The organism is Finegoldia sp. BIOML-A1 (assembly GCF_009678325.1).
GTDB lineage: Bacteria > Bacillota > Clostridia > Tissierellales > Peptoniphilaceae > Finegoldia > Finegoldia magna.
In genome coordinates this window covers 403700-461370 of the sequence record NZ_WKZF01000001.1, presented here as the reverse complement: position 1 = coordinate 461370, position 57671 = coordinate 403700, and the positions used below count along the sequence as shown (strand labels likewise).

Below are 57671 nucleotides of genomic sequence, written 5' to 3'. Positions count from 1 at the left end.
TTAGAAAAAGAAAATAGAAGTGCAAGAAAAGATGAACAGGAAATTTTGGCAAAATATATCGGCTGGGGAGGACTTTCTGATATATTTGATGAAGAAAAGGAAGGTCAATGGCTTGATGCAAGAAACTTTTTAAAAGAAAATCTAACTGGGGAAGAATATAATAGGGCAAGAGAATCAACCTTAACAGCTTTTTATACGCCGAAAGTAGTTATAGACGCTATCTATGAAAGTCTTTCTAATCTTGGATTTGAAAAAGGAAATATATTAGAACCAAGTGCTGGGACAGGGAGATTTATAGGGAATCTACCTGAAGAAATGAAAGAGTCAAACTTTTATGGAGTTGAATTAGATAGCATTAGTGGACAAATTGCCAAAGAACTTTACCCTAATGCCAATATACAAATAAAAGGATTTGAAGAAACCAATTTTTCTAATAACCTATTTGATGTGGCCATAGGAAATATTCCTTTTGGAGAATTTAAAGTAGCAGATCGTGAGTATGAAAGAAATAACTTTCTAATTCACGATTATTTTTTTGCTAAAACTTTAGATAAGGTTAGGGATGGAGGCATAATTGCTTTTATAACATCTTCAGGAACAATGGATAAAAAAAGTGAAGATATTAGAAGATATATATCGGAAAGAGCAGAGTTCTTAGGAGCAATAAGACTACCAAATACTACATTTAAAGGGGTAGCTGGAACAGAAGTAACTTCAGATATAATCTTTTTAAAAAAGAGAGATAGGCTATTAAAGATAGATGAAGAGTGGATAAAGCTAGACAAAGATGCAAAAGGACTAATATATAATAAATACTTTGTAGATAATCCTCAGATGGTAATAGGGACTATGGAAGAAATACCGTCAAGATTTGGGACAAGCCTTGCATGTATTGAAAATAAAGATATTTCTTTAGAAGAAGGAATAAAAAAAGCCATTAAAAATATTCAAGGTAGGTATGAAGAAGCTCAAATAAATGATGATTTAGGAGAAGAAACAATACCAGCTGATGATAGTGTTAAAAACTATTCTTTTGCTTTAGTGGATGATGAAATATATTTTAGAGAAAATTCAATTATGCAAAAAATATCCTTAAACGAAAAGGATAAAGATAAGGTAAAAGAATATTTAAGATTAAATGAAAGTCTAAGGAAAGTTATAACCTATCAAAAAGAAGACTATTCAGATGAAGAGATAAAAAAAGAACAAGAAAGTCTCAATAAATTCTACGATGATTTCAATAGCAAACATGGAAGACTAAATTCAAAAACCAATAAAAAGTTATTTAGAGAAGATGCCAATTTTTCTTTAATTTCAACTTTGGAGAAATTAGATAAAGAAGGCAACTTTATAGGAAAATCTGATATCTTTAACAAGAGAACTATAAAAAAAGCTGTAATAATAGATCATACAGATAGGGCAATAGATGCTCTGGTACTCTCTATTAGTCAAAAAGGTAAAATAAATTTTGATTATATGGAAGAATTGACAGGAAAAACAAGAGATAAATTAATAGAAGAATTAAAGGGAGAAATATTTTTAAATTTAGATTCCTTTGAACCTAATGATATAAATCCATTTAAGTCTGCTAAGGATCTAGGAGATTTTTCAAGACCTTACGTAAGTGCTGATGAATACTTGTCAGGAAATATAAGAGATAAAATTGAAGTTGTAGACTCTTATATTAAAAACATCGAAAAAGAGTTAGGAAAGGAAGAAAATCTAGAGGATAGTAAACTCTTAAAAAAAGAATTAGAAGAGTTACATTTTCAAAAAGCAAAGCTAGTGGAAGTAATGCCTAAAGCACTAGATGCAAGTGAGATTACAGTTAGAATGGGTGCAACATGGATACCGGAACAAGATTACAAAAAATTTATGTTTGATTTGTTAAAAACACCAGTTTCATCAAGGTGGAATATAGATATTAAGTATTCTGACTTTACAGGAGAATATAGAGTTGAAGGAAAAAGCTCTGATAGGGACAATGACCTTGCTTCTTTTACCTATGGTACAAATAGGGTAAATGCCTACAAATTGATAGAAGATACTTTAAATTTAAGAGATACTAAGGTATTTGACCAAGTAAAAGACAGTGATGGAAAGAAAAAATCTGTGCTTAATCAAAAAGAAACAATGCTTGCAAGAAGTAAGCAAGAGATGATAAAAGAAGAATTTAAAAGCTGGATATTTGATGATGTGGAAAGAAGAAATAGATTAGTAGAAGATTATAACGAAAGATTCAATTCCATAAGACAAAGGGAATATGATGGATCTAATCTTACTTTTGAAGGAATGAATCCTGAAATAGAATTAAGAGCACATCAAAAAGATGCCATAGCAAGAGGTTTGTTTGGTGGAAATACTTTACTTGCCCATGAAGTAGGAGCAGGAAAAACCTTTGAAATGATAGGTATAGCCATGGAGTCAAAAAGACTTGGAATGAGTAATAAGTCAATGTTTGTTGTTCCTAACCACATCGTAGAGCAATTTGGAAGAGAATTTAATGAACTTTATCCAGGAGCTAATGTATTATGTGCCACAGAAAAAGACTTCACACCAGATAGACGAAAAAGATTTTGCAGTCGTATTGCTACAGGAAGTTTTGATGCTGTTATTATAGGACATAGTCAATTTGAAAAAATTCCTATATCAAAAGAAAGACAAGAATATGAATTGCAAGGTCAAATTGATGAGATCATTGACTATATAGATGAATACAAAAGAGAAAGGGATCAAAGATTTACTGTAAAGCAATTAGAAAAAACAAAGAAAAAATTAGAGACAAAGTTAGAAAAACTAAATGCTGATTATAAGAAAGATGACGTTGTAACCTTTGAGGAACTGGGAGTAGATAAGTTATTTGTAGATGAAGCCCATGCCTACAAAAACCTCTATCTATTTTCTAAAATGAGGAATGTAGCAGGAATTACTTCTACAGATTCACAAAAATCATCAGATATGCTTATGAAATGCCGCTATATGGATGAAATAACCAATAATAAAGGATTGGTATTTGCCACAGGTACACCAGTAAGCAACAGTATGGCTGAACTTTATACCATGCAGAGATATTTACAGTATGATGAATTAAAAAAGATGAAATTGCAACATTTTGATTCTTGGGCGTCTACTTTTGGAGAAACAATAACGGCAATAGAATTAAATCCTGAGGGTAATGGTTATAGGAGCAAAACCAGATTTGCAAAATTTTATAATCTTCCTGAACTTATGAATACTGTAAAAGGATTTATGGATATTAAAACAGCTGATGTTTTAAATCTTCCTACACCAATTGCCCATTATGAAACTATAAAAACAAAGCCTACCGAAGAGCAAAAAGAAATTCTTGAAACTTTTTCCGAGAGAGCAGATAAGGTTCGTGATAAGCAGGTAGATTCAAGTGTTGATAATATGCTATTAATAACAAATGATGGGAAGAAGATGGCATTAGATCAAAGATTAATCAATCCTTTACTTCCTGATGATCCTAATAGTAAGGTAAATACCTGTATAAAAAATGTATTTAGCATTTGGGATAAATATAAAGATAAAAAATCTGCTCAATTAATATTTTGTGATATGTCTACCCCAAGTAGTGATTTTAATATCTATGATGATATTAAAACAAAACTTATAGATATGGGAGTGCCTGAAAATGAAATAGAATTTATTCATAAGGCAAAAAACAATATGGAAAAAGATGCTATCTTTGATAAGGTAAGAAAGGGAGAAATAAGAGTCTTACTTGGTTCAACACAGAAAATGGGAGCAGGTACTAATGCTCAAGACAAACTAATTGCAATCCACGATCTTGATATACCATGGAGACCGGCTGATCTTTCTCAAAGGGCAGGAAGGATTGTGAGGCAGGGAAATGAGAATAAGGAAGTCCATATATTTAGATATGTAACAGAAAATACTTTTGATGCCTATCTTTTCCAAACCTTAGAGAATAAACAAAAATATATTTCTCAAATTATGACTTCAAAGACACCTGTAAGAGTTGCAGAAGATGTAGACGAAGCCACATTAAACTATGCCGAAATCAAAGCTCTTGCAACAGGAAATCCATTAATAAAGGAGAAGATGGACCTTGATGTTGAAGTTTCTAAACTTAAAATGCTAGAGTCCAATTTTAAATCAAATCTTTACAAGCTGGAAGATAAAGTAGTTAAATTTTATCCAAAGGAAATAGAAAGATTAAAAGAAAGGATAGAGAACTTAAAGGAAGATATTAAAAATGTTGAGCCTTATAGAGAAGTAGATAAAAATTTAAAAGAAGATAATAAATTTACCTCTCTAATTATTGACGGAAAGAAGTATATAGATAAAAAAATAGCTGGAGAGTTTTTGTTGAACAAAATTAAGGGAGTTAAAATATATAGGGAAATGGATAAAGATGGAGAAAAAATAGGTGAATATAGAAATTTTGATTTATCCATAAAATATGATTCTTTTTTCAATAAATATAACTTTATATTAAAAGGTAAGGGAGAATATAGAGGAGAGTTTGGAACAGATGAAATAGGTAATATCACAAGAATGGATAATGTATTAGATAAATTACCAGAAAGATTAGAAAATACAATTTCAAAACTAAAAGATACAGAAGAGCAATTTCAAACAGCCAAAATTGAAATACAAAAGACATTTCCACAAGCTGAACTTTTAAAGGATAAGACACTAAGACTTGCAGAAGTAAATAATTTACTAGATATGGGAAAAAGTGAAGATATAAGCCAAGATAATCCATTACTAGAAGAAGTAAAGGAAGAATTGATAGACTTCCTTAACAGAGAATATGATGAAGAAAACAGGTTAGAGGACTTTGATACTATATTTCCTGACTTAACAGATATAGGAATAGCTTATACAACTACACCAGATGAAAAACATGAGATACAAATCAGTTTAGATTTGATAAATTACAAGATGAACACCTATGTAGATAAGAACCTAATTGACAGCTTTCAATACACCTATGATCCCTTAGATGCAAGTGATTTAAAAGAGCTAGTACAGATAAAGACATCTATTGGATTTTGGGATTTTAGTGAGCTTGTATCAGTAAATGAAGAAAAACTGAGAGAAGTAATGGGACTTGAGATAGATGATGATGGCAACTTCTATGATCCATTATCTAAAGATATGGATTTAGACGGAATAATAGATAGAAATGATGCTGATTTTAGAGATAGTAAAGTGCAGGAAATAGGAGATTTTGAAATGAAAGAAAAAACATCTATTATGGATAAATTAAAGGGATATAGGGAGAATTTAGCAGTAAATAATAATATAAAAGAAATAAATAATAGTGAACCATGTGGCAGATAAAACTTTAAATGATATTATTAGAGGAAAAAGAATATGGAATTTGATAGATATAGCTTTAATGAATTTATTCGAGAAAATTTTTCTTTTGATGGTGCTACTCAGAGAATAATTAACAATATAGTTGAATATGGAATTAAAAATTTTGCCACTTCAGAAGATAAATTAGTTGAATTTATTCAGACTACAATCGATGATCCAACAGTTGAAGAAATAAAACAATTTATTATTAGTGATGAGAAGGAAGAAGAAATAAAAGATTTCACAGATGAGATGGATAAAAAAATAAAAGGAGGAACAGCAATGAATATAAAAAAGGGAAATGTAATTGAAACTGAATTTGGAGACACTATGGTATTGGATGTGAAAGATAATCAAGCTACCTTATTTGACGGGAAGCAATTTATTTTAGCCACAGGAGTAGAGTTTAACAAAGAAAGTGGAAAGTATGAATGGGATTCTGTTAGATACGCAAGTGATATAAAAACAATAGCAAATATGGAAAATACAAATTTTGAAAGCATGAAAAATACAATAGATTTTTTAGCGGAATATAATCATAAAGAATTTGTAAAAGGTATTATATCTCTTGAAACAGGAGTGGAAAATGAAAATGTTCTTAATAATGCCTATGATAATTATATGAACGATTCAGTTATGGGTCTTATTGATGAAAAGTTTATTGAATATATAGACGAAGAAGAGTTAAAAGAAAACTTAGAAGTTAATCAAGAACAAGGAGATAAAGAGATGAAAGATATAGATAATAAAGAGAAGGATACATTAAATATAGATGGAAATATAGCAACTGATATAGAAATTAAAGATTTAAAATCAAAAGATGGGAGGGACTTTAAAGTAGCCTCCTTTTCTATTGCTGAAAATGACAAGGAAGGAAATGCAAAATTCATCAGCTGCTACGCCTATAATGATAAAATCAATCAAGTAAAAAATTTGAAAAAAGGAGATTTTGTACACCTATTTGGCAAAGAAAAGAAAAGTATGGGAAAGGATAATAAGGAATACACAAGTCTAAAAGTATACTCTGCAAAGTTATTAAAAGCTAAAGAGCATACTAAAGCAAAAGCATCAACAATAGGGAAATTAAAGGAATTTAAGACTAAAGGGAATATGAAAGTGGATGAAAAGAAGAAAAAGGATAATAGCATAGAAAGGTAAAAGATTATAGGGGGCAGGTTTTAGTCTGCCTCCTGTATTTTTTTTTATTGGTTGTCTTTAAGGTAAAATGATGGGTTATATTGAAAAAATATCAGCCACATCCTATCAGGAGGGCTGATACACAAAATTTTATACAGTCTCCCCTAAACAAAACTTTTCAAACTACTGGAGAATCTGATACACCAGATCCTTACTTATACAATTCATTATAAATATACTTATCAGTATTCTTTCTTAATTGGGTCAATTCATTTATCAATATATTCTCGTTGGCGTAGTCATCCATAAGAATATCTTTTTTATTTTTGTATTCATCATATAATTTTGACAACTCTTTTATACTTAGATTTTTATATTGACACTTTTCTAAAGTATTTATTGCTTTTTCATATGCGATAATTTGAGGCTTATATTCACTATAAAAATCTTTATCATTTGTGTTTTCTTTATAGGTTTTATAAATAACCTTATTTATTTTTATAGTGTTAATGTCTTCAATAACTGTGTAAATTTCACTCATAACTTTTTCAACATCTTTAATCTTATTTAAGATTTCTTGCCTATTAACAGCCTCTTCTTGGAGTTTAGTTTCCAAATCCATACTAGATGATAGACCGTATTTTCTAAGCTGATTTAAGGTCTTCGCCATAGTATTCATATTATGTTTTCTAGCCCATATTTCATAACCTTTAGAAGATTTAACATTTTCATTATTTTCTATGTCTATTATATTATCAAATTTCTTATAAGATTTCTTAGCATAATATACTTCACTATTTTTGTAATTTTCATTTGCCTTATTTTCAATTCTTTCTTTTATTTTCTCTTTTGTATAATCTTTTCCAAGAGTAGTTTCCTTCGCACGAATGAATCGCCCCTTTTCTCCTTGTTTTTTATGTCTGAAAGAAAGATATTTTCCAAGTTTAATTTCATAGCCATATTCTTCCATAAGCTTTAAGAAATTCTCATAGCTATTTGCTTTATTAATAGCATGATCAATAGAAATTTGAAGTTTATGTTTCCAAGATTTTCCTTTATTAAATTCAATATATTCTTTGTAGGATTTACCATTGGTTTTATACTTTTCTTTAAATTTTACATAATCTTCATCTATAACAGAGAGCTTATATTTTCTACATAAATCATCACTATGATTTCTAATTTGGTGGTAAGTTTTTTTGTTACTTTGATATGCTTTACCAGTTTCAAAAGAAACATTATTAAATAGTATATGGTTGTGAATATGACCCTTATCTATATGGGTAGTAAGAACATATTCATATTTTCCTTTTAAGATTTTATCGCATAGTTCTATGCCTATTTTATGAGCCTCTTCAGCAGTAGTTTCTCCAGGGAAAAAAGATTGAATTAAATGTCTTGCCAAAATTTTTGCTTTAGAATTACATTCTATTTTTGTTTGTTCAAATTCTAAATGAGCAGTTATAGGGTTACAGTTTAGGGAGGAAATTAGAATTTTTTCATCTGTTTTATCACTATTCATAATATAATCAAGCGCTGCTTTTAAAGTGGATTTTATAGGATGAATTTTAGTAATTGCCATTATTTTTTCTCGGTATTTATGCTATTAGAATTAGTAAGAGAGTATATTTTTTTACGTATAGAGAAAATATCTTTTGCCTGATTTTCTAATAAGCTTTTTAAATCTTCTACATCATCTTTATATATAATTGATGTAGTATTTATCCTTTTAGCAATTTGATTTATATTATTTGAAGTACGACTTATATTTGTTGACATTTCACGAAAGACATCCATATCTAATACATAAATATCTTTTTCTAAAATACATTTCATAATAAATTGCCTAAGAGTTTTACACTTAGATGCTTTATATTTTTCATCTAGCAATTCTAACTCCTCATCAGATAACATTAAATAGATTCCGTTATTTCTAAATCTACTTGTCATAATTTAACCTCCTCGTATATTGTAGTTGTAATAATAAATAATACATTTTGTTCTCAATCCCTCTTTATTATGTGATAATAATTATATAGATAGAGCTCGTAGTAAACTTCCTTGAAGTTCCTCTTCCTAATAAATTTATTAATGGAAATAAAAAAGAAAAACCTGCAAATTCAAGTAGGATAACTTGACTTACAGGTTTAATTTATTCTATATATTTCGTTTGGAAATCTCCTGATTTAAATTTTTATTATTCATATTTTATCACTTTTTGAGATAATATTCAAGTTTACGTTGAAGCTATTATAAGAGTTTGTTGCTGAATTTAATCATTATAAATTTAGGGGTTTGGGGATATTCCCCAACAAGTAAAATGGAAAAAATAAGCGATATAATCGTAGTATTCTTATTCCATTTTTAGTAAGTGCATATGCACTTACTGTGCTTGCTATTTTTACTATTTTTGCTATAATACACTATTTTATGATAACTTAAATTTTAAAAAATTAAAAAAATTACTTTGAAATAGATACTTTTACAACTATAATAATATGTATGATATTAAAAAATATTTTAAATTATCATATTTAAAGATATTTGATTAAATTATTAGTTAATAACAATTTAAGAGGGGGAGTAATTTATTTTACACAGGGAATTTGCTGAAGAAAATTATTTAGAAGCCATATATATTTTATCTTTGGAAAATGAAGAGGTTAGAAATATAGACATTGCTAACTATTTGGATTACAAAAGACCGACGGTTACAAGAATGCTAAAAAAACTTGACAATAAAGGCAGGATAACTTATGGAGATGATAAAATAATTCGTTTAACAGAAGAATCAAAAAAATTTTGTGAAAAGATGTATAAAAAACATATGTATCTTACTAGCGTATTCATTAAACTTGGAGTTAATCCTAAACAAGCAGAAAGTGAAGCTTGTCTTATAGAACACGTTATATCAGATGAAACGTTTAAAAAATTAAAAAAACATTTTAATGAAACCTTATAATTAATAGCATAGATAACTTTTAAATAAGTTTTTTATGCTATTTTTTTTAATTATTTTACAAAAAAGTTCAAAAACTCATTGATAAATGTTATCAAATGGTATATAATGAATAAAAGTTAGCTATTGCTAACAAAAAATATATTAAAAGGTGAATTTATGTCAAAAAATTTTGAAATGCTAAATAAAGAATTAGACGAAAACAATATTAAAGCTAGTCTTGTTATATTTCCGTTTGCAGGAGGTGGAGTATCTGCATTTAGAAATTGGAAATATGAATTTGAAGATGTAAGGATATTTGTTGCTCAATATCCAGGAAGAGAAAATAGATTTTCTGAAAAAGCTATAAGTGATATTAATATTTTAGTTGAAACATTATTCAATGATATGGAAGAAAATTTTGATTTTGGAAAACCTTACTATTTATTTGGACATAGTATGGGAACAAAAATAGTTTATGAAATAGCCTTAAAGATCAAAAATTCAAGATATGAAAATCCAAGAGGAATAATAATTTCAGGTGGACGTGCTCCAGTGTATAAAGAACCAAACCCAATCTATTACCTTGATGACGAAGGTTTTATAGAAGGGCTAAGAAGATATGAGGGAACCCCGAAAGAGATATTAGATAATAAAGAATTGATTTCAATTTTTTTACCGACACTTAGAGCAGATTTTGTAATAGACGAAGACTATCAAGATACAAAACATGAAAAATTAGAAAGTCCCATACTTGGCCTTATGGGAGATAAAGATCAAGAAATGAAATTAGAAGAACTTAAAAAATGGCAAGATTATACAACAAAAGAATTCGTCTATAAATATATAGATGGCAAGCATATGTTTGTAAATACATCTACTGATATGGTTATAAGGGAAATAAAAAGCTATATTAATGAAAACGTTAAAAATAATTAAAATTACAGAACTAACAAAATTTGACATTAATGAGGTAGTTCAATTTATACATGATGATTGTATAGCAGTAGTTGCTGTAGAGACAAATAGTTACGGAATTATAAGTGAATGTATTCCATATTTAAGTAAAGATCAAATTGAAATTATGTGGAAGTATAGAAAAGAAAGTGACAGAATTAATTATGCTGTAACAAAAGCAATAGTAAACTTGCTATTTTCTAAAATTGAGAAACTAAAATGCGAAGAGATTAGATGGCGTTACGGTAAATATAATAAACCATATATTAGAAATCATTTGAATTTACATTTTAATATATCACATACCACAGGATTTTCAATAGTAGCCTTCTCAAGAAATGATATAGGAGTTGATATTGAAAATATAGAAAGAAATATAGATTATAGTGAAATTAAGAATAATTTTTTTATTAACAATGAAAAAATATTAGGTTTGAAAGACTTTTACAAATATTGGGTTTCTAAAGAAGCTTATTTAAAATATAAAGGAGTCGGTTTAATTCAAAATTTGGAAACAGTCGATGTTATTAATAAAAATAATAATGTAATGAAAGTTATAGATAAAGAAAATAATATTCAAAAGGAGATTTTGATTTTTGAAAAAGAAAAATTTGTTTTTGCGTTATGCTATTAAAAAGGTAGGGCAAATATTATGAATTTAGAGATTAAGAGACAATTAATCAACTTTTATGATAAAGATGTTTGGGAGCATCTAACTGTTGGCGAACATTTGAAAATGTGGTCAAATACATACGCCGATAGAGTAGCAGTTGTAGATGAAAATGAAGAATTGACATATAGACAACTTAAAGATGAAGTGGATTGTTATGCTAATGGACTTTTAAATCAAGGATTCTGTAAGGGAGATAAAGTATTATTTCAACTTCCTAATAGCAAAGAATTTATTATAATTTTATTTGCAATGATGAGTATAGGAGTGATTCCTGTAATTATCTTGATGGGTCATAGATATTCAGAAGTTAAGGGAATTTTAAATAAAACAAATGCAAAAGCATATATTGGAATTAACAGGTACTTAGGATTTTCATATGAAGATATGGTGTCTAATATTATAGAAGATACGAAAGAAGATTTACAAGTTTATTTGATTGGCGAAACAGAGAAATATGAGAAGTTATGTACCTTAAGACAAAATAGAAAAAATAAATTTGTTGAAGAATTAGAGTATAAGGAAACAGCTATATTTTTATTGTCAGGAGGTACAACCGGCTTTCCGAAACTAATACCTAATAGGCATTGTGAATTTATATATTTAGCAAAAGAACTGGCAAATGTAACAGATATGAATGAAGATACAGTGTATTTGGCAGCTTTACCTATGAGCCATAAATTTGCACTTTGTTGTCCGGGAATGATTGGGACATTGTCAAAAGGTGGTAAGGTAGTTACTTGTAGAGTATCCAGTCCTGATGAAATAATACCTTTGATTGAGGAACAGGAAGTTAGCATTATGGCATTGGTACCTACTTTAGCTAATATGTGTATAGAATATCTTAAAAATGATGATGCTGATATCAGCAGTTTGAAGTATATACAGATAGGTGGATCTGTTCTTGATTCTAACTTAGCAAAAAAGATTCAGGAAGAATTTAATTGTAAATTATTGCAATTGTATGGCATGAGTGAGTCGTTGATTACTTGCTCTAGGGTTTTGGACGATGATTATGACAGATTACATACTCAAGGGAAGAAGTTAAGTGAGTTTGACGAAGCTCGTATTGTTGATGAAAACGGGAAAGAGGTTCCTGATGGAGATTTTGGAGAGCTAATAGTTAGGGGACCATATACTATTTTGGAATATTATGATTCATCAAAACTAAATGATACTCAGTTTACAGAAGAATGTTTTTTAAGAACAGGAGATAGAGCCGCTAAGTTATATGGAGACAATTATAAAATTGTTGGTCGTGTGTTGGAGATGATAAATCGTGCTGGAGAAAAAATAGTTCCTTCTGAGTTGGAAAATATTTTGCTTACAAATAAGAATATTAGAGAAGTGCAAATTGTTGGCATACCCGATGAGACTCTCGGAGAAAAAATAGGTGTATTTATTTTGAAGGGGAGTACCGTTCTTACACTTAGAGATATAAGGAATTATTTGGTAGAAAGAGGACTTGCTTCTTTTAAGTTACCGGATGAAGTACAGTATGTTGATCAATGGCCATTAACAAGCGTTGGAAAGGTAGATAAAAGTAAATTAAAACAACAAATGATTAAATAGATAAGGAGGCTACAATATGGAAACATATCAAACTAAACAGCAGGCAGTACGACTTCTTGATGAAATGTTACAAGCAAACTTAGATGGATTTAAACCTTCAGGAAAAGACAATTTGATTGAAAAGGGTTTAGGCTCTATCCAAATCATGCAAATAGTTTCAGAGCTTAAAAAATTAGGGATAAAATTATCGTTTGCAAAACTAATGGAAAATCCTACACTTGAAGATTGGATTAGACTTATTGAAAAAGCAAATATTAAAAATATTGATAAAAAGACTGAATCAAGAGAAAAGAATATTTCGGAAGAGTTCCCTTTAACGGATGTACAGTATGCTTATTTTGTAGGGAGAGAAGAAGATCAGGTTCTAGGTGGTGTTGGGTGTCACGCATACTTAGAAATTGATGGACAAGAGATTGTAACAGATAAATTAACTGCTGCTTGGAACTGTTTACAAATGGAAAATCCAATGCTTAGAGCAAAATTTAACCGTAATGGTACTCAGCAAATTATGGAAGAACCATACTCAAAAGAAGTTAAAATTTTTAATTATACTTCACTATCTGAAGAAGATGCAGACATAAAACTATTGGAAATGAGAAAAGAAATGTCTCATAGAAAATTTGATATAGAAGTTGGAGAAGTAGCTAGCCTTAGCATTGCGTTACTAAAGGATAAAAAACATAGAATATTTTTAGATATTGATATTCTAGTTGCAGATATAATGAGCATAGGCATTATAATGAGTAGACTTGTAGAGCTGTACTGCGGAGAAGATAAAGTTTCAATAGATAGCAATTATACTTTTAAAAATTATCTGGAGGAACGAAAAATAGATGACGAAATATACAAAAAAGATAAGGAATTCTGGAAGAAAAAAATTGAATCCAGTTTTCCTTTAGAGGCACCTAACTTACCCATTAACAAAAAACCGGAAATGATTGAAAAAGTGGTTTTTTCAAGAAGAAAGAAAATTATTAGCAAAGAAAACTGGATTAAGATTAAAGAAAATGCATATAAAAATAAAGTTACCCCATCAATGGTTCTGTTATCAGCATATTCAATGATTATTGAAAGATGGACAAATCAAGAAAAATTTGTGATCAATGTGCCATTATTCAATAGAGATGTAAATGATAATAGTGTTAAAAGAATGGTTGCAGATTTTACTAATCTTCTATTAGTTGAGTGTGAAAGAAAGAATGAAAAATTTTTAGATAGAGTGAAAACTATATCTGGCACATTTTTAGAAAATGCCTCTCACAGCTCATACTCTGGAGTGCAGGTACAAAGAGATGTTTATAAAGAAGTTGGAAAAACTATCAATATTGCACCTGTGGTGTTTGCTTGTAATATAGATTATCCTTTAGAGACTCAGGAAACAAGAAAAATATTCGGGAAAATAAACTATATGGTATCACAAACTCCACAAGTTTGGCTCGATTTTCAAACTTATTTAGTAGATGATGAGATTGTATTATGCTGGGATGTGGTTGATGAATTATATCCAGATGGAATGATTGATGATATGTTCGACTCTTTATACACTTTATTACAATCATTAAGTGATAATGAAAATTGGTATAGATTGCCTGAAATTCTTCCGTTGAATCAGATTGAAGATAGAGAAAAAGAATTAAAAAATATTTTGCCTATGAGTTACCCTAAACAAACTCTCTATACAGAATTTCTTGATAGGATTAAAGTAAACCCGGAAAAAGTTGCTATTGTGGATGCACAATCCGGTATTGAATTAACTTATGGAGATTTATACAAAAAGGCGTTAATTATTGCAACAAATTTAATTTCTTTTGGAGTAAAAAAGAATGACTACGTGGGAATAACATTGCCAAGGGGATATAGTCAAATAGTTGGTATTTTAGGAATTTTATTTGCCGGCGCAGCATATGTTCCTATCGGTATTAATCAACCCAACGAAAGAAGAAGGAAAATATATGAACAGATAGGAATAAAACATGTCTTATCCAATAAAAATACAATAAGGGATTTTAATTTAGATGATACAGATATCACATTTGTTGATATAGATCAATCAACTATTCAAAGTATAATTGAAAAACCTGTCAATATTAGTCCGTTTGATACAGCCTATGTAATTATGACATCAGGAACGACGGGAATTCCTAAAGGTGTGGAAATTGCACACAATAGTGCTGTTAATACAATCAATGACTTAAATGAAAGATATGAAGTAAATGCCAATGATAGCGTAATAATGGTATCAGCAATTGATTTTGATTTATCAGTTTATGATATTTTTGGAATATTATCGGCTGGAGGAACCATCATTACTTTAGATGATAATAATTTCAAAGATCCGGAACTTTGGTTAAAACTTATTGAAAAATATGAAGTAACAATGTGGAATTCGGTGCCAATTCTTTTTGATATGCTAGTAACTATGGCAGAGGGTAAAGATGTTTCTATTCCATTGAGATTAGTTTTTCTTTCTGGAGACTGGATTGCAACAACATTACCTAAAAGATTTTATAACAGAAGCAAAAATTCTCTTGTAGTTGGAATGGGAGGAGCAACGGAGGCATCCATATGGTCAAACTATATCAATATTCCAAAAGAAATACCTGAAAATTGGATTTCTATTCCGTATGGAAAAGCGTTAAAGAATCAAGTCTATAGAGTAGTTGATGGTTTAGGAAGAATATGTCCTAACTATGTTAAAGGAGAATTGTTAATTGGTGGGGTTGGTGTTGCAAAGGGATATAGGGGAGATAAGGAATTAACAGAAAAGAAATTTGTAGAATCGGATGGAGTTAAATGGTATAGAACTGGAGATGCTGGAAGAACATGGAATGATGGAACTATTGAATTTTTAGGAAGGCTTGATAATCAGGTAAAAGTTAAAGGGCATCGAATAGAACTTGGAGAAATTGAAGATGCTTTAATTGGAAATCCTAAAATTAATAAAGCTGTTGTTGATGTTATTAAGATAGGCACTAATAATCAATTGGTCGCATTTATTGAAAGTAATGAGAGTAAGGATCATGCATTAACTAGATTAAGTAGTAATGAAAAAATAAATAAACTGAAATCTGAATACATTGATTATGATGAGTATCTAAATAGTGAAAATAATATGGTTTTAGGTTTGATATTTTCTATTTTCATGGATTTGGGTATTAGTCAAGGAAAAAGGTATTCTTTTGATGAAATAATGAAATTTGGAGAAATAGATATAGGATACGAATTGCTCGTAAAAAGATGGCTATTATTATTGCAAGAGCATAGTATGATAAGTTTAGAAGATGGTATTTATTTATTTAAAAAAATAGATATAGCATTAGACACAACAGTCAACCTAGATAATTTCAAAAATAATGTGGTAGATATTATACAGGGTAAGAAACAAGCTGTTGATGTGTTTTATGCTTCTGAATCTAAACTTAGTCCTTCCAGACTTTTGAAAAAACTGAAAAATTATAAAGAAAATATAAATGAACTTATTGAAATTATAAAGATGGTATTTGATGGCAAAAATAAAAAGCTTAAGATTTTAGAAATAGGTGGAAGAAATAGCGAATTAACAGAAGAGATAATTACAAACTTTGAAGATAAAATCGAAAAATATGTTTATACCGACACTTCGCTATATTTTTCAAATGAGTTTGAAGGCATAAAAAATAAATATACTTGTTTCGAGTTTATAAAAATAAATTCTTCAAGTAAGTATTTGGAAAATTTTAAAACGGAAAAATTTGATATTGTCATATTATATAATTCGCTACATCGTTCTCATAATATTTCAGATATGTTGCGTAATATAAAAACCATATTATCTCCTATGGGCGTTGTGATTGGAACTGAAATAAATGATGAATTATTATTACCAGAAATTAGTGCATCTGTACTAGAACGTGGTTTTATTGATTTTGATTTGTTAGAGCGAAATGGAAAAATTATTCCAAATATTAAAAACATTAAAAATGCAAGTGAAAATTGTAAATATAAAATTGAGTATTTATCTAATGAGACTGAAATTAACAAAATGGGAAGTATGATATATGTTCTTAAAAATAACAAAATAGATGTTGAACAAGATGAATTAATTAAATTTTTAAAGAACAAGCTTCCTGAATACATGATTCCACTTGAGTTTATAATTGTAGAAGAAATGCCATTAAATAAAAATGGGAAAATTGACAGAAAAGCATTAAGAAAATTGATAGAAAGAAATGATGACCATAATTTTATCCATGTCAGAAAAAGGATTAATAATACAAATGAAATAGAAAAGTATGATGAAATTACAAAAAAAATAATTGATATATACAAAGAAATTTTAAATAATGAAAATGTATCGTTTACTTCTAATTATTTTCAATTAGGGGGAGATTCTCTTACAGCAACAAAGGTTGTTTCAAAAATTCAAAAAGAATTATGCGTAGAAGTATCAATTGGCGATATCTTTAAATATCCTATTTTAAGAGATTTTTCAGAGTTTATTAAGAAAATCGAAAAAGATAGACATTTACCATATAAAAGAATTGTACATGATTTTAAAAACATAAATGAGCCATTTCCATTAACGGATGTGCAATTTGCATATTGGATAGGAAGAAACAAAATGTATTCTTTAGGTTCAGTAGCAACACATTGTTACTTCGAATTAGATTGTTTGAATATTGAGCCTAATAAACTTCAAAAGGTAATAAATGATATGATTAAGTATCATTCTATGTTAAGGGCGATAATTTTAAACAATGGAACACAACAGATATTGGGAAAAGTTCCACCATTTATGTTAGATATTAATAACTTATCATGTCTTAATAAGGTTGAACAAGAGGAAGCTTTAAAACTGACTAGAGATATTATGTCTCACGAAATATTAAAGATAGATAAATGGCCTATATTTAATTTCAAACTTAGCATTTTAGATGAAATTAAATCCAGACTCCATATTAGTTTAGATAATATTATTTTAGACGGTTGGAGTATGTTCTATATTCTAGATGAATTGAAATTAAGATATAATGATGAAAATTTTTATAAGGAATTACCAGATGTTTCATTTAGAGATTATGTTTTAGAAATTAGAAAAGTAAAAAACACATCTAAATATCAAGTTGATAAAAAATATTGGCTGGATAGATTGAATGGATTTTTGGAAGCCCCTAAATTTGAAATAGCAAAGTTAGAAAGTGATATAGAAGAACAAACTTTTAATAGAAGAGAAAAAATTATTGATTCTTATGGATTGAATAAATTAAAAGGAATCGCAAGAGAAAATAACATAACATTGACAATTTTATTAATAACATTATTTTCTGAAATAATTAGGAAATATTCATTAAATGATGAATTTGTATTAAATATTACACAGTTTAACAAGGAACAAATTCATCCGGATATAAATAAAATCATAGGAGATTTTACTAACCTAACATTTCTTGAAGTAAAAAATTGTACTAGCGATTCATTGCTAGAAAAATCCAAAATGTTGCAAAAACAATTATTAGAAGATACAAAACACAATTCATATAGTGCTGTAGAATTTGGAAGAGAATTAAGAAATAAACACTCTAACAATAGATATTCTTTAATGCCTATAGTATTTACAAGTGGATTAGGTTTGTCTGAAGGCAGGAAAGATGCTTGGCTAGGAGAACTTGTATATAGTATTTCTCAAACACCACAAGTTTGGCTTGATCATCAAGTTATGGAAATGGACGGCAAATTAAAAATAATTTGGGATTCCATTGATGAAATATTTACGGCACAGTTGCTAGATAGGATGTTTGAGTCTTATGGAAACTTATTGGATACTATAATAAATAATACCAATGCGTTTTCCACTAAAATTAATTATAAGGAAAATAAAGATACTGAAAATAATGTATGTATTAGAGAAGACTTATCAGTTTATCAAAATAATGAACCTGATGAAGATATTCATAAATCAAACAAGAAAACAGAAGATAAATTGAACACTGAGCTACTTTATTCTATATCAGAAATTTGGAAAGAAATTTTAAAAATTGAAGAAATAAAAAAAGAAGATAACTTCTTTAAACTAGGAGGGAATTCTTTAAATATGATACAACTATCTAATACATTAATGGAACGATATGGTTTTCATTTAGAATTAGGGGAATTTATGGAAACTCCATATATTGAAAATTTGGTAATAAAGTTGATGGATTTTTTGAAATGATGTATTTGGAGAGAGGAACATTATGATGAAAGCGATAGTTTGTGGAACAACTTTTGGTCAATCATATATAAATGCGATAAAAAAAATAAATAATATTGAATTGGTAGGTATATTAGCTTTTGGAAGTAGTCGTTCTAAGAGGTGTGCAGAAGAACATAATGTTCCACTATATGTTGATGTAGATTCTATTCCAGGAAATATAGATATTGCATTTGTTATAATTAAATCTTCTGTATTGGGAGGTAAGGGAACTGAATTGTCAGAGAGTCTCTTAAAAAAAGGAATTCATGTGATACAGGAACATCCAATTCATTATAGGGAGATAGAGAACTGCTTAAAGTTGGCTCATGAATTCAACTCATGTTATATAGTAGGGAATTTATATAATTCATTGGAAACTATTGAAAAATTTATTGAAGCTGCAAAATATTTAAATAAAGAAGATGTTCTTGAACATGTAGATATCATGACATCTTCGCAACTTCTTTATTCTTTGATAGGTATTCTGAACGAAGCATTACCTCTTCTTAGAAGTTTTAATATAATTCCAACGTTAACAGAGAAAAGATACCCTTTTAATCGTGTTGTTTTGTCAAATGGGCAATTGGATGTAAACTTACAAATTCATAATGAGGTTTCTGATGTGGATGGGAATAACCATATGCATCTTCTTCATAAAATTACTTTTTTTTATAAAAGTGGAAGATTAGATCTTGAAGATACCTTTGGATCTGTAATATGGAGGGATAGAATGAATATATCTGATAATATTGTGTTAGATTCAAAACAAATTGATGTTAATTATTTAAATAAGCCAATAAAATTTAGCTTGGCAAATTACAGTAACTTGACATATGAAACTATACTTTATGATGTTTTTCCGAATGCCATAAGGAAAGAAATTGAAAAATTTATTGAAAATGTTAAACAAAGAAAAAATAATATTACAAGAACGCAAAAGGAAATAATAGTTTCGAAAAAATGGGGAGAAATAATGAAAGAAATAGGGTTTCCTAAAAATGTTAAATTTGGTGAAGAACATCTTAACCATTTACAAGCTTTAAAAAATTTAGGGATGAAAAAATGAAACTAAAAAATGATAGTACAGACTTAGAATTATTTGATTATGTAAATGAGCTGAGAAAACAGGGAATGTTTTTGTTTGTGGAAGATAAAAAATTAAAATATAGAATCAAAAAAGAATTATACAATGAAGAGGTAATCAACGAAATTAAAGTTAACAAAGAGGATTTACTCAGATATTTATCAAAAGCACAAGAAAACACTTTGGAATTGAGTTCACTTCAGTTGGCATATATGGCTGGACAAGTAGATGGGGAATTTTTAAATAAAGTTAATGCTCATTATTATATTGAATTTGAAAAGCAAAATTTAAATATTGCTAATCTTGAAAAAAACATTAATTTGATGATTAGAAAAAATGATATTTTAAGATTGATTTTATTATCGGATGGTAGAGGGATTATTCTGGAAAAAGTTCCTGAATATAAAGTTTTTAAATATCAATATAATTCTAAAGAGGATAGGTATAAAATGCGAAAGATTTTATCGCATATGAAGTATAATATCGAAACATGGCCTATGTTTAAATTTGTAGTTGGAAAGAAAATTAATGGCGAGAATAAAAATGATGTACTCCACATAAGTTTTGATTGTTCTATATTAGATGCGTGGAGTGCAGGTAATATGATATATAAGCTTTTTGCGTTATACGAAGGAGAAAAAATAAGTTTTTCCGATGTATCTTATAAAGATTATGTAATGAATTTAAGAATATATAAGGAACTTGCATTTAATAAGAGACTTTTAGATGAGGCTGAAAAATATTGGAATAAAATGATAAAAACACTACCAAAAGCACCGAATTTAAGAACAAAAATGCCGATTAATGACTTAGAAGAATACAATTTTAAAAGAAAAGAATATCGTTTTAGTAAAGAACAAACTGACAATTTAATACATTATTCAAAACTAAGAGGTGTAACGTTGTCTGCTATATTAATCACTATTTATATGAAAGTATTGTCTGACTTAATTGAGACTGACGAATTAACAATAACAACAACATTATTTGGGAAATTACCAGTAGTTAAAAATGCAGATGAATTGTTGGGAGAATTTACAAATATAGGATTAATTAGCTATAAAGATGAATATAAATCTATATTAGAGTCCATCAAAAAAACCCAAAAACAAATATTTAAGTTATTAGAATATAGATGTTTTGATGGGATTAATGTTATAAATAAAGCTAGGCAAGAGAATGGAATAAATAAATTGTTTCCAATAGTAGTTACTTGCATGATTGGAGAGAGTTATAGCAATTGTAAAAATGGATTTCATGAAATATGTTCATTAAGTCAAACACCTCAAGTTTATCTAGATCATCATATAAGAATGATTGATGATAGTATTGTGATTACTTTTGATTATATAGATGAGTTATTATATGAAGAGGATATTATTTGGATGGTAGGTAAGTATATTGATGTTTCAAATGAAATATGCTCTAATTTTTGATAAATCAACTATGGAGGGAATAATATGAAAAGAAAAAAGTTTAATATTGAGTATCAAAAAAGAATTTATAGTGGTAAATATAAAACAATAATCTCACAAGAAAATGTTAAAACGCTCCTGGTTGAACCAGAATTAGAGGAAGATAAATCGGAATTTAAGATAAATTATATTGATAATATTAATACAGACAATGAAGTAAAAAAGAGAAAGTATTTTGTCCAAAAATTTTTATTAGATTTATTAACTGAAATTAATGTTAAAAAAATAAAAATAGACAACAAGAATGAAAATATAATTAAATACTGGTTGAAATATGTGAAAGATTTTAAAGCAGATGAGATGAATGAAGTAAAAATCGCAGAGGATTCTTTATATAGAAAACTACAACTAAAAAAGAATTTATTTGTAGATATACTTGAGAATAATAATAAAAAAGAGCTTTTGCTTTTAGATAATGAAATATCCCCAGCAAAACTAGGCATTAGAAGTGAGTTTACTGAGGGCTTATTAGATAAATTAATTAAAAACATCAATAATGAAAGTAAAGATATTAAAAGGTTAACAATAGGCATTGTTAATGATGTAGATTGCATAATAAAAGATAACTTAGTCAGCAGAATTAAAGATTTAAACAATGTAATTTTATTAAATGATTGCAATGATAAGAAATTTTTGAAAGATAATTACTTAAGTAGATTTGATCACATTATTTCTGTTAATTTTTTACATCAAATTGAAGACGTTGAATCTTTTTTCAAAACCTCAAAACTAATGTTAAAAAGAAACGGAAAAATTCATGTAATTGATTTTGGTAAAATGGATCCAATATCTGTACTTACAGCCATATTTTTTCAAGAAAAAAATCTTGATGTAGAAACTGAAAAACGTACGCAGTTTTTTTATAAAGTTGATTACATTAAGAAAATAGCCAAAAAATATTTTTTTAAAAATACTATGTTTTTGATAGAAAATAATATTGCTTATTATCTCGAATCAGAAAACTATACAGATCATATTGAGTTGATAAATAACTTAGAAAATGAAATTGGGTTAGATTTCGATAATAAGATTGTTTTGCTGTCATTGGACTCTTTTGATGTGGATGTCTCTGATAAAGCAACAATAAAAGAACAATTAAAAAATTATAATGAAAATTTAGAAGAAATCTTAAAAATAATATGGATGCAAAATTTGGATATAGATGATGTAGATAGAAATTCTAATTATTTTAAGCTTGGAGGAAATAGCTTATCTGCAACAAAGCTTCTAGTTGAGATAGAAAGAAGATTAAAATGCAAACTCACATTAAATGAAATTTTTTCAAATCCTGAATTTGAAAAAATGTTAAATTTGATAAATTCAAAACAGTTAGGTATGGAGGTAGTAGAAGGTGAAATATGATAGGAATAATTGGAGCTACTGGAGATATTGGTTCAGAATGTACTAAAATTTTGAATGATTATGGAATCAAAGATATAAAGTTGGGATATAGAAGAAAAGAAAAAGTTTATAAGAGTAAGAATACTTTTGCATTTATAGATTTGGATGATATAAATACTTGTATTGAGTTTGTTGATGGATGTGACTGTATTATAAACTGTTCAGGGTATTCAGATTCATCAATATTTAATTTAATAGATACAGTTAATAAAAACAAATGTATTCTCATTGACTTAAGTTATTATAATTTCTATGAGAAATCTGTTTTTGAAGGAGGAACAATATATCATGGAGTTGGTTCATCGCCAGGATTAATAGAAGCATTGCCAGTTATTATTTCTAGAGTTTTTGATAAAACCCTTAGTTTTCAAATGTATTACGCCTCTAATGGAGAATTTACTTATAATGCAGCCAAAGAATACTTGAGATATTTAAGTGAAGATGGTTTTTATGCAAGATCAATCTTAAATTCAGGAAAGATAGAACCCTATTTGGCAGGAAATAAAACAATAACATTGCCAATAAGCAGCGAAAGATGGGTGCCATTTCCGTATATTGATAAAAGAACTCTTAAAGTTTGTAGGCAAATAGGTGTGGAAAATGCCATATTTTATATGTGCATAAAGAACGGATATGTTTGCAATTTTTTAAAGAATATCCGTTCTGATAACATTGAAAATATAAATGTAATGGCACAAAAATTAGTGGATTTATCCAATTTGGATAATATTGAAAAAAAAGAATTTGGAGGATTTATCTTAGAGGCAACAGGAATAAAAAATAAAAATACTATAGATGCTAATATGATTTTAAAAAGCATTTCACCAACTAGATTAACGGCTCTAACAGTAGCAGCTGTTTCTATTTTAGCTCTAGAACATGGTAATAAAACTGAAATCAAAGATATGAGTGAGTTTCCTTTATTAAATAGTTTACTTGATAAGATGATGGAAATGGATACAACATTTTATTACAAATTGATGAAAGGAACAAATTTGAAATTGAATAATATCTTTGAAGGAGAAATATAAAATGAAAAAAAGATTGAAAGCCATAGTTTGTGGCACGAATTTTGGGGAATTTTATTTAAAAGCATTAAAGAGAGCCGAATCAGATTTTCAAATTGTTGGTATTATCGGAAGAGGCAGTGAAAGGTCAAAGACACTTTCAAAGAAATATAAGGTACCACTGTATTTTAATGTTGAAGAATTGCCATCAGATATAGATTTAGCTTGCGTTATTGTTAGAAGTGAGGGAACAGGTGGGGATGGAACAGAATTGTGCATAGATTTACTAAATAAAGGAATAAACGTAATTCAAGAGCAACCTGTTTATCAAGAACATTTATATAAATGTTATAAGCTAGCAAGAGAGAAAAACCTTATTTACTTGACTGCAAATCTATATTCAAATTTATCAAATATGCAGAGATTTGCAGTGTATGCAAAAAAATTAAATATATATTCTAAGTTAGAATATATAAGCGTTTCTTTTTCTACACAATTATCATATGTAGCTTTGGATTTATTAGCTATTTCTGGTATTTTAGGTGATTTAGAGTTGGATAATAATATAATAAAGGGATTAGGCCCATTTGATATATTATATGGAAATATAGGGAAATTACCTATTTTAATAGAATTCAATAATCAATTAAATCCCAAAACACCTGATTATAATATGCAATTAATGTATAGTTTTAAACTTTATTATGAAGATGGAGTATTATCGCTAAATGATGCTTATGGAGATGTTGCTTGGCGTCCAAGAACATATTTAAAAGGAGCTAAAGACGATTTAAATATAGGTAAAGAGTCAATCTACAAGGTTTTGAATTCTTTAAAAGAAACGAGTACTTCAAAATTTTTTCAAACATACTGGATTGATTCAATAACAGCAGAATTGATTAAAATGAAGAAATATATGAATTCAGGCAAACTTGATATTCGTCGAGTAAACAGGGAACTATCAACATCTAAAAAATGGGAAATTTTGCAGAAAAAAGCGGGATATGCAACGTTTATGGAGACTAGTAAAGAGAAGCTGCTTTTGCTGAGTGATATAAAAATTTTTGATGAATAATTTAATAAGGAGGTAAATAATGGAGAACGGTTATAAAGAAATAATTGAAAAATATTCTAAGCAAGGTATTGAGTTGTATGTTGATGGTGAAAAGTTAAAATATAAATCCATAAATGGTCAGTTAGATGAAGATATTTTAATGGAATTAAAATTAAATAAAGAGGGACTTAAAGAATACATTAAAAAACTTGAGAATAAATATGATGTTAAAGATGATTACGCACCATTTCCATTATCTCCAGTTCAGACATCATATCTTTATGGAAGAGATGACTTACATTCATATGGAAATGTATCTTGTCACATTTATCAAGAATTTTTATATGATAATTTAGACGTTTCAAAAGTACAAGATACATGGAATTACTTGATAAATAAACATGAAATGCTGAGGGCAGTTATATTTAAAGAAGGATATCAAAAAATACTACAAAAAGTTCCAGAATATGAGGTTGTTACTGGAGATAGGATATCTATTAGAGAACAGTTAGAGGATAAAGTTTATCAATTAGAAAAATGGCCAATGTTTGATATTGGAGTATCAAATTATGGAGAAAAATCAATTTTACACTTTTCGATGGATTTTATGATATGTGATTGGTCAAGTATATGGCAACTTTTATTAGAGTTTGAGATGAAGTATTTTAAAGGAATAGAGAATGATAGACAATCTAAGATATCATTTAGGAATTATATAATAAGTGAAGAAAAGACAAAAGAAAACTCGGAATACAAGAATGCGAAAGCATATTGGAGTCAAAAGACTAGAAAATTAAAGACATCTCCAGTAATACCTTTAAAAACGCTAAAAGAAACGGACGTTTGTAAGTTTAAAAGATTGTCTTTAACATTAGATAAGGATATGTGGGATAAATTTAAAATTTTAGCTCAAAACCATGCTTTAACACCGACAGCATCAGTATTGACTGTATATAGTGAAGTACTAAAAAAATGGAGTACAGAAAAAGAATTTCTTATAAATTTAACTTTATTTAACAAGAAAAATTTAGGGGAAAATATAGAATCTTTAGTAGGCGATTTTACAAATACATCGGTAATTTCGATAAAAAACATAAAAGAATCTTTTTCAGAGTTAGCAAGAGAAGTTAATAAAGAATTATTCAGCTCAATAGATAATAGTGCATATCCTGGAGTTAATATATTAAGAGATATTGCTAAACTGCATAACTCCAAAGAATTTTTAGCGCCGTATGTATTTACAAGTGCAATAGGGTTAATTAAAAAGAGGTTGATAGGAAGATATGTGTATGGAATATCTCAAACACCGCAAGTATTTATTGATTGTCAAGCTATGGATACTGAATTAGGTTTACAGATTAATTGGGATGTTCGTGAAGGAATATTTGAAGATGATATGTTGGAGGATATGTTTAGTGAGTTTAAGAAGATTTTAATAAATTTATCGAACAATGAAGAATTTTGGGAGAAACGTCTTGAAATTGATCTACCTAAGTGGCAACGTGAAATTAGAGAAAAAGTTAATGCTACAAATAAAAAAATTAAGAATAAGACATTATTAGAAGATTTTATAGAAAAAGTAAAATCTTATCCAGATAAGGCGGCTATTATAGACTCCAGAGGCTCAATTTCTTATAAAGAATTATATAATAAGTCTGTATCTATAGCTTTAGCATTGAAAGAAAAAAATGTAAAAAAAGGTGAGCATATAATTGTAAAACTACCACATAATAAAAGTCAAGTTTATACTATTCTTGGAATACTTATGGTAGGAGCTATATATGTTCCGGTAGATTTTAATATAGAAGAAAAAAGATTAGAGAATATTTTAAAACAATGTAATTGTAAAGTTATTTTGACAAATGGCAGTTGTTATGATAGCAGACAAAGAAATTTTGTGAACATTGATGATGTAAATTATAGGTTAGATTTGATAAATATGTTTAATATAGAACATGTTGATTCGAATGATGCAGCTTATATCATGTTTACGTCAGAGACTACTGAAAATCCAAAAGGTGCTGTAATAAATCATGGCGCAGTATTTAATACTATATATGATATAAATCAAAAATTCGAAATATCTGAGAGAGATTGCTTATTAAGAATATCAAAATTAGATTTCGACTTATCTGTTTATGATATTTTTGGAATGTTATCAGTTGGAGGAACTATTGTATATCCTGATGAAAGTGAGTATTTAAATCCTGCTCATTGGGATAAATTGATTGAAGAAAATTCTGTGTCTATATTAAATATGGTACCAGAATTAATGAAACTATATTTAAATTATTTAGAAAATTTATCAAAAAAACAAAATTTTATTAAACTAATATTGCTATCAAGAGATTGGATCCCTTTAAATATGCCTAATGCGGTGCAAAAAACTTTTGTAGAATCTAAAATAATAGTATTGGGAGGTGCTACAGAAGCCTCTATATGGTCTAACTATCATGAATATAAAGGTATTAAAAAGGGATGGAAAAGCATTCCGTATGGGAAACCGCTCACTAATCAACAAATTTATGTATTAGATAAAAATTTTGAAGATTGTCCAGTTTATTGCGAAGGTAATTTATATATATCTGGTAGAGGCTTGGCGGAAGGGTATTTAGGAGATAAAAAGTTAACAGAAGAAAAGTTCTTTATTCATCCTCTAAAGCAGGTCAGACTTTATTCTACTGGAGATTTGGGTCGCTATTTATCAAGTGGAGAAATAGAATTTTTAGGTACGGAAGATACTCAGGTAAAAATAAGAGGCAATAGAATAGAACTTGGAGAGATAAAAAACACCTTAATGAAACAGGAAGGAATTGATGATTTAATTGTTAGAGTCAACTATAATAAGGAGGATAAACCGATTGAAGTTATTGCCAAAATAGGGGTTGATATTAGTGAGGTTGACGAACAATACGATAAATATTTTGATGGGTTTGAGGCAATAGAAGAAAATATTCAAAAAAATATAGACTATGATTGTTATCAATATATTTGCAAACAAAGGGATATAGTTTGCCTTAATTCGATGTTAAATACTTTGATAGATTTAGGGGTATTAAAAAATATTGGTTTAAATTTATATAATTATGAAAAAAATTCAACTGATATAGATTTAAAATATCATAAAATTATAAATAAGTGGATAACTCAGCTTAAAATAAATAATGTTATTTATTCAAAGGGAGAATCAATTGTAATTCCTAAAATAATAAAGAAAGAATTATTAGATAAGTTATGGAATAATTGTATTTTAATGTGGGATAATGCATTCGGAGATATTAATATAATGTATTATATTAAGGAAAATATAGATAATTTAAAAAACATTTTAACAAACAAGATTGATCCAAGAGGAATTCTTTATCCTAATGGGTCAAAGAAATATACAGAATCTCTTTATGAAAAAAGTATATTTTCAGCCTTGATTAATGACTATTATTGCCAGTTTTTAGAAAATTATTTAAAGTACAATAAAAAGAAAAAGATAAGAGTTTTAGAAATTGGTGCAGGTACTGGTGCAACAACAAAAAAACTATTAAAAATACTTGATGGTCATGACTATGAATATCATTTTACAGATTTGCAAAAATATTTTTTACCACAGGCTAAAGAAAATTTTAAAAATAATAAGAATATATTAGTTTACCAACTAGATATAAATGAAGATCCAATTAAAAATGGCCTACAACCAAATTATTTTGATATTATTATAGGAGCATATGTATTGGAAAATGTTAAAGATATTGCTAAAAGCATGTCTTACATTAAGACATTGATGGCACCTAAAGGATATTTGTTATTCTCAGAAGCTATAAAAAACGAACCTTGGCTATTGGTATCGCAAGCATTAATGATGGAAGAAGCAATTGATAGCATAAGAGAAGAAACTGTATTTATAGACACAAAAACATGGGAAAATATATTGCTTAAGGTTGATGATAGCAATAAAGTTTATAAATTTCCATATGAGAATAAATCTTTAGGGATTTTTGGGGCAACTCTTTTTATTAAAAAGTTTAAAACGAAGTTTATGGAAATAGATAGGGAAAAAATAAACGAGAGTATTAAGGGATATTTGCCAAATTATATGATTCCATCTAAAGTTTACTATGTAGAATCTATAATGTTGAATAGTAATGGCAAAATTGATCAGGAAAAGAATTTTGATATAATTAATGCTGAGAATAATGAAGAAAAAGTTTATACAGCTAACAATGAAGCGACATCTGAAACTGAAGAAAAAATTCTTAAAATTTGCAAAAATTTGTTGGAAACTGAAGATTTAACACTGGAATCAAATTTTTATGACTTTGGTGCAGATTCACTTATTATTGCAAAAATAGCAACCGAAGTGAAAAATAAGCTAAATAAGGAAATTTCTTTTGAAGAATTATTGAGAGAAATAATTAATTTTCCTTTTGTATCTGAAATTTCTGCGTTTCTGGAAAAAAGTGATGACAAGGATGTAGAAAAAGATTATAGTGATGAAGAAATGGTATATACAAAAATTTTTAAAGGTTCAAACAATTTGGAGACCTCAAGGTTAAGGGTACTTGTACACGGCGCTTTTGGAAGTTGGGAAAATTTCAAGGATTTAGCTACAGAATTATGCCAACAAAATGCAGGAGATGTTTTGATATTGGGAGTTTCAAATATAAAAAAATATTTAGAACTTGATAAGAAAAACCTGGTGCCTATGTTAGCGGATATGTATTGTAAAAAGATAGTTGGATTTGATGTCAAAGAAGTGCAGCTAATAGGATATAGTTTTAGTGGAGTCGTAGCAATAGAAATGGCAAGAAGACTTTTAGAAATGGGAATCAATGTTGTTAATTTATCTATAATTGAAGGCGGAACAATTCCAGAGAATAGTTTTGATGAATTACCACTTGAATTAATATTCATATATGCGTTTGGTATAAACTTAGAAGATTTAGGAATTAGACAAATTGATATATTTGATGATATTTATACTTCAATTGATACTAATAAAAACATACTAACGATATCAAATATTTTAGATCATTTAAATAATGAAGAAGATAAAAATCTTATTATAGAATTAAACAATATGATACAGAGTGATAGATTTATTAAGTATCATAGTCTTATTAATAAAAAGCAGAAACAGGCGTTATCTATGTACTCTTTGTTTGAACTATATAAAATATTTAGACATTCAGTAGAAGCTCAAAAATATAATCCCGATCTTTTCTTTGGGGATCTTGATTATTATATTGCTAAAGATAACAAAGGAGCATATAAATATATTGAGCATTTAGTTGATAAATGGAAAGATTCAATTATAGGCGATATAAACAAATTCTATATTGATGGAAATCACTACAGTTGTGTACAAAATAAAAATAATGCTAAACAATTGGCGATGTTAATAAAAAAATAAACGTCTAAAGGAGATGTAAATGAAGGTGTCAAATCTTTTGATATGTGGTAATCCAGAAAATTTACATTATTTGCAAGCAAAAACTAAATTATGTATATTAGATTCTGAAGATGAGTTAGCTGAGAAAAATGCTTATTTTAAAAATCTAAAACTATACAAATTTGTTTCGCAGTTACCATCAGATATTAAATGGGCGTATATTCCTCAAAAATCCTTGATAGCTTCTAACAATCCATATTTAAGAATGGAATTGTTAGAAGCCGGAATTTCTATAGTTGATCAGATGCCATTGGATGTAGATCAAATAAAAGATTGTGTAAAAATTGCAAATAATAAAAAAGTTTATTATATTCCAGAAATACCAAGTGAAAATGATATTTTTTTTAAACAGTGTACAAATACGATATATGAAGAATTTAGTAAGAACAATATTTTATATATTGATGGGTTATTTTCAAAGTTTTTGATATATTATATTTTTAAAATACTGAAAGAAGGATTGAAGACAAATCAAAAAGTAAATATAACAAATAATCATGGTAATTCAATGATAAAATCATTTTCAGGATATATTGCAAGTGTTCCGTTTTGCATAAGAATATATAGACCTAATCTTAATGAAGAATATCAATTTACTGCGTACAATGATGAGTTAAAAATTTTCACAAAAAATTGTTGCATAACAATTAACTTTATTCAGAAAAATATATTATATGGTTATAATATAATAAAAAAAACAGCAGGAAATATTAGCGGTTTTAATCAAACATTGAAGAACAATTATAAGTTGAATTTAAGTACAGTTATTGAGGAGGGCATAGATATAAATGAAATTAATTATCGCTCTCATATTCAAGAAGCATTAAACGATTTATCTTTTATTCAAGATATAAATAAAGTATTATCATGTGATAAAATGACAGGAATAGGAGAATATAAAAGAAAAAATAATTGGTTTCAAACTTTGAAACAAGGAGATGGATTTAATTATAATAATTCAGTTACAATAAATATGAGTAAAGAAATTGCTAATATAGAGAGGAATTATTCATATATCTCGAAAGAATATTTATTAAAGTATAAAGAAACGTTGGATACTTATATATTAGGAGAAATATTTAAATTCTTTAAAGACAACGGTGCTTTTAACGATCAAAATATAAAATATTCTGAGGAAAAGATCATTAAAAACTGCTTCCATAGCAAAAATAGTAAGATAGTAAAGAGATGGTTAAAAATGCTTGTTTTGCATGGATTTATAGAAAATAATGAAGGAAGTTTTTATTTGACTAAGAATTTACAAATCAATACAGAACAACTTTTTTGTGAGTTGCGTGAATTATGGGATTGGAAATTAGGTGATCCCTCTTCGATAGATTATATCAGAGAAAATATAAAAAATTTGAAAGAGTTGTTTTATGGGGAAATTGATTGTAATGCTATATTATTCCCGGAAGCTGATATAAAATATGCTACAGCTCTGTATAAAAATAATTTAATATACAGATTTTTAAACGAAATAATCGGAATTCAGGTCGCTGATTATGTAAACCGACACTTTGAAAGCAAGCTTAGGAAAATAACCATACTTGAGGTTGGCGCTGGTATAGGTGCGTCAACAGATAGTATAATTACAAAATTAAATGAATATAGTTTGATACAAAAAATAAATTATTTATATACTGATATTTCGAAGTTCTTTTTAGATATTGGAAAAGAGAAGTTTAAAAATAATTCAGCAATTAAGTATTTAAGGCTTAATATTGATAATTTAGAAGAGATAGAATCTTTAGATAAGGTAGATATTATTGTTGCAGCAGGGGTTTTAAATAATTCTAGTAATCTTGAGAAAGTAATGAAGGCATTTTTAAAAAAGATAAGACCAGATGGAGTAATGTTGATTACAGAACCAATAGGTAATCCAATTGAGATGCTAGTATCACAAGTATTTATGATGGAAGAACCTGATGATATACGAAAGATTAAAAATAGCACTTTTTTAGAATTAAATGATTGGATAGAACTTATTAATCGATGTGGGGATTTTGATATTAGTATTTTCCCTAGAGAAAATTTCAATTTGAATATATTTGGGCAAAAGTTATTAATAATTAAAGATAAAGTGAGGTGAAAATATGGTAACACAAAAATATAATATTGTTTTTATATGTGGAGCATCACATGCTGAATGGTGTTGGGATGAAAATTTTACTAAATATTTTATAAAGAAAGGCTATAGTGTTAATATCCACGTTCTGTCTAAAAATGCGAGAAATGTTAGGAACTCTGTTTTAATGTTAGAAGAAATTATAAGAAAGATAAAAAGAGAAAGTAATAGTAAATTAGCGATAGTTTCTCATTCAATGGGCAATTTAATCTTAAATGAATATTTACAAGATGATAAAAATATTAATAATGTAAATGCAATAGTATTACTTTCACCTTATCCAATTAGTAATAGGTTATTGAATGCTATAAAAATTTCTTTTAATTATTACGGAAAAACGAAGGAAGAACTTTTCTTTTCTGGAAGAGTAGATAAAGCTGAAGAATATGTAGCTAAAATGAAAGAAGAAGCTAAAAATATAAGATTGTTGACATTAACATATTCTTCTATTAAATTTTTTTGCAAATTTGTACCAACTTTTATAATTGGCTCAAAAAATGATAGATGCATACCTGTAAAGTCTCTGATTGATAGTATGAATTATTATGGTGCAACTTTGAAGATTTATAATGAATTATGTCATGATTGTATGCTTGATCCACATTGGGAAAAAGTTGCCGAAGACATACATTTATTCTTACAAAATAATCGTTCATGAATATGGATGTTGTAAATTCATAAAAATCATGTCTCTTCTAAATTCTCTTGACTTAAAATGGAATATATAGTAAAATTTTAGATAACAAAGTTATCTGCATATAGGAAGAGGTGAATAACATGAAAAATCTGAAAGGATTTGATGTTACACACGAAAACATTTTGAAAAGTGGGAAAATTAATTTTTTAAATGATGGATATGAACGAGCTAATTTAAGAAAGATATGTAAAGATGCCGGTGTTACTACAGGGGCTTTTTATAGACATTTTGAGGATAAGGAAGCTCTATTTGTTGCATTAGTTGAACCACTCGCTAAAGAGATTTTAGATTTATATACAAAATTTGAAGAAGAATCATTTAGAAGTATTGATGAGAAACACATTAAAGATTTAGCTGAAATTAATATTGATGGATCAATTGAAACCGCAATATATATATTTAGAAAAAAAGATATATTTGAACTTTTAGTGTATAAAGCGTATGGAACAAAATATGATAATTTCATTGAAAAATTAGTAAAAATGGAAGATTTAAATAGAAATAAAATCTCAAAAATAGTTTTAAAAAATAATTATAAATACATTAATATATCTGAAAAATCAATGCACTTACTTAATCATGCATATATTAATGCATTGTGTGAAATTATTATGCATTCTGACAATATTGAAGAGGTTAAACAAAACTCAGAAATTGTTGCGAGATTTTTTCGTGAAGGGTGGAAAAAATTGCAAGGATTTTAAGGGTTAGTTTTTTGCATAAATGATAACTAAGTTAGCTAATAATGTTATTTTATTTGGAGGTGTTGATTATGAAACAAAAAAGTCCTGCTGCTATATTGTGGGAGCTTGCAAAAAAGGAACATTCAAAGTTAAAAACATCTGTATTTATAGCGAGTATCGGTGTTATTGCAGGGATTATTCCATATATTGCAGCAAGTCGTATTTTAGTTGAATTGTTAAAGGGAAATGAGGATTTTAAAATTTATTCTTTATGGTTAGGAATAGGATTGTTATCCTACATCTTAAAATCATTTTTATACTCTATGGCTTTATCTGTATCCCATAAAGCAACTTTTAGTGTACTGAAAGATGTTCGTTTAAGAATGCTTGAAAAACTTCCAAAGATGCCATTAGGAGAAATAATCTCTGTTCCAAGCGGAAACTTTAAGCAGATTATAGTGGATCAGGTTGAAAGTATGGAGAAACCGCTCGCTCACCTGTTGCCTGAAATGACATCGAATCTCTTAGGTTCTTTGAGTATATTTATTTACTTATTATTTCTTGATTGGAGAATGGCTCTTTTATCATTAGTATCCATTCCTGTGGGAATGCTTTTTATGGGACTCGTAATGAAAAATTATGCTGTTCAATATGAAGGATCTGTAAAGGTAAATCGAGAAATGAATTCTGCAATTATTGAGTATGTCAATGGAATAGAAGTGATAAAAACATTTAATCAAGACAAGAGATCGTACGCAAAGTACAAAGATAAAGTCATTGCAAATGCAAGATACTTTTATGAATGGATGAAGAGCTGTCAGTTACCTGTATCTTTATCTAAAAATATATCTCCTACTACAATGATAACAGTGCTTCCATTTGGTTGGTATTTTTACATTAGCGGCAGTTTAAGTGCAGAAGTATTTATATCTGTAATTATTCTATCTTTAGGTATTGCAGGACCTTTACTTGAAACAATCAATTTTGTTGATGGTCTTGCTAAGATAGGAACTATTGCTAATTCTATTAACTTAATTTTAGAAGGAAAAGAACAAAAGCATTCTGATAGAGAAGTAACTATCCAGCAATATAATATTGATTTACAAAATGTAAAGTTTGGATATGAAGAAGAAAAAGAAATTCTTCATGGAATATCCCTAAACATAAAAGAAGGGACAACAGTGGCTTTTGTTGGACCAAGTGGAAGTGGCAAGTCAACTTTAGCAAAATTAATAGCTGGATATTGGGATATTACGGAAGGAAATATAAATATTGGTGGATACAATCTTAATGAAATTCCATTAAAGCAATTATATAGTTTAACTGCCTTTGTTTCGCAGGATAATTTTTTGTTCAACGAAAGTATTAGGGAAAATATCCGAATGGGTAATCCAAGTGCCAGTGATAAAGAAGTAGAAGACATTGCTAAGAAATCGGGTTGTCATGATTTTATTATGAAAATGGAACATGGTTACGATACGGTTGTCGGAAGTAGTGGTAGCCATGTTTCTGGTGGAGAAAGGCAAAGAATATCTATAGCAAGAGCAATGCTCAAAAATGCACCTATTGTAATACTTGATGAAGCTACTTCATATATAGATCCTGAAAATGAAGTGATTATAAAGCAAGCTTTATCAAAGCTTATAAAAGATAAAACGGTTATTATTATTGCTCATAGGCTATCAACTATAACAGATGCAGAACAAATATTCTTAATTGAGAATGGAGAGCTTGTTTCATGCGGTAAGCATGATGAATTATTAGAAGGTTGTGAATTATACCGAAATATGTGGAACGCTCATATAGGAACTAAGGATGGTGGGATGAAATGTTAAGTGCTTTAAAAAAGATTTTAGATTTCTCAGATGATGAAAAGAAAAATGTATATCACTCTATATGGGTAAGTTTTTTGTTTGCGATTTTTCATATGCTTCAAATTAGTGCTATTTATTTTATAGTGAAAGCAATTGTCCAAAAAGACATGAGCATGATGCCCGCGTGGATTGCATTAATACTTCTTGTTATTAGCATAATAGGAAGAAGTGTTACAAATTATTTTTCACAATTACAGCAATGCCATGCAAGTTATTTCATGGTGGCAAATAAAAGAGTAGCAATAGGTGAAATGTTAAAAAAAATACCTATGGGATTTTTCAATGAAAACAATATTGGTGAAGTGGTTGGAATTTCTACAACTGTTTTAGAAGATGTAGAAAATACCGCAGCAATGGTTATGGTAAATACATTATCAGGTTTTATAAACACGATAATATTTACAATAATGATTTTAGCATTTGAGTGGAGAATAGGTTTTATTGTTGCAATTGGATGCCTATTGTACTTATTTGTTCTCTCAAAAATGGAAAGCAAATCAAGGAGTGTTCTTCCTAAAAGACAAAAAGCATCTGCTAAATTAGTTGATGCCATTTTAGAACAAATTGGAGGAATGTCTGTTATAAAATCCTTCAATTTAACAGGGAAAGGAGATGAAAAAGTCAGAGGTGCTATTGAAAATAGTAGAAAAATAAATCTTGATTGTGAAAAACTGTTTACACCTTATACGATTTTGCAAAATATTCTTTTGGATTTGTTTAGCATTTTGATAATAGGTGCAGGTATTTTCTTTTATCTTAATGGAGAACTCTCATTCTTAAATACAGTTATGACGATTATAATTTCTTTTCTTGCTTTTTCTCAAATAAAATTGGCAGGAAGTGCAACAACCTCTCTCAGAGTTGTTAGTGGATCTATTGAGCAAACAAAGAAGTTAGAGGAATTTCCACAGATGGATATTGATGGAAAAGACATAAAGCCTACTACTTTCGATATTTCTTTTGATAATGTAGAGTTTTCATATTCCGGCAAAAAAATCCTTGATGATATTTCGGTCAAGATACCACAAAACCAAATGACAGCTATAGTTGGACCTTCAGGAGCTGGAAAAACTACATTTTGCAATTTGATAGCGAGATTTTGGGATGTAGAGAAAGGAGAAATCAGCATAGGTAAACATAATATTAAAGAATATTCATTGGAGTCATTAATGAGACAAATTAGTATGGTTTTTCAAAATGTTTATTTATTTCAAGACACTATTGAGAACAATATAAAGTTTGCCAAGCCAGATGCTACACATGAGGAAGTTATAGAAGCTGCAAAGAAAGCGTGTTGTCATGAATTTATTATGAAGCTTCCTGAACAATATGAAACAGTTATAGGAGAGGGAGGTGCAAGTTTATCTGGTGGAGAAAGACAAAGAATATCAATAGCAAGGGCTATGATAAAAAATTCCCCGATTATTATTTTTGACGAAGCTACTGCAAATGTAGACCCTGAAAATGAGGATAAATTGCAGGTTGCTATGGAGGAACTTACAAGAAATAAAACAGTAATAATGATAGCACACAGACTAAAGACAATAAAAAATGCAAATCAAATTCTTGTTTTAGCAAATGGAAAAATAAATCAAAAAGGCACACATGAAGAGCTAATTCAAGCAGAAGGTATCTATAAAAATTTTGTTGAGGCACGACAAAAGGCAGTTAATTGGAAACTGTCATAAGTGAAAATGATTTATATGAGAATTATTTAAATATAGCTCATGTAGATTTGTATTATTTTAATTTAAGGAGGATTAAAAAAAATGAAAAAAGGATTGTCAGCTAAAGATCTAATCAATGTAGGAATTTATACAGCTATTTATTTAGTTCTGTTTTTTGTAGTAGGGATGATGAATGCAATTCCTATCTTATACCCAGCTATCTATCTTCTCATTCCTATAGTCACAGGAATTCCATTTATGTTGTTTTTAACCAAAATAGAAAAATTTGGCATGGTTACGATTATGTCAATTATTATCGGTGTGTTTTGGTATTTTATGGGCTATACATGGTTAGCATTAGTGGGATATATTCCATTTGGAATTATCAGTGATCTGGTTATGAAATCAGGTGGTTTTAAGAGTTTTAAAAAGAATGTTATTGGATTTTGGCTATTTTCTTGCGGAATGATAGGTTGTCAAATGCCAATGTGGGTAATGGCAGATACCTATATGGAAGGTGTTAAGCAACAAATGGGAGAACAATATGCACTTGCACTCGCAAAATATATGCCTTCTTGGATGGGGATTGCTGCATTTGGAATTATTTTTATCGGCTCAGTTATTGGTGCAAATTTAGGGAGGAAAATGCTTAAGAAACACTTTGAGAGAGCGGGTATCATTTAATGGAAGAGTATGAGGTATACAAACCGAATAAACCAAAGGGCTTTTTCTTAGATCCTCGTACTAAAATTTTATTTATGATATTTATAACAACCATAATGTCTGTCGGATATAAGGATATTTTAGTTAGCCTTATATCCGCCATTGTGGCAATAGCATTATTATTATCTAATAAACAATTTAAGATAGCTTTTATTTATGGAGGGCTATTTACTTTGGCTATTATGGCACACTTTACGAAAGATATGTACACATTGCCTACACTCATAAATACAATTTCAGTATTGTTGAATGCCTTGATTTTAAGACTATTTCCAATTTTTATGTTGGGCTATTATGTTGTAATGTCTACAAAAACGAGCGAGTTTATAGCAGCCATGGTAAAGTGGAAAATTCCCAATGCATTTATTATTCCAACAGCAGTTGCATTCAGGTTTATTCCAACTTTGAAAGAAGAACACAATTCTATTAAGACTGCTATGAAAATGAGAGGAATTAGCTTTAAAAATAAAAAGGCGTGGAAAAATCCAAGCTTATACTTGGAATATGTAACAATACCTTTAATCGTTTCTATTGTAAAAATAGGTGATGAATTGTCGGCGGCAGCAATAAGTAGAGGATTGGGAGCTTTGAAAAAGAGAAGTACTCTGGTAAAAGTAAAGTTTACTATATATGATTTATTAATTTTACTCTTTTCAGTTGCCTTTACAGGACTATTTTTATATAGGAGGGGATAGCATTGATTGAATTTAAAGACGTGTCATTTACTTATGATAGCGGGAATAAGAATGCTGGAATTTATAATATTAATTTAAAAATCAATGATGGAGAGGTGGTTGTATTTTGTGGTGAATCCGGTTGTGGAAAAACTACTATAAGTAGATTGATAAATGGACTAATTCCCGGATATTATACAGGAACTTTGACTGGAGAAGTTATAGTTAGAAACCACAAAATTTCTAAAAATTCGATTGATGAATTAAGTCGATATGTAGGTTCAGTATTTCAGAATCCAAGAACTCAATTTTTCAATGTAGATTCCACAAGTGAAATTGCATTTACCTGTGAAAATTTTGGAATTCCAAGAGAAGAAATTTGTAAAAGAATTGGTCAAGTGACAAAAGAATTAAATATAAAAGATTTGCTTGATAAGAGCTTGTTTTCTATGTCAGGAGGAGAAAAACAAAAAATTGCTTGTGCTTCTGCTGCTGTTATGGAGCCTGAAATCTATGTATTAGATGAGCCATCTTCTAATTTAGATATACAAACTATAAAAAAATTAAAATATATCATAAAAAAATGGAAAGAAAAAAAGTCAACTGTGGTTATTGCAGAGCATAGACTACAATATTTAATAGATATTGCAGATAGATTTATTTATATGAAAGATGGAAAAATTAACAAAGAATTTTCTCGTGTTGAGTTCAAGAAATTACCTAACAGCATTTTAAATAATATGGGGTTAAGGAGCATACACCCTATTGAAACCGATAACCGTATGAAAAACATAGACTCTAAGGAACAAATAGAGATTAAGGATTTTATGTTTAGCTATGGCAAAAAACCGTTTCTTGAAATTCATGATGCTGTATTACCTCAAAAATCTATTGTGGCTGTTTTAGGAAATAATGGTTCTGGAAAATCAACTTTTTCAAAATGCTTATGTGGAGTTGAAGAAAAAGCAAAAGGAACTTTAAATATACAAACAGAAAGTTATGCTACAAGAAAAAGACTAAAAAAATGTTTTATGGTGATGCAGGATGTTAATCACCAATTATTTACCGAATCAGTTAAAGAAGAAATTCTTTTGAGTATAGAGAACGATGAGAATAAAGAAGAAAAGATCGATGAAATATGTAAAAAGTTAAATTTAATGGATTTTATAGATTGCCATCCAATGTCATTATCCGGAGGGCAAAAACAAAGGGTTGCAATTGCAAGTGCTATCGCTTCTGATAGGACAATACTGATTTTGGACGAACCTACAAGTGGTTTGGATTTTAAGAATATGAAAGAAGTTTCTAATGAAATGATAAGGCTTAAAGAGGACGGAAAAACTATTTTTATTATCACACATGATCCGGAATTAGTAGAATGTTGTTGTGATTATTTTATGTTTATGGAGAATGGAAAAGTCAAATGGCATGGTATTAAAGATGAAAAGAATATGGAAAAAATTAGGGAATTCTTCAATCAAACTTAAAATTTGCTTAAAAAATGTGGATGAAAAAAGGAGGTAATTTTATGAAACAAGATATGAAAGAACAATTATTAACAAAAAGACCTATAGATTTACTTTTTCAATTATCTATCCCTGCTGTAATAGGAATGATAGTAATAGGTCTTTATCCACTAATGGATGGAATTTTTGCAGGAAATATTATAGGACAAACAGCAATGACAGCTTGTGGTGTAGCTATGCCACTTACATTTTTCAATAGTGGTGTATCTACACTTATTGGTGTAGGTTCAGCATCGGTTTTATCAAGAGCTATAGGAAAGGGCGACAAAAAAACAGTTGATAAAATTATGGGGAATTTAATCTTTTGGGTTATTCTATTCTCATCAATTATTACAATAGGCGGAATTTTACTTGCACCACATTTTTTAGATATGGTTGGAGCAAGTGGAGAAATTAAAGAATATGGTATCAGATATTTACGAGTAATTTTCATTGGTTCTTTATTTGTAAACTTTACTCAATCAGCAAACATGGTTATGCGTGGAGAAGGGTTAATGAAAAAAGCAATGCTCATTATGGGGCTAGGGGCTTTTTTAAACATAATTCTTGATCCCATTCTAATGAAATTAATGGGAAAATATGCAATTGAAGGGGCTGCACTTGCAACTATTACAGCACAATTTGTTCAAGCAATAATAACACTCCATTACTTCAAATATAAAAGTAAAGCAGTAAAAATAAATAAAATCAAACCTGATCAGGAAATAAAAAAAGAAATGTTTGGCGTAGGGTCATCTGCTATGATGATGCAAATTTTATTTATGATTCAACAAACAATGCTATATAAAATGTCATTTAAATATGGCGGAGATACAAATGCTATCTTGATGGCAGCAACACTTAGAATATATGCCTTTTCATTCATTCCACTTTGGGGAATGAGTCAAGGTTTACAACCTGTAGTTGGTACAAATTTTGGAGCGAAAAAATACGACAGAGTAAAAGAAGCTATGAAAGTATTTTCTATCGGAGGATTAGTTCTTGCATCAATATTTTGGATACCAGCATTAGCATTTTCAAAGAATATTCTTTCTTTATTTGGAGTAGAAGAAAGTATTATAACTCAGGGAATAGGAAACTTTAGACTATTTTATTCTATCTTTATCCTATATGGAGTAATGGTAATGACTATAACATTCTTCCAATCAATAGGAAACGCTAAAAAAGCCGGCATAATAGTAATGCTAAGACAGTTATTTTTATTCGTACCTGCCATGATTATTTTACCAATGATATTTGGAGTTAAAGCAGTATGGTTTGCAGAACCCCTTGTAGATTTAATTATGATAATAGCTGGTGTAGTAATGATGTTTGGGGAATTAAATAGGATGGATAAAATTAGTTTTAAAAATTCAAGTAATGAATAATAAGTGGGTTTATTTAAAAGAATGGAGGGAAATATGCAAATAAATATAATTAAAGTACATTTACCTTTTTTCTTTGGTTTACACTATTTACAAGTTAGATAACTCAGTTAAAAAATTAAATACAATTACTATTAGAAAGAGTTTTTTTCATTCTAGAGGACTAACCATGCCCAAGAGCAGGAGTCCTCCTTTTTTTGTCTGAAAACATAAAGACAAAAAAGAATGGAGGAAACATAAATGACAAAAGAATATTACCTTTATGTCGGTGGGCAAAAAATCAAAGTAAGCGAGCAGATATACAAAGTCTACTGGCAAGAAAGAGAACATGAAAAATATTTAGAGCAGGTGGACAAGAAAAACCACTTGCTCTTTTTTTCGTCCCTAAATCATGATGGGAATTTCGAAGATAATTTAGAGGATAAAAACGTTGATGTAGAAAAAGTTGTCGCAACACAAATGATGATTGAAGCACTAAAAAGTGCTTTGTCAAAGTTAAATAGGGATGAGCGGGAAATCATAGAAAGATTATATTTCAATGATGAAACACTTCGTGCAGTAGCAAAGACTAAAAATATCTCACATCCAACTTTAATTAAAAGACGAGATAAAATTTTAGAAAAACTAAAGAAATTTATAGAAGAACTATAAATTATGGTTACCAAAGAGGGCAAATTTTCCTTTATAAAGTGAAGGGGAATTTTGTCCTCTTTTATATAAAAAAGAAATTAATAGAAATTTGAACCTTGACAACTGAATAGACCATGACAGGACATTAACCATTTGTGGAGCTTTATAATTTCTTCGCCATGACATTTCTGCTGATAAGGATTTCGGTTTAAATAAATACTCTAGTTAAAAGAAGGATAAAAGAAAACGAGCGATAAAAAGAAATTATATATTCAGCCTAGGAAACTGATGCATTGAAGCAAATGGGGATAATGATACTTCTACAGTTGTTGCCGGCTCATCTTGAAAAGGGGCGGTGGTGAAATTCCAATGTCGTGACCTACACGCCTGTTAATGTCAAAAAACTTAAAAATATTGAAGATAAGGAGAAGATATTATGTGTGATGAACATAATATAAATACAGAAATGAAAACAGATAAAAAAGATAAACAGATGATAAATCAAATTGATGGTTGGAATATAGAAGTTAAATTTAATGAAAATGGATTTAGCTTAGAAAATTTAGTAGAGGAATACATCAAAGAAAAATTTTCTGTCTATTAGGGGCTGACAAAAAATATAAGGAGCGTTATAATATTTTTGTGGAAGCCTAACCTTGGTTCGATTTATTGTATGTAAATTGAATTAAAGGAGGCTTTTTTATGTTTAAAAACAATTTAGCAAAAGAAAATTTGGCAGTTATGTATTTAAGATTATCAAAAGAAGATGGCGAAAAAACAGAAAGTAACTCTATATCCAATCAAAGAGAAATTATAAACTCTTATGCAAGAAAAAATCAAATTACAATTGTCAAAGAGTATGTGGATGATGGATATTCAGGTGCAAATTTTGATCGTCCCAATTTTAAAGAAATGATAAAGGCTGCCTATGATAGAAAGTTCAATACAATTATTGTAAAGGACTTATCAAGATTCGGAAGAGATTATATAGAAGCTGGAAAATATATTCAAAGAATATTTCCGGAAAACGGTATAAGATTTATATCAGTAAATGACAATTACGATAGTAAAAGTGCAGATATAAACGATACACACCTTATACTTCCTATAAAAAACTTCATCAATGATAGTTATTGCCGAGATATTTCCAATAAGGTAAAAAGCTCTCAAAAGATAAAAAGAGAAAAAGGAGACTTTATCAGTGCTTTTGCACCTTATGGATATAAAAAGTCTGAGGAGAATAAGAACAAGTTAGTGATTGATAAAGAGATATCGGATATTGTCAAAAATATATTTGATATGAAACTCTTGGGATATTCCTCAAAGGCAATTGCAGATGAACTAAATCATTTAGGAGTTTTAACTCCAAGAAAATATAAAGAAAGTCAAGGATTTAAGTGTAATGGATTTCAAAATACAAAAGGTGGAAATTGGTCAGCAAAGACAGTAAATAGAATTATAGAAAATGAAGTATATATTGGAAATACCTTACAAGGAAAGAGTGTTACTTTAAGTTACAAAAATAAAAAGCAGATGGAAAAAGAGAAAGAAGAATGGATAAGAGTAGAAAATACCCATGAAGCAATTATAAGTAAAGAAGTTTTTACTATTGCAAATACTATGTTAAAAAGAGATTTGAATAATTCTCGTGGAAAGGACAAAATTGATATTTTTACAGGAATGCTTTTTTGTAAAGAATGTGGAAGTTCTTTGATTAGAAGGACTGTAAAGTATAAAAAAAGAGAAGAGATATTCTATATCTGTTCAAAGTACAACAAGGAAAAATCTTGCACAAGACACAGCATAAAAGAAGAAACCTTGATAAAAGCAGTATCTAAAGTAATGAAGTCCTACATTGAATTTAATGAAAATCTATATTCTAAAGTTCAGCGTATAGATATAAATAAAAATTTGAAAGACAATCAAATTCCTATACTAAAACGAGAAAAAGCGATGACAGAAGAACTCTTATCTTCTCTATACCTTGACCTAAAAGAGGATGTTATTAGTAAAGAAGAATATCAACTTTTTAGAAAAAACTATACAGAGAAATTGACTAAATTAGATGAAAGTATCGAGTATAGATTAAAAAAACAGGAAGATACTAAGGAGAAGATTGATAAAAATAAGAGTTGGATCATCGACATTAACAAGTATAAAAATTTATCGGAAATAGATAGATTGTCTGTTGTGATGCTCATTGATAAAATTTTTATTTCTGAAGATAAAACGATAGATGTTAGGTTTAATCATACTGAAGAATTGTCTTTACTTGAAGAAATGACAAAAATGGATAAGTCTGACATTAAAGCTAACACTATAAAAAAGAAAAGTATCGATAAAAGCAGGAAGTCAAAAACTATCCCCACTGTTATGAATAAAAGTCTTGTAAGTGCTGAAAGTGAGGTATGCTATGGCTAGAACAAAAAATAGGCATATATCACAATCAGAAACAGAAGTTGGAAAAGTGATTGAAAAAATATACATTGCCGGTATTTATGCTAGGTTATCACAGGAAAGAAAGGAAGCTTACAGGGATAAAAGTAATTCACTTGAAATGCAGGAAGAACTTTGTATAAATGCTGCAAACGAAAAAGATATAAAGATTTTAAGAGTGTACAAGGACTATGAGTATTCTGGAACAAATTTTAAAAGACCTGGATTTATTGAAATGATGGAAGATATCCGAACAGGCAGGATAAATTGTATCATAGTAAAAGATATGTCAAGGTTTGGTAGAGAGTATTTAGAAATCGCAAACTATATCGAAAAAGTATTTCCATTTTTGGGAGTTCGATTTATTTCCGTAAATGATAATCTGGATACTAAAGACGGTATAAAATCAGATCAGAGTTATGAAATAGCAATAAAAAATATCTTCAATGATTTATACGCAAAAGATATTTCAAAGAAAATAAAAGCCTCTAAAGAAATAAAAATGAAACAAGGGTCTTTTATAGGAGCGATGGCTCCGTATGGCTATAAGGTTGATAAAATTGATGGAAAAAGAGTTCTGGTGATGGACGAAAAGGCAGCAGATGTAGTAAGACTTATCTTTTATATGGCAAGTCAAGGTAAATCCAATATGCAAATAGCAAGAGAATTGACTAAAACATATACGACACCTGATGAATATAAAAGAACAGGTAAAATTTTTAAGGATAAAGAAGATACAAAACAATGGGATATTTCTTATATATCAAAAATGCTTTCTGATGAAGTATATATTGGGAATTTGATTCAAAGAGTATACTCAAATAGGCATGATCCAAGTAGGAAAAGTAAGTTTCGTGATAAAGAAGAGTGGATTATAACAGAGAACACCCACGAAGGTTTAATAGACAAAACTACATTTGAAAATATCAGAGAGATAAAGAAGAAAAAACAAAACTATCTACCTTACCATTCACTGAAAAACATAATAAAAGACGGAAAAGAAAATGTTGGAGTAAAAATTCAAAGAAATCATAAAAAAGAAGGAAAGTATGACGACCTCATACAGTGCAGTGTTTGTGGCAGATATTTGAAAAAACAATATGGACCAAGAGGACTGAAATATCATGATGAGATTTGCTATTGTTATTATTGTAAAGGTGGAGATAGATTAAAATTAGAAAAATCTCATGTCAGAATATATGAAACAGACCTAGACAAAATTTTAGTAGATACCTTAAAAAGACTGGTTTCAAGCTTTTATAAAAAGGATAAAATATTACAACTAAAAATATATTTAGAAAATATAAGTGCTGAAAAGATAAATCAAGTTTCTATAAAAACAGATGTAAATAATAAAAAGATTGCTTCTCTTAGGATCAATCTACAAGAACAATATGAAAACTATGTTAAAGGAGATGTTCTTTTAAGTGATTTTAAAATAGAAAGTAAAAAAATAAATAATCAAATAAAAACCTTAAAAAATGAATTAAAAGTTTTTGATGAAAGAATAAGAAATATAAAGAAAAGGAAAAGGGAACTGAAAAAATTCATAGAAGCTCTCTTTTACTGCTTAGATGCTGATAAGAGTATAGAAGTGGATAAAGGATTGGTTGATACTCTCATTAACCATATAGAAATTTCACATAATAAGAAAGTAACCATAAATTTTAAGTTTAATCTTGATAAAGATATAAAAGAGCAGTTGGAGGTAGAGTATGAATAAGGTGGCTATTTATCTAAGACTCTCAGACGAAGATTATAACAAAATGGATGAAAGTATAAGCATAGTAAATCAGAGAGATTATATAAGAAATTATATTGAAAATGAATCATCTTTAAAGAGTTGTGAAATAAAGGAATATGTAGATGATGGGTATTCGGGAACGAATACAAACAGACCTGCATTTTTAAGACTTATTGATGATGTAAAAGAAGGAAGAGTAAAGACTATCATAGTAAAGGATATGTCGAGGTTTTCAAGAGATTATATCTTGCTTGGGGATTATTTGAGCAATATATTTCCATTTTTAAAAATACGATTTATAGCTATCAATGATTGTTATGATTCCATAAACGAAAATGGAAATGGCTTAGATATGGATATGCAGTTTAAGACCTTGTATTATGATTTGTTCAGTAAAGAATTATCTGAGAAGGTAAGCAATTCTTTAAAACAAATTAAATCACAGGGGAAGAATACAAACTGGGCAGCACCTTTTGGATACATCAAAGATCCAAATAATGAATATCATATCATCATTGATAAAAAGACAGCATTTATAGTAAAAGAAGCATTTGATTTAATTTTAAGAGGGTATTCTTGTACTCAAATTGCTAATATTTTTAATGAAAAAGGCTATATAACTCGCTCTGAGCGAAAAGAAGAACTGAAACTTTCTGATTATACTGGAAATTTAATTACAGGAAGTAGAGTAAAGAAAAGAGTTTGGACAAGTGTTTGCATATCACAAATTACAAGAAATGAATTATATACAGGAGATTATGTATATAACAAGTATAAAGAAACAAGAATTGGTAGGCGAAAAAAGATATTACTTCCTGAAGAAGAGTGGAAAGTAATCCATAATACTCATGAAGCAATTATTTCAAGAGAGGTTTTTGATGAGGTTAAGTCAATAAAAGAAAAAAGGAAATTTTATGTTTATACAGGAAAGAAAAATCGCTCTATTTTTTCTGGTAAGATATTTTGTAAAGAATGTGGTAGACCTATGAGTTTTCGATGTGACAGTAGACAAAAGAAGAATTCAGATAAAATATACAAGTATAAAAGTTATTATTGTAATTTATGTAAAGCTGAGAAAACACCAAACAATATCAAAGAGAAAGATATTATTGAACTTATAAAACCAAAATTAAAAGGTTTTAAGATTCAAAACACATTAAATAAAGAGAAAGTTATAGAACACAAGAATGTAAAAGAAGAGATTTTAAAGGAAATATCCATATTAAACAGTAATTTACAAATCATTTATGAAAATTATAAAAAGAAAAATATTTCAAAAGAGGACTACTTAAAGGAAAAAACTTTTATCAAAGATAAAAAGATATTATTGGAGAGTAGGTTGAAAGAATTAAAATCAGAGAAGATTGATCCAAGGAAAGAAACGGATATTACAGTCTTAGACGAAGAAAGTTTATTGAAGGTTTATTTAGACAATAAAATTGATAAGATAATTGTATCAAGAAGTGGAGAAATAGAAATTGTAGAAATATAGATGGATAGTATTAAAAGTAACTCATAATCTCGCCAACTTTAATTTTAATACGCCAAAATGTAAATAATGGCGAGAAAATTTGCGGAAATAAATAGTGCTGTTTACTTATTGTGAGGTGATTTTTGTGTCTAAAATAAATGTGGAAGGATCAGAAATTAGCATTATTGCCATAGATAATAGAGATTATATTTCTTTAACCGACATGGTTAGAAATGTTGAAAATGGTGTGGCACTAATAGAAAAATGGCTAAGGAATAAAAATACAATTGAATTTTTAGGAATATGGGAAGAAATGTATAATGCGAATTTTAATTCCACCGAATTCGAGGGAATTAAAAATGAAGCAGGTTTTAATCGTTTCTTTTATCGGTTAAACAATGGGTCAATAAGACGAATTCTATCGGAATTGTCGCCAAAGCAGGAAGATATGGTGGAACATATGCACATAAAGACATAGCTTTTGAATTTGCGTCGTGGGTATCACCTTATTTTAAGCTCTATCTTATTAAAGAGTTTGAGCGCTTAAAAGAAGAAGAACAAAGACAATTAGGTTGGGATATCAAGAGGAATTTAGCTAAAATAAATTACAAAATTCATACAGATGCAATTAAGAATAAACTTGTCCCTGAGAAATTATCAAAGGAAAGAATAAACTATATCTATGCAAGTGAAGCAGATATATTAAATGTAGCTTTGTTTGGAATGACAGCAAAAGAATGGCGTGAAAATAATCCTGAGTTAAAAGGAAATATGAGAGACTATGCTGATATATCACAATTAGTGTGTTTATCAAATCTTGAGAACTTAAATGCTGTTTTTATAAATGGGGGAATGGATGCAACTGAAAGGATAGAAAAATTAAATTCAATTGCTATTGAACAAATGAGGATTCTAACAGAAAGTGAACGTATAAAAAAGTTAAAATAAAAGTTTTGTATATAAATTAGGCGATAGAAATATCGTCTAATTTTATGTAACAATTGCTTGACATTGTAGGGAAAAACAACTCTGTTCAACGTCTTATACGATGAGATAGATTTTGATTCAGGAGAATTCTACTTGGAAAATGAAGGTTCAACTGAAAAACTTGATAAAGAAGACATAGGAATGCTTTTTTCTGAAAATTTCCTTCCTGAATTTCTAACAGGTTACGAATACATCAAATTTTATCGTGATATTAACTCTCCTAACGATATAAAAACGGTTGAAGATTACATGGAAATGATGGAATTTTCCAAGAAAGATCAAAATAGACTCATCAAAGATTATTCGCACGGAATGAAAAGTAAAATATCTTTGATAACACTGTTCATCTCAAGACCGAAAGTGTTGTTATTAGATGAACCGTTGACAAGCTTGGATGTTGTAATCAGCACGCAAATCAAAAAATTGTTGATGGAATTGAAATCACAAGGAAGAATTATTGTCTTGTCTACGCACATGTTAGATTTGGCAAAACAAATGAGCGAAGAAATCGTGCTACTACACCACAAGAAATTACAAAAATTGGATTTGGACAAGAACGATGACAAATTCGATGCAGAACTTTACGACATTTTAAAGGATGAGTCTGATGAGTAATTATCTTAGCACTTATTTGAGATTAGTTATGAAGATGAAGCTAAATCAGACAATGTATCAACTTCGTAAACTTTCAATTTTCAAGAAGATTATTCCTTCGGATATTTATGGAAATGACGTGTTGAGCTTTGGATATTCTGCGATTTTCTACATTTCATTTGTATTAAAGACAATACTTTACAAAATTTTGTACTGTGCATTAGTTTACGGCATTGCAACTATAGGAACAGCAAAGATTTTCAAAGGCAGTATTCAAGAAAATATAATGATATCTTTGTTTTATCTGTCAGCTGTTATTGGAAGTATGATTTCACAATTTATGTACGTAAGCTTCGATAATGAGGATTCTATTTGTGTCAAAGCGCTCAAACTCGATGCCAAAAAATACACAGTTTTGCAGGATTATTTATCGGACATTAGCTTTGCAATCTCAGGAATAATATTTGCGATATTTTTTGCTATATTCGACATCAACCCAATGAATGCAATGAATATCACTGTATTCTGCCTTGGATTTAGAAAACTAATCAAATACATCAATATTTGTGCGTATTCGACTAAAAGCCCCAAACACTTAACCGAAAACTACTTCTGCATGTGGGCGATTTTGCTATTGGGAATGGGACTTTTGGTATTGTACAGCACGAAATCCAAAATCTTCGTACAAATATTTTATTCAACTTACGCGCTTATTTTCGGAATTGTTGCATATATTGTCGGTGCGATTTTCATTCATAAAACAGAAAAAATCAGACACATCGCTAGAATTGAAATCACAAACAAATCTATAATCGATCGCGACAACACATTTAAGGATATCAACACGGTCGCATACCAAATCGACGACGAAAAAATAGCACAAGAAAACGTGAGAATTTACGATAATTACAACGGGATTGAATACATCAACAAATTATTCCGCTACAGATTCAAACACAAATACAAAAAAATGATTCTAATTCGTTCGGGAATAATTTTGGCTGTTGGTGTAATTGGATTTATCGTACTAAGAGGACTCACAATTAATCCCAAACCAAGTGATTTGAAAATATTAGTGTCAGTATTTCCGATAATCTTGTTGTATTTCGGAATACAAATAGCAGTTCCAGAATCATTCAACAGATTTATGTTTTTGAATATGGATAGATATTTGATGAAACAAATGATTTACGCCAATAAACAAAACATAAAAGACACACTAAATTTTAGAATAAAACAAAATTTAAAAGACAACGCACCTACATTTGGATTGGTGTTATTATTGATAATAAGTTGGATATTCGCCGCAAAATTAAACACAACAGATTTGATAATAAAAGCCGCAGTCGCAGTCATCATAATCTACTTGTATCAATCAGTAAAACAACTCTACATGTACATGCTACTTCAACCATTCACTGTTGGACTCAAAAGCAAAAACGTAGTCTACTCAATACTCAACACATTCGAATCATTACTGTTTTGGGGAATAATAATCCTTCAAATAAAATTGAATTTCAACATAGGATTAGTAGCATTGGCAATCTGCGTGATTTATACAGTTGTAGGATATTTCTTGGTGTTGGCTAAGGGGGGTAGGACATTTAATTTAAGAAAAAGTTAGAAATGAAAAACAAAGTCAAATAATAATTGACTTTGTTTTTTTACTGCGAATTTTAACTCATTATTAAACCTAAATGCCAAAGTATTTATTACTAATATAGGGATATATATTTCTAAATATAATATTACAAATACTATAAATTAAAAAAAAGTTGACATTTAAATATTAAAGGCTTATATTTATAATAAGATAAGAAAAAGGAGGCGAAATAAAATGCGATTTGATGTAAACATAACTTTAAGTGATAAAGAAATTCCTAAAGATAAAAATAGAATGTTTTTATCTTTTATTAAGCACAATTTATTAAAAAACAATAAAAGATGTTTTGAAAAGTTGTATAGCAAGGGTGTTACCGACAGAAAATCATTTGCAATGGCGTCATATTTGCCAGGTGCGATATTTAATGAAAATACTATAACGATTCCAAATAAAAAAATAAAATTAACTATTTCTGTTGTTGACATGGAATTGGGTGTAGAAATTTTCAATTCTATGATGGGAAGTGTGAACAGTACTTATCGATACAAAGATTGTGAACTTACTACAACTAATGTCAAACTTGTAAGGGAAAAAAGAATAGAAAATTCAACTGAAATATTTAAAACTTTATCTCCCATTGTCGTAAGAGACCACGAAAAAGAAACTAACAAAGATTGGTTTTATGATTTAAGCGATCCAAAAGGACAAGAAATATTTGTGAGAAATTTGAAATATCAACTTGAGGAAGAAATGCCAGAATCAAAGTATTTCTTAAATGAATTGGAAGTAGAAGTTTTAAAAAACAAAAAAACAGTTGCAAAAAATTACGGTATCAACGTTCAATGTAACCTATGCGTCTTAAAAATCAACGCAAAGTCTGAAATATTAGAGCATATTTACAAATCAGGAGTTGGATCATACAAATCTCAAGGGTTTGGATTATTAGACATTATTTAAATAGGAGGTGATTGGGTGATAGAAATTTTAGAAAACAATCCAAGGTTTAACAGAAGAATTTGTCCCTCAGATTGGAGATTTTCGGCATCAATTGTTGGGATGATAAGTTTTTTTGAAGAAGAAGAAATAGAATTCGATTTAGGCGATGATGGATTTTATTTGTATTACAATTATGAAGATATTTCGACAGATAATGACTCAAAATATTTTGATTATGTAGAAAAAACTTATCATGATTCTTTGCATCATACTGTTTTAGAAGATTTAATTGACATACAAGAAAAATCAGATGAACAGCTAAAACTAATAAAGGAAAAAATGAGTGGCAATACTATAATGAAAAAAGTGTTAAAGGGTGTAAATGCTGAAGATGAGGAAACTATATTAGAGAAAATATCAGAAAATAGGGAAGATATTATCAGAGATACTTTTAAAAACGCAAAATTCGGATATGCAAAATTTGCAAATTCTAATAAGATTAGGTCTGAAGAAGGAAAAGTGTGTAGATTGAATGGGTATTATGTAGACACTTCAAGGAAAACTAAATCCATAGGTTTTGCTTTTGATGATAAATCAAGAAACTATAATGATTTTTTAGAGTTTGATTTTATTCCTTTTGCTTTTACACAAGATCGAGAATCGGTGTTTATTAATAACAATATAAGTATTAAGCACCTTATAAAATCAAATACTGATATTTTGAACAATAATCAAAATACAGAAAAATTATCACATAAACTAAACAAAAACTTCAGAAGCGAAATCTTCTATAACTTCAATGAAGCATCGACTTTTATTGATTATGATGTAGAGGTTATCCTAAAAAATCAAGATAATGATTATTTTGAGACGATATTTGTAAGGGAAGAAGCTGTTGAAATTTTCGAACAGATTTCAAAAATAGACTCAGATAAACAATATATACAAAAAGCATTGAAATATAATATTAAAATCAATGATGACTATTATATTAATATTTTGAATTATGTAACCAATTCAGTGATTAATCTACAAGTATTAGACAAATTAATCGTATTTTTATTTAGGTACAAATTTAATATTAAATCTAGTGATGGTAAAAATTCTGAAAAATCTAATTATGGATTTTTGATCTCACAATTAATAAGAGTAAATAAATTAATTTATAGAAAACTATATGATGGAGGAGATAATAGTATGACATATAAAAATGTTTATGAAACTGCAGAAGAAGTTAAACGAAAATTAAAAGAGAAAAATATGGAAAATAAATTAGGCTCTTACAGGAGTAAGTTGATAGGAGCATTAACAGCAAATGACAAAGATAGGTTTATCATTGTATTGTTGAATCTATCATCTTATGCTCAAGTTCAGTTTGACTTTTTAACTTTGCTTACAAAAGATTTTGATTTATACAAGAATGTCGCATTTGATTTTGTATCTAAGTTAAATTATTTTGAAGATAATAGTACAAGTACATCAGAAAATACTAACCAAAATGAAGGAGAATAATATGAAAAATAAAGCATTAACATTGACAATTGTAGCAAAAATGACTTCAAATTATGGAGAAGGACTAGGAAATATTGGAAGTGTTCAAAAAATCTATCGAAATGGAAAATCTTATGCTATAAGATCCAGAGAAAGTTTGAAAAACGCAATAATGGTTCAAAGTGGAATGTATGATGACTTAAAAGTTGATGTAGATTCGGGAGTTACGCAAAAAAGCGTTGATGAAAACATAAATGCATCAAATTGCAGAGCATTGGAAGGAGGATACATGAATACAACAGGTGAGACTAAAATAAGAAGAAGTTCATTTTATCTTACTGATGCTATAGCATTTGAACCTTTTATTAATGAAGCTAGATTTCACAATAATCTTTACTTAGCACAAAAAAGCGCAGAACAACAAGGTATTAATTTACAAAAAGAAGCAAAAAAATCTGGATTAATGCCTTACCAATATGAATATGATAAATCTATGAAAAGATATTCAATTACTTTTGATTTAGATAAAGTCGGAGAAGATCTAAATTTTGATGCAGTTGCAGATTCACAAGAAAAAACGGAAAGAGTTAATTGTATATTAGACGCAATCAAGGATTTGTCTCTTGTAGTTAGAGGAAATATGGATAACGCAGAACCGTTATTTGTAGTTGGTGGAATTGGCGTCAAGAAAACACACTATTTTGAAAATGTTGTATCTGTAGAAGAAAAGAACTTAAAAATCAATGATGATTTACTAAATAAATTGAAAGAAGGATACAAGGCAGGGTTATTAGAAGGAAACAACTTCGATAATGAAGAAGAAATTGAAGAAAAATTGAATCCTGTAAGCATAAGCTCATTCTTTTCAGAATTGAAAGAAGAGGTGAAAGCTTATTATGAAAATTCTTCGAATTAAATTAAAGCAGGCTCAGGCATCTTATACAAGAGAGGAAACTGTGGATAACCACACAACTTATCCACTTCCTCCATTTTCAACGATTATTGGAGCTTTACACAATATTTGCGGATATACCTCCTACCATCCGATGGATATTTCCGTGCAAGGGAAATATGGTTCAATGCAAAAAGAGTATTATACTAACCTTGGTCTGTTAAATAACAGAGAAGAGGACAGAAATCTTTTGGTTTATTTGAAAAACCCACAACTTTTATCTAAGGGTTTTATCCAAATCGGAGAAGGATTAAAATCGCAAGGAAATAGTTTCATCAACAGAAAAACTGTTAGAATTGACAACGAAGAATATTATACAAAGTATGTCGATCTAATGAGAAGAAAAAAAGAGTTGGATGAAGAAAATAAGGATGTAATTAAACCTAAGATTAAGGAATTAAAAGACAAAGAAAAAAAACTAAAATCTGAACAAAAAAAGTACGATAAAAATTCTGAAGAATACGAAAAACTAAAGAACGAAATTAATGATATAAAAAACAAGTGCAAATTCATTGATTCTGATTTCAAAAATAAATATAAGAAAGAATACGATGATTTACAAAAACATTTTAAAACTTTGGTAAAAAAACCATCAATGCAAGAAGTTTTGTACGATATAGAACTTGTAATTCATGTTAAAACTGATGATGAAACTTCAAATGATATTCTAGAAAATATTCAAAACTTTGTAAGTCTTGGAAGAAGTGAGGATTTTATAGAGTTGATAGAAGCAAAGGAAACGGAAGTATTTGAAGCGGATGATGATGTTAATTTGAAAGATGATTATAAGATATATGCAAAATTATCAGAAATTTCCAGAGATGGTAATTACGGAAACTTTATCTTTACAGATGGAAATAACAAAAAAGAAGCTAAAGGTACTGTGTATTATATAAGTAAAGATTATGTTATTGAAGATAATCGAAGAATATTCAATAGAATTGCGTGCTTATACTCATCGAACCTCGGTATTGATGAAGATTCAAATGGAGTCGTTGACAATGATGGATATATAGTAAGTTTTAATTAGATAGAAATGAATAATTTTGAAAATACTTTAATAAGGGAGATTTATTCTAATAGTTTAGCCAAGCCAGACGAAACTTTATATGAACATACCAAGTTGTTATTGGATAATTTTGAACTTTTGAAAAACTTAGGATATTTAAATAGTAATATCAAGGATATTGAAGAAATACTATATTTATCTTGCTTGTATCATGATATGGGCAAGATAAATCCAGTTTTTCAAGAAAGGTTAAAGAATAAGAATAAATTTGATAAAAATATAGAAGTAGGACACAATATTTTATCTGCTTGTTTGGTTAATCTATTCTTGGATAATTCTAAGGATAATAAATTAAAAAATAATTTAGTAAGAGCTGCAATTTTAAATCATCATAATTACATCGAAAATTTTACATTTTTAAATGAAGGAACTAATGAAACAGTTTTATTTAAAAATTTGAAAGAAATTAATAATAAATTCTTCAATGAAGAAACAGATATTTTTTTAAAAACGGTAAGAAAAACTAAAAAAATACGAACAATTGATGAAATGAAAGCTATTGTAGATAGTTATGAATACATAATTATCAAAGGCTTGTTAAACAAATGCGACTATGCAGCTAGTGCTCACATGAAATGCGAAATCAAAAATGATTTTCTACTGAACTCATTAGAAAACTTGAATTACGAGTGGAGAGATATTCAAAAATTTTGCATAAAAAATAGAAATGATAACTTAATAATTGTTGGCTCTACTGGATTAGGAAAAACAGAAGCTTCTCTTCTATGGGGAGCTGATAATAAAATCTTTTATATTTTACCGTTGAGAACTGCGATAAATGCAATGTATGAAAGAATAAAAAATCTAGTACAAAATGATTATGATAAAAAAGTTGCAGTTTTACATGGACAAACGGACAGCGTTTATTTGAAAGAATTGAATAGTGATTTGTCTGTGAAAAACGAAAATGAAAAATTCTATGAATATTATAAGAATACTAAAAAATTAGCTATGCCGATAACTGTTGCCACACCAGATCAATTATTTGATTCAGTATTTAAATACAATGGATATGAGTTTAAAATGGCTACATTTAGCTATTCTAAAATAATAATCGATGAAATTCAAGCATATAGTCCAGATATCTTGGCATATACAATATATGCAATAAGATTGATAAATGATTTAGGCGGGAAAATTGCTATATTTACAGCTACATTAGCACCATTTGTAAAAGATCTTTTGACAAAAAAATCAAGTATCACAAGCGAATATAAATTCAAGGATTTTGAGTATAAGTACGAGTGCTTTCTGTCTGAAAATAAAAGACATAGCATGAAGATTATAGAAAAAGAATTAGATAGTGAATATGTTGAAAAAATATTGAATAAACGCGGGAATATAAGAACATGCCTGATTGTTCGAAATACAATAAAATCAGCACAAGAGCTGTACAATCAATTGAATAATGATTTGGATTGTTCAAAATATGAAGTAAATTTATTGCATTCAAAATTTACTGTAGAAGACAGAAAACAAAAAGAGGTTGAAATTTTACAAGACGGAGATCCAAAAAATGTTAACGATAAAATAAAAGTATGGATATCCACACAAATTGTAGAAGCAAGCTTAGACATTGATTTCGATATAATGTTTACAGAATTATCGGAATTACTGGGATTGTTTCAAAGATTTGGACGAGTTTATAGAAAAAGAACTATAGAATCAGACATACCAAACATATACGTGTTTACAGAAATATCAGAAAAACAAATCTCATCTCCATATAATACCTATGGATTTATAGATCAGACATTGCATAATTTAAGCAAAAAAGCTTTGATACAAAAAGGTGATGGAATTATCACTGAAGAAGAAAAAATGAATATGATAAATCAATATTTTACAACTGAAAACTTACGAGATAGTGATTACATCAAAAAGTTTAATCAAGTTTTTAATAAGATACAAAGCTTAAGTCCTGGGAAAATGGAATTAAGTGATGTGAAAAAAGAATTTAGAAATATTTTATCATTCAAAGCGATGCCAATTAATATTTATAATAGCAACGATATTTCCAAACTTATTGAACAAATAAACAATTGCTATAGAGATATTATAGCACTTGATGGTGAACAAAAAAATGCTGAAAAACTGAAACTAATAAAATTACAAGACAAA

The 57671-nt window shown here is 28.6% G+C and carries 36 protein-coding genes and 1 pseudogene (2 of these 37 running past the window's edge); 35 read left to right on the top strand and 2 right to left on the bottom strand.

The window, feature by feature from the left end:
• Positions 1-5334, top strand: the end of a protein-coding gene (locus GKG00_RS02085) for a helicase-related protein (RefSeq protein WP_172975112.1). 5598 nt of this gene lie to the left of the window's left edge; only the last 5334 of its 10932 coding nucleotides appear in the window; its start codon lies beyond the left edge, outside the window; its stop codon occupies positions 5332-5334.
• A gap of 33 nt (positions 5335-5367) precedes the next feature.
• Positions 5368-6510, top strand: coding sequence for a single-stranded DNA-binding protein (locus GKG00_RS02080; RefSeq protein ID WP_154254029.1), 1143 nt, complete (start codon positions 5368-5370; stop codon positions 6508-6510).
• Positions 6511-6700: 190 nt separating this feature from the next.
• Here GKG00_RS02080 and GKG00_RS02075 read toward each other — a convergent pair whose 3' ends face one another.
• Entirely contained in the window at positions 6701-8071 is a 1371-nt protein-coding gene (locus GKG00_RS02075) for a relaxase/mobilization nuclease domain-containing protein (RefSeq protein ID WP_154254027.1), read from the bottom strand.
• Complete coding sequence (mobC, locus tag GKG00_RS02070) at positions 8071-8439, bottom strand: plasmid mobilization relaxosome protein MobC (RefSeq protein WP_154254025.1); 369 nt, start codon at positions 8437-8439, stop codon at positions 8071-8073. Before mobC ends, GKG00_RS02075 begins: the two co-directional genes overlap by 1 nt.
• 640 nt (positions 8440-9079) lie before the next feature.
• Between mobC and GKG00_RS02060 the strand changes: the two genes are divergently transcribed.
• The 33 genes and pseudogenes from GKG00_RS02060 to cas3 form a co-directional block, all read left to right on the top strand.
• Entirely contained in the window at positions 9080-9451 is a 372-nt protein-coding gene (locus GKG00_RS02060) for a metal-dependent transcriptional regulator (protein ID WP_084572474.1), read from the top strand.
• A gap of 156 nt (positions 9452-9607) precedes the next feature.
• The gene (locus GKG00_RS02055) at positions 9608-10366 is read left to right on the top strand and encodes a thioesterase domain-containing protein (protein WP_036764333.1); all 759 of its coding nucleotides are present in this window, start codon (positions 9608-9610) and stop codon (positions 10364-10366) included.
• Positions 10344-11018 carry a 4'-phosphopantetheinyl transferase superfamily protein gene (locus GKG00_RS02050; RefSeq protein ID WP_036764335.1) on the top strand — a complete coding sequence of 225 codons (675 nt, stop codon included), beginning with the start codon at positions 10344-10346 and terminating at the stop codon, positions 11016-11018. The genes GKG00_RS02055 and GKG00_RS02050 overlap by 23 nt, the downstream gene beginning before the upstream one ends.
• An 18-nt stretch (positions 11019-11036) precedes the next feature.
• Positions 11037-12626: an AMP-binding protein gene (locus tag GKG00_RS02045; RefSeq protein ID WP_022620596.1), complete on the top strand. Its 1590-nt coding sequence runs from the start codon at positions 11037-11039 to the stop codon at positions 12624-12626.
• 16 nt (positions 12627-12642) lie between these two features.
• Positions 12643-18816, top strand: coding sequence for a non-ribosomal peptide synthetase (locus GKG00_RS02040; protein WP_154254024.1), 6174 nt, complete (start codon positions 12643-12645; stop codon positions 18814-18816).
• 22 nt (positions 18817-18838) lie between these two features.
• Positions 18839-19903, top strand: coding sequence for a Gfo/Idh/MocA family oxidoreductase (locus GKG00_RS02035; protein ID WP_094210132.1), 1065 nt, complete (start codon positions 18839-18841; stop codon positions 19901-19903).
• Entirely contained in the window at positions 19900-21357 is a 1458-nt protein-coding gene (locus GKG00_RS02030; protein WP_108830669.1) for a condensation domain-containing protein, read from the top strand. The genes GKG00_RS02035 and GKG00_RS02030 overlap by 4 nt, the downstream gene beginning before the upstream one ends.
• Before the next feature lie 24 nt (positions 21358-21381).
• Entirely contained in the window at positions 21382-22758 is a 1377-nt protein-coding gene (locus tag GKG00_RS02025; RefSeq protein ID WP_154254023.1) for a phosphopantetheine-binding protein, read from the top strand.
• A complete protein-coding gene (locus GKG00_RS02020) occupies positions 22755-23828 on the top strand; it encodes an NAD-dependent epimerase/dehydratase family protein (protein WP_004838460.1) in 1074 nt (357 codons plus the stop codon). The genes GKG00_RS02025 and GKG00_RS02020 overlap by 4 nt, the downstream gene beginning before the upstream one ends.
• Position 23829: 1 nt before the next feature.
• Positions 23830-24879: a Gfo/Idh/MocA family oxidoreductase gene (locus tag GKG00_RS02015; RefSeq protein WP_154254022.1), complete on the top strand. Its 1050-nt coding sequence runs from the start codon at positions 23830-23832 to the stop codon at positions 24877-24879.
• A gap of 19 nt (positions 24880-24898) precedes the next feature.
• Positions 24899-30262, top strand: a complete 5364-nt coding sequence (locus GKG00_RS02010; RefSeq protein ID WP_154254021.1) for a non-ribosomal peptide synthetase — start codon at positions 24899-24901, stop codon at positions 30260-30262.
• 19 nt (positions 30263-30281) lie between these two features.
• Entirely contained in the window at positions 30282-32393 is a 2112-nt protein-coding gene (locus GKG00_RS02005) for a class I SAM-dependent methyltransferase (protein ID WP_154254020.1), read from the top strand.
• Between the two features lie 4 nt (positions 32394-32397).
• Positions 32398-33087, top strand: a complete 690-nt coding sequence (locus GKG00_RS02000) for an alpha/beta hydrolase (RefSeq protein WP_004838464.1) — start codon at positions 32398-32400, stop codon at positions 33085-33087.
• 119 nt (positions 33088-33206) lie between these two features.
• Positions 33207-33830 (top strand): TetR/AcrR family transcriptional regulator, encoded by a 624-nt coding sequence (locus GKG00_RS01995; RefSeq protein ID WP_154254019.1) that lies wholly within the window; start codon positions 33207-33209, stop codon positions 33828-33830.
• A gap of 68 nt (positions 33831-33898) precedes the next feature.
• Positions 33899-35644, top strand: coding sequence for an ABC transporter ATP-binding protein (locus GKG00_RS01990; protein ID WP_154254018.1), 1746 nt, complete (start codon positions 33899-33901; stop codon positions 35642-35644).
• The gene (locus GKG00_RS01985; protein WP_154254017.1) at positions 35638-37371 is read left to right on the top strand and encodes an ABC transporter ATP-binding protein; all 1734 of its coding nucleotides are present in this window, start codon (positions 35638-35640) and stop codon (positions 37369-37371) included. The genes GKG00_RS01990 and GKG00_RS01985 overlap by 7 nt, the downstream gene beginning before the upstream one ends.
• Positions 37372-37452: 81 nt before the next feature.
• Positions 37453-38034 (top strand): MptD family putative ECF transporter S component, encoded by a 582-nt coding sequence (locus GKG00_RS01980; RefSeq protein ID WP_010815644.1) that lies wholly within the window; start codon positions 37453-37455, stop codon positions 38032-38034.
• Positions 38034-38768, top strand: coding sequence for an energy-coupling factor transporter transmembrane component T (locus GKG00_RS01975; protein ID WP_154254015.1), 735 nt, complete (start codon positions 38034-38036; stop codon positions 38766-38768). Before GKG00_RS01980 ends, GKG00_RS01975 begins: the two co-directional genes overlap by 1 nt.
• Positions 38769-38770: 2 nt before the next feature.
• Positions 38771-40234 carry an ABC transporter ATP-binding protein gene (locus GKG00_RS01970; RefSeq protein ID WP_154254014.1) on the top strand — a complete coding sequence of 488 codons (1464 nt, stop codon included), beginning with the start codon at positions 38771-38773 and terminating at the stop codon, positions 40232-40234.
• A gap of 41 nt (positions 40235-40275) precedes the next feature.
• Positions 40276-41640, top strand: coding sequence for an MATE family efflux transporter (locus GKG00_RS01965; RefSeq protein ID WP_154254012.1), 1365 nt, complete (start codon positions 40276-40278; stop codon positions 41638-41640).
• A 237-nt stretch (positions 41641-41877) separates the two neighbouring features.
• Entirely contained in the window at positions 41878-42288 is a 411-nt protein-coding gene (locus GKG00_RS01960) for a sigma factor-like helix-turn-helix DNA-binding protein (protein WP_004838472.1), read from the top strand.
• 415 nt (positions 42289-42703) lie between these two features.
• Positions 42704-42871 carry a hypothetical protein gene (locus GKG00_RS01955; RefSeq protein WP_000332792.1) on the top strand — a complete coding sequence of 56 codons (168 nt, stop codon included), beginning with the start codon at positions 42704-42706 and terminating at the stop codon, positions 42869-42871.
• A gap of 98 nt (positions 42872-42969) precedes the next feature.
• Positions 42970-44688 (top strand): recombinase family protein, encoded by a 1719-nt coding sequence (locus tag GKG00_RS01950; protein WP_154254010.1) that lies wholly within the window; start codon positions 42970-42972, stop codon positions 44686-44688.
• A 46-nt stretch (positions 44689-44734) separates the two neighbouring features.
• The gene (locus GKG00_RS01945; protein ID WP_346962823.1) at positions 44735-46426 is read left to right on the top strand and encodes a recombinase family protein; all 1692 of its coding nucleotides are present in this window, start codon (positions 44735-44737) and stop codon (positions 46424-46426) included.
• Complete coding sequence (locus tag GKG00_RS01940) at positions 46419-47939, top strand: recombinase family protein (RefSeq protein WP_154254006.1); 1521 nt, start codon at positions 46419-46421, stop codon at positions 47937-47939. The genes GKG00_RS01945 and GKG00_RS01940 overlap by 8 nt, the downstream gene beginning before the upstream one ends.
• A 124-nt stretch (positions 47940-48063) precedes the next feature.
• Positions 48064-48866 (top strand): annotated as a pseudogene (locus GKG00_RS01935) (KilA-N domain-containing protein).
• Positions 48867-48947: 81 nt separating this feature from the next.
• Positions 48948-49520: an ATP-binding cassette domain-containing protein gene (locus GKG00_RS01930; RefSeq protein WP_277752806.1), complete on the top strand. Its 573-nt coding sequence runs from the start codon at positions 48948-48950 to the stop codon at positions 49518-49520.
• Entirely contained in the window at positions 49513-51123 is a 1611-nt protein-coding gene (locus GKG00_RS01925) for a hypothetical protein (RefSeq protein ID WP_154254004.1), read from the top strand. Before GKG00_RS01930 ends, GKG00_RS01925 begins: the two co-directional genes overlap by 8 nt.
• A gap of 213 nt (positions 51124-51336) precedes the next feature.
• Positions 51337-52059: a CRISPR-associated endoribonuclease Cas6 gene (cas6, locus tag GKG00_RS01920; protein ID WP_154254001.1), complete on the top strand. Its 723-nt coding sequence runs from the start codon at positions 51337-51339 to the stop codon at positions 52057-52059.
• Positions 52060-52074: 15 nt separating this feature from the next.
• On the top strand, positions 52075-53550 hold the full coding sequence (gene cas8a1, locus GKG00_RS01915) for a type I CRISPR-associated protein Cas8a1/Csx8 (protein ID WP_154254000.1): 1476 nt from the start codon (positions 52075-52077) through the stop codon (positions 53548-53550).
• A 1-nt stretch (position 53551) separates the two neighbouring features.
• On the top strand, positions 53552-54445 hold the full coding sequence (gene cas7i, locus GKG00_RS01910) for a type I-B CRISPR-associated protein Cas7/Cst2/DevR (protein WP_154253997.1): 894 nt from the start codon (positions 53552-53554) through the stop codon (positions 54443-54445).
• Positions 54426-55511 (top strand): CRISPR-associated protein Cas5, encoded by a 1086-nt coding sequence (cas5, locus tag GKG00_RS01905; protein ID WP_154253996.1) that lies wholly within the window; start codon positions 54426-54428, stop codon positions 55509-55511. Before cas7i ends, cas5 begins: the two co-directional genes overlap by 20 nt.
• A gap of 6 nt (positions 55512-55517) precedes the next feature.
• A protein-coding gene (cas3, locus tag GKG00_RS01900) for a CRISPR-associated helicase Cas3' (protein ID WP_154253994.1) crosses the window boundary here: on the top strand, positions 55518-57671 show its 5' portion. Its footprint extends 180 nt past the window's final position; only the first 2154 of its 2334 coding nucleotides appear in the window; its start codon is at positions 55518-55520; the stop codon falls past the right edge of the window.

Excerpts from the sequence above, each read along its gene's own strand:
- GKG00_RS02080 (WP_154254029.1), top strand. The coding sequence starts at position 5,368 with ATGGAATTTGATAGATATAGCTTTAATGAATTTATTCGAGAAAATTTT.
- GKG00_RS02075 (WP_154254027.1), bottom strand. The coding sequence starts at position 8,071 with ATGGCAATTACTAAAATTCATCCTATAAAATCCACTTTAAAAGCAGCG.
- mobC (WP_154254025.1), bottom strand. The coding sequence starts at position 8,439 with ATGACAAGTAGATTTAGAAATAACGGAATCTATTTAATGTTATCTGAT.
- GKG00_RS02055 (WP_036764333.1), top strand. The coding sequence starts at position 9,608 with ATGTCAAAAAATTTTGAAATGCTAAATAAAGAATTAGACGAAAACAAT.
- GKG00_RS02050 (WP_036764335.1), top strand. The coding sequence starts at position 10,344 with ATGAAAACGTTAAAAATAATTAAAATTACAGAACTAACAAAATTTGAC.
- GKG00_RS02045 (WP_022620596.1), top strand. The coding sequence starts at position 11,037 with ATGAATTTAGAGATTAAGAGACAATTAATCAACTTTTATGATAAAGAT.
- GKG00_RS02040 (WP_154254024.1), top strand. The coding sequence starts at position 12,643 with ATGGAAACATATCAAACTAAACAGCAGGCAGTACGACTTCTTGATGAA.
- GKG00_RS02035 (WP_094210132.1), top strand. The coding sequence starts at position 18,839 with ATGATGAAAGCGATAGTTTGTGGAACAACTTTTGGTCAATCATATATA.
- GKG00_RS02030 (WP_108830669.1), top strand. The coding sequence starts at position 19,900 with ATGAAACTAAAAAATGATAGTACAGACTTAGAATTATTTGATTATGTA.
- GKG00_RS02025 (WP_154254023.1), top strand. The coding sequence starts at position 21,382 with ATGAAAAGAAAAAAGTTTAATATTGAGTATCAAAAAAGAATTTATAGT.
- GKG00_RS02020 (WP_004838460.1), top strand. The coding sequence starts at position 22,755 with ATGATAGGAATAATTGGAGCTACTGGAGATATTGGTTCAGAATGTACT.
- GKG00_RS02015 (WP_154254022.1), top strand. The coding sequence starts at position 23,830 with ATGAAAAAAAGATTGAAAGCCATAGTTTGTGGCACGAATTTTGGGGAA.
- GKG00_RS02010 (WP_154254021.1), top strand. The coding sequence starts at position 24,899 with ATGGAGAACGGTTATAAAGAAATAATTGAAAAATATTCTAAGCAAGGT.
- GKG00_RS02005 (WP_154254020.1), top strand. The coding sequence starts at position 30,282 with ATGAAGGTGTCAAATCTTTTGATATGTGGTAATCCAGAAAATTTACAT.
- GKG00_RS02000 (WP_004838464.1), top strand. The coding sequence starts at position 32,398 with ATGGTAACACAAAAATATAATATTGTTTTTATATGTGGAGCATCACAT.
- GKG00_RS01995 (WP_154254019.1), top strand. The coding sequence starts at position 33,207 with ATGAAAAATCTGAAAGGATTTGATGTTACACACGAAAACATTTTGAAA.
- GKG00_RS01990 (WP_154254018.1), top strand. The coding sequence starts at position 33,899 with ATGAAACAAAAAAGTCCTGCTGCTATATTGTGGGAGCTTGCAAAAAAG.
- GKG00_RS01985 (WP_154254017.1), top strand. The coding sequence starts at position 35,638 with ATGTTAAGTGCTTTAAAAAAGATTTTAGATTTCTCAGATGATGAAAAG.
- GKG00_RS01980 (WP_010815644.1), top strand. The coding sequence starts at position 37,453 with ATGAAAAAAGGATTGTCAGCTAAAGATCTAATCAATGTAGGAATTTAT.
- GKG00_RS01975 (WP_154254015.1), top strand. The coding sequence starts at position 38,034 with ATGGAAGAGTATGAGGTATACAAACCGAATAAACCAAAGGGCTTTTTC.
- GKG00_RS01965 (WP_154254012.1), top strand. The coding sequence starts at position 40,276 with ATGAAACAAGATATGAAAGAACAATTATTAACAAAAAGACCTATAGAT.
- GKG00_RS01960 (WP_004838472.1), top strand. The coding sequence starts at position 41,878 with ATGACAAAAGAATATTACCTTTATGTCGGTGGGCAAAAAATCAAAGTA.
- GKG00_RS01955 (WP_000332792.1), top strand. The coding sequence starts at position 42,704 with ATGTGTGATGAACATAATATAAATACAGAAATGAAAACAGATAAAAAA.
- GKG00_RS01950 (WP_154254010.1), top strand. The coding sequence starts at position 42,970 with ATGTTTAAAAACAATTTAGCAAAAGAAAATTTGGCAGTTATGTATTTA.
- GKG00_RS01940 (WP_154254006.1), top strand. The coding sequence starts at position 46,419 with ATGAATAAGGTGGCTATTTATCTAAGACTCTCAGACGAAGATTATAAC.
- GKG00_RS01925 (WP_154254004.1), top strand. The coding sequence starts at position 49,513 with ATGAGTAATTATCTTAGCACTTATTTGAGATTAGTTATGAAGATGAAG.
- cas6 (WP_154254001.1), top strand. The coding sequence starts at position 51,337 with ATGCGATTTGATGTAAACATAACTTTAAGTGATAAAGAAATTCCTAAA.
- cas7i (WP_154253997.1), top strand. The coding sequence starts at position 53,552 with ATGAAAAATAAAGCATTAACATTGACAATTGTAGCAAAAATGACTTCA.
- cas5 (WP_154253996.1), top strand. The coding sequence starts at position 54,426 with ATGAAAATTCTTCGAATTAAATTAAAGCAGGCTCAGGCATCTTATACA.